Here is a 57,671-nt window from a genome sequence, read left to right on the forward strand (position 1 = left end):
ATAATATTAATGTGGATTACCCAGGAAATGAATTTAAGCTTACTTATTACAGCGGAATTTTTATAATTGCTGTAATAAGTTAAGTAACGCTTATTTGATAAATTAATAATTATAAATGTTTTTTTAAAGCTGCAGTATAAAATATGCTGCAGCTAAAATTATGATATTTATTCTGTACAGCGCAATTATATTATTATCAATTTTATGAGGAAGAGCCAAATAATAGTATGATTATGAAACTTAAACAAATAACTAGATATATTGATAAAATTTATATATAATAATACATTGGATACTTAAATTATAATACAACTATGCTTTAGATACTGAAATATTTAATTAGCATTAAGGATAATTATATAAATTAAAATTTGTATTAATGATTAACCAAAGTAGGTAAGTAAAATAAGTAACAATGGGGCACCCCGTGTTCCAAGTGAAAGGATGAAATTAAATGAGATTAAGAAAAAAGTGGTGGGCACGACCAGAACTAGAGGATAGTCCATTATTTGTAGCAAAGCCTCATGATTATTGTGGAAAATGGCAGGAGGTATTCGGAAATAATAATGATATACATCTGGAATTAGGCTGTGGAAGAGGAAGATTTTTATCTGAAAAAGCAAGACTAAATCCTGATATCAACTATATAGGAATTGACCTAAAAGATGAAGTGTTAATATATACACTTAAGAGAGTTCAAGAAGCTGAGGTAAATAATGCTAGAATAGCAGCTTTAAATATACAGCTTATTGATGGTGTTTTCGAAAAGGATGAAATAAGCAAGATATATATTAACTTTTGTAATCCCTGGCCAAAGGATAGACATAAAAAGAGAAGATTAACCCATACTAAATTTCTTACAGAATATAAGAAATTTCTAAAGCCAGGTTCAGAAATTTGGTTTAAAACTGATGATGTGGGTCTTTTTGAAGAGTCAATTCAGTATTTTAATGAAAGTTCCTTTGAAATTATCTACTTAACTTATGATCTTCATAATAGTGATTTTAAATATAATGTTGTTACAGAATATGAGTCTAAATTTACTGAACTTGGTATGAAAACTATGTTTTTAATTGGAAAAATAAAATAAAATGGCACTAATAGGAATATAAATAAAGATTATATCAGATTTTGTAGTAATTTTTATATTAAAGTATTATAATTAAATTATAAAAAATATTAAATTAAGAATTTGCTATAAGGGAAAATATGGGGGGATACAATGTTTGGTAAAAAGTATAAAGACCAGATTGAAATTTTATCTAAGCAATTAGATGAAGCAAAAGCAGAAAAGGAAGCCGCTGATTTACGTGTTCAGGAATTAGAGGCTAAGTATAAAAATGCAGTAGATGAAAATGAAGAGTTAAATGTAAGTCTTCAAGAAGCTAATAGCAGGGGCGAAACTGCGCTAGCAAGTAGTTCTGATAATTATTTGGTAGCATCTCAAATAGATTCTATGCTTAATGATTTAGTTGGACAAGATCATTATGTTATAGAAAATATTAATGAGATAAATAACATAGGAATTCAAGTTAAAGAAATAGTTAAGTCAGCTGATACTACTATCAAAGATATGACTCAGACTACTAGGGACAATAGTGGAGTTATAACTAACTTTACAGAATCCTTTGAGGAGTTGCTTTCTAAGGTAAAGTCAATTGAAAACATATCAACACAAATTAACGGCATAGCATCACAAACACAATTACTTTCCTTAAATGCATCTATAGAATCAGCAAGAGCAGGAGAAGCAGGCAGGGGATTTACAATAGTAGCAGATGAAATTAAAAAGCTGTCCGAAAACACTACTGCACTTCTTAAGGATATACAAAAGACAGTAAAAGAAACATATGATATTGCTATTAAAGCAAAAAATCAGGTTGAAGAGCTAAATCAAGGTAAGGCAGATAGCAATACAGTTGCTAAGGAAGCTAATGAAGGCTTTGCAAAGGTAACTAATAAAATCGAGGAAATAACTGAGAGAATATCAAAGATAAAACTTGAAGGCGATAAGCATTTAAATTTGAGTCAAAATATAATGAACAAAGTTAATTCAATTAAATAATATCTCATAAAAGAAATACCCTCTACTTTGAGGGTATTATTTTTATGAGACAAATTATATACAGAATATGCACAAGTTGATTTATATTTTTTATTTAAAATTAACCATATATTTTGGCTCTAGCTTTATTGGATAATAGGCAAGTTTTGCTTTTCTAAGGCCTTCAATACCTAGATCCTGCTCTCTGTTAATAAAAGGAATATCGCTTAAATAATTTTCTACAAAGCTTTTGTTTATAAATGCGTATAAACCACCTATTTCGGCATCAGCTTTTTCGATATGAACTATGGCCATGGTTTCATTAACTTTTTCTCCAATTGTAAAGGCTGAAAGCTTGTTATCCACATACACAACCATTCCTATAAAATCCAATTTATCGTTATTTTTTAGAAGTTCTTGAATAGCACGAAGCTCATGCAAAAGATAGCCCTTGCAATCATTTTTACAGCACCACTCTCTAGCAGCTTTAATGCAATCATCTATAATTTCAGTGGTAATAGGTGCTATAGTGTAGCTGTAGTGCTTTAAAAAGTAGTTGTAATGATTTTTCTTGCCATGAAGTTTTTTACCTGAAAGGGTTTTTAGCTTCTCGCTCTCGTAGATATAATCAAAATTATCCCTATCTTCTTCTATTTCAATAGTATCACCATATAAGGATTGAAGTTCATTTTTAAAAGGCTCTTCAATATCTTTAAATAAGCAATCCATTTGAAATTCTTCTTTATATTCCTTTAGCATACTAATTATGTAATTTAGATTTTCACTCTTATAACCAATTGGCTGCATAAAATGATATCGTCCATCAAAGTCCATTTTTTTAATTATCAATACATCATTATAAATTGCATATTGGATATCTAAGCCTTTTCTCCAAATAAAAAGATTTGTAAAAGAATACTCACAAGTTAAAAAAGAATATGGTTTTAAATATTTGTCAAATAGACATTTATCTTCAAGAGTCAGTTGTTTAAATTCAAGCATAAAGAAACACTCCTCGTTGACTACTAAATATAATTTTAGTTTTATTATTTCTATTATTATTATTATTAACAATAAATTTATGTTGTTCTGTAGATATAATTATAAAGAATTTCATTTAATAACACAAATCATTATTTATGAATAATCTATTAAAATAGCTTGAATAATAGCGTTTAATAAATTTAAATAAGTAAATGTATAGTTATTTGTAGCTTATCTTTAGTAAGCACTGATAATCATTTGAAAAACAGCCCCAAGGATGGTAAAATTTATTTTGAAAGCTTTAATGGAGGAATTTTACATGAATATTTATCTAGTAAGACATGGAGAAACAGAAGAAAACAAGAATAGGTACTATTATGGAAGCTTAGATGTGTCACTTAACGAAAATGGTATAACTCAAGCTAAAAAGGCAGGAAAGGCATTAAAGCATATTATTTTTGATAAGTTATATGTAAGTGAAAGAATACGTACTAAGGAAACTGCTGAGTTGGCATTAGGAAATGATATAGCAGCAGTTAAGGATAGCAGAATAAATGAAATGAGCTTTGGAGTTTTTGAAGGAAAAACCTATGAAGAAATTAAAAAACTATATCCAAAAGATTATAAGTGTTGGGAGGAAGACTGGATGGATTTTGCTCCTAATGGAGGAGAAAGTTATAGAGACTTTTATAACAGAGTAGAAAGCTTTATGGATGAGCTTATAAAGAATCCCTGCGAAAATGTATTAGTAGTTACTCATGGGGGAGTTATTAGAAGCATATATTGCTATGTGCTTAATGGTAAATTAGATTTATATTGGAAATTTAGTTCAAAAAATGGCGATATAAGTCTTATAAAATATGAATATGGTAATATTTTTATAGATAGTATTACTCATATTTAGAAAGGAGTCAGAATATGAAAAAATACTTAAATGATTTTTTATTAATGCTTCAGTTTCTTACAAGAATACCTATAAATAAGAGTCTTAATTGTGAATCTGAGGATTTTAAAAGGGGGGCACTTTTTCTTCCAATTATAGGTGGAATAATTGGAGGAATTCAATGGGGATTTTATTATTTGCTAATCAAAGCACTGCCTTTAAATATTGTAACAGTTATTGTAATACTAGCGGGTATATTACTTACAGGAGGATTACATGTTGATGGTCTGGGAGATACCTGTGATGGATTTTACGCTTTTAAAGGCAAGGATAGAATTATTGAAATAATGAAAGACAGCCGCATAGGTACATATGCTTGCATTGCAATTGTGATGGACTTATTATTAAAATTTTTAGCCTATGAAAATATGATACAAAGAAATCCTTTAATTATAATTGCACTTCCAATAGCTTCAAGAGCTTCAATAGTATTATTATCTCTAATTGGAAAACCAGCTAAAAGTACCGGATCTGGAAATTTGTTTATAGGAAATATGAATATCATATATTCTATCATAGCTTTCTTATCCAGTGGAGTATTATGCTTATTACTCATAGGATTTAAAGAAACAGTATTATTATGTGCAACTATTATATTAATTACACTTTTATTTAATAAGTATTGTAATGGTAAAATTGGAGGAATAACTGGAGATATTCTAGGTGCAAATAATGAACTAGTTGAGATTATTTCAATGCTTGTTTTAATTGGGTTTTCATGCTAATAGGTTTTTATAATAAATTGTGATTATATTACATATAATGAATTTAAACTCTAAATCCTCAAGGCATAAAAAATAGGCTATAAGGTTAACTTAATAACAGGATAAAAGAAATTGAATCCTGCTATTAAGTTTTTTTATGCCTAAAATTTTATACTTTATATTTATTTTAGAATTAAATTAGAAAGACTTTTTTACTTAATTCATGAAGCTATAGTAAAAATGTACAAGTTAAAAATTGGAGGTAGAGTTATGAAAAAGATTGTAAGTATAGTAACTACAGCAGCCATATTATGTACTCTAACAGCTGGATGTGCAAATAGAACAACTTCCTACAGGGATGGCGTTAATAAAGGAAGTACAGTAGGACAAAATGGTGTACCAAGTCATAGAGGAACAGCTACAGGAACAGGTGCAACTTATGCAGATGGAGTTTATACTGCAAATGGTGACCAGACAGCTACAGGAATGCAGTCTGCCACAGTATATATTACTAAAGGAAAAATTACAGATATAAACTTAAAATCTGTAGACCCTCAAGGTAGGGATATGGTTTATAATGTTGTACCAAATAATACAACTGGGGGAACTAATATGGGCACTGGAGGTACTGCGGGAGGTACAACCGATGGAACTTCTGGAAGGATTACTGGAGGTAATGTAGGAACAGGTACTGGTGCAGTTACTGGAGGAGCAGCTGGAGCAGCAATAGGAGGAGCTACTGGTGGGCCTGCAGGAGCAGCAGTAGGAGGAGCAACAGGAGCAGCAGTAGGTGGAGCTACAGGTTCAGCCGTTGGAAACTCAACTAGTGGAACTACAACCAATAATACTGGAACAGCAGCAGGCACTGGAACTTCAACTACTCTTGCACAAGCTAGAAAGGACCTAACTAATGCTATGATTCAGAAACAAACTTGGGACGTAAATATAAAAACTAATGTTGACCCAACAATAATAAATAATTGGAAACTAGCTGTTAAAAGAGCAATTGATAAAGCACAAATGCAAAGGTAAAAAATAGAATAATCTTATACAAAAAGGTCTTTATTTTTAATAAAGACCTTTTTGTAAGTTTTTTATTTAACATAAACTATAAAAGGTGGACATAGTATATAGTAAATGTCCATAATAAGAAAGTTGCGGGGGTATAGTATGGAGGCAAAAGGACAAAGATTTTTATATAATATGAATCAACTGATAAAAATATTAGCTGCAGCCGTAATTGTTGTAGTTATAGTATATATATTAAATTCATTTTCATTATTGTATATAAATAAGAGCACATTAAATAATTTTACTACAATTTTTTTTAGCATAATTCTGGAGGGAATTCCTTTTATAATTTTGGGTTCCTTTATTTCATCCCTGATCCAAGTATTTATATCAGAGGAACGATTAGCTAGATTAATTCCAAGAAATAAGCTTATGGGGACCTTTATAGCAGCATTTATGGGTCTTTTATTTCCAGTATGTGAATGTGCAATTGTTCCTATAGTTAAAAGGCTAATAAAAAAGGGACTGCCACTAAATATGGCTGTAACCTTTATGCTTGCTGTACCAATAATTAACCCTATAGTGCTTGCATCAACTTATTATGCATTTTTAGGTAAGCCCTATATGGTTTTTCTTAGGGCTGGATTTGGAGTGGCTTCAGCAATGATTATTGGGTATTTAGTTAGTATATTACAAACAAATAATCCATTGAAAAATAATATTAATCATGATGAACAAGAATGCAGCTGTGGCTATCATAGCCATAGCCATGGTCACCATCATCATCATGAACATTTACATGAGCATGATGATAGCAAATGGTCTGAAATAATTGGACATACTAATTCAGAAGTTTATGATGTAGGCAAGTTGTTTATTATAGGTGCCTTTTTAGCTGCTGCACTGCAAACTTTTATTCCGAGACAGTTAATTTTATCAATAGGCTCAGGAAACCTATCTTCAATAATTGTTATGATGACTCTAGCTTTTGTTTTATCCATTTGTTCTGAAACTGATGCCTTCATAGCAAGAACCTTTTTAAATCAATTTACAGTTGGTTCTATTATTGGTTTTTTAATATTAGGGCCAATGATTGATATAAAGAATACTATAATGCTAAGCGGAAATTTTAAATTAGGATTTGTAGTAAAGCTTATATTTTTAATAATATCTATTTGTTTCTTAGCAGCTGTTGCAGTTGGATTTATACCATCATGGATTTTTGGATATTAACATACTTCCCAGTGTTTCAAGTGAAAGGAGAAAAATTGATTTGAAGAAGACATTAAATATAAATGAAATTGTTTGGTTTATTATTCTTGTATGCTTCTCCTATTATATTGGCTCATTAATTTTTACAGGGAGGATTAGCTTGTTTATACACCCTAAAATGGACGGCTATGTTAAGTTTGCATTTATATTTTTTATTATATTATCTGTTTATCAGCTGGGTAGGATTTTCACCAGTAGAAAAGAAAATAAAATTAAGTACGGATATGTAATTTTTATGGTACCACTAATTTTAGGGATTTACGTAAATCCACAAGGGTTGAATGCAGATGCCGCTGAAAATAAAGGAATATATGTAAATGGACAAAATCATTTTAACCATGAGCATATACACGATTTTGTAAGAATAAATTATTTAGACAAGGATGAAATAATCTTAAATAACAAAAATTTTTTGGATGTTGTTAATGAATTAAATACACACACTGATGAGTATAAAGGTAAAAAGGTTGAATTTGAAGGCTTTATTTTAAAGGAAAAGGACTTAGATAAAAATCAATTCTTAATTGGAAGAATGCTATTAAGCTGCTGTGCAGCAGATGCACAAAGTATAGCTATATTATGTCAGTATGAGAATGTAAAAGATTTTAAGCAGGATCAATGGGTTAAAGTTAATGGAATAGTGGACTCAACTAGGGATAAGAAGGGCGGCAGAATATTTATAATAAAGATAGAGAATATGGAAACAGTAGATAATCCAGTAAATAAATATATATATGAATAAAAACTGCAGTTTTTTATGCAGTTTTTGTTTTGCAATTAATTGATTGAGTATATAATTAGTATTAGTATTTGAATGGTTATTACTAAGAGAAGGCAGGGAGGTTTCAGTGTGGAGAAGAATAGAGTTATTTTAGTAACTGGAGGAAGTAGAAGTGGGAAAAGCAAATATGCTGAAGAAATGCTTAAAAATAGGGATGAAGTATTATATATTGCTACAGCAATAATTACTGATGCGGAAATGGAAAACAGAATCAAAAAACATATTGAAAGAAGAAATGAAAAATGGACAACCTATGAAGGATTTAAGGATTTAGATTTAGTTCTGGAAAGCAATAAAGAAGATACAATTATGCTGGATTGTGTTACCATAATGCTTACAAATTTAATGTTTAGCACAGAACGAGACTTCGATAATATGTCATTAGAAGAAGTGGAGATATTATATAAACAAATAGAAAATCAATTTTATAAATTAATTTCAAAGGCAAAGGAGCTAAATAAGACGCTTATAATGGTGACTAATGAAGTTGGATACGGCTTAGTTCCTGAATATAAAATTAGCAGAATTTTTAGGGATATGGCTGGAAGTATAAATCAATTTATAGCTTCATTATGTGATGAGGTATATTTAGTCGCTTGTGGTCTACCTGTTAAGTTAAAGTAATGGAGTTGACAAGTCATTACAGGTATTGTACACTAGATATGGAAATTGAATACAAACTTAGGTGCCTATAATGGGTGAAAAGGGAATGCGGTTAAAATCCGCAGCAGCCCCCGCTACTGTAAGTGAGGACAAATCTTGAAATACCACTCGATGATTAATTATGAAAAGCATTGAGGAAGGTCGGGATGAGGAAGATTCACAAGCCAGGAGACCTGCCTGAGTACATAGTTACAAAGCTTTCGGTGGGAAAGGTCTTTACATAGATATAACTCCGACTTTAGGTCGGTTTTTTTATTTTATAAAGGTGGTGAACTGAAAAGCTTGCCACTTTTTTTCTTTTTAATAGGCTTAGAATTATAAGGGGGTACTTTCATGGCAAGAATCATGATTCAAGGCACAGCTTCATCTGTAGGAAAAAGTATTTTAGTTACAGCACTATGCAGAATTTTTAAACAGGATGGATTTAAGGTTGTACCGTTTAAATCACAAAATATGTCTTTAAATTCATACATAACGCTGGACGGAAAAGAAATGGGAAGAGCCCAGGTGCTTCAGGCCTATGCAGCTGGATTAGAGCCTGAGGCATATATGAATCCTATACTTTTAAAGCCTACCTCAGATAAAAAGTGCCAGATAATAGTGAATGGCAAGGTGTATGGAAATTCTACAGCAATGGAATATCATAACTTGAAACTAGAATTTAAAAGTATGCTTAAGGAGCATTTTGAAAAACTGGAGAAGAATTTTGATATAGTAGTTATGGAGGGAGCAGGAAGTCCTGCAGAGATAAATTTAAGGGATAGGGATATAGTGAATATGGGCATGGCAGAGCTTGTAGACGCACCAGTCCTTTTAGCAGGGGATATTGATAAGGGAGGAGTTTTTGCCTCTCTAGCTGGAACTATGCTGCTCCTAAACGACGATGAAAAGAAAAGAGTAAAAGGAACTATTATAAATAAGTTTAGAGGGGATGTAGAGATTTTAAATCCTGGACTTGATATGCTGGAAGATATTATACATATTCCTTGTATTGGCGTGGTGCCATATTTTAGGCTTCAGCTTGAGGATGAGGATGGTGCTGTGGAATTTAATAAAAATGTTAATGCACCTATTGATATAGCTGTTATAAAGCTTCCAAGAATATCAAACTTCACTGATTTTGATGCTCTCAAAGCTGAAGAAGATGTATCTGTAAGATTTATTACTTCAGTACAGGAGTTTGGAAAGCCTGATTTATTGGTTATTCCGGGTAGTAAAAATACTATCGGTGATTTAATAGCATTAAGGAATTCAGGCCTTGAAGAATGTATTAAGGAATACAGTAAAAGTGGGAAAATTATAGGAATATGCGGTGGATATCAAATGCTGGGAAAGAGCATTGTGGACCCTTATTTTGCCGAAACAGAACTTGAGAAAATTGAAGGCATGGAACTACTTGATATAAATACGGTTTTTCATAATGATAAGGTTACTACCAGAGTTAGAGCTGAAGGAATAAAAGACTCAAGCTGTGTTTATGGTTATGAAATACATATGGGAGTAAGTAGTTATGGTAAAGAAAGCAGACCTTTATTTAAAATAGTTGAAAAGAATGGTGAAAAAGTATGCTATGAAGATGGTGCGATAAATGAAAAGGGTAATATTATGGGCACTTATATTCATGGAATCTTTGATGGAATTCAGTTTAGAGAAAAGCTGCTAAATTCTATTAGAAGGGAAAAGAAAATTATGGAGAAAAAGTCCATAGCCTATGAAAGCCTGCGTGAAAAGGAGCTAGATAAGCTGGCAGATACGGTAAGAAAAAGCTTAAATATGGAATATATATATAAAATTATGGGCGTTGTGCCTAAAAGCTGGTGATACGTTGATAGATATACTTGCAGCAGTAATAATAGACTTTATAATAGGAGATCCTTCTTGGTTTCCGCATCCAGTAATTTATATTGGTAAACTAATAAGCTGTCTTGAAAAGAGCGGCAGAAAGCTGTGTAAAAAGGAAAGTACTCTTAAGCTTTGGGGAGGATTAATAGTTTTAGTTACTGGCTTTATAAGCTTTATAATTCCGTTCATTATTTTAAGGCTTATCAGTAATTACAAGCTTTTATACCATATTATTAATATATTACTCTTATGGACTGTAATTGCAGCTAAATGTCTGCACAAGGAAGCTATAAAAGTTTATGAAGAGTTAAAAGAAGGTAATTTAGAAGGTGCTAGAATAAAGCTCTCCTATATTGTAGGCAGGGATACAAATGAGTTAAACGCTTACGAAATTATAAGAGCGGATGTGGAGACAGTAGCAGAAAATACCTCAGATGGAGTAATTGCTCCATTAATTTTTGCTATGGTAGGAGGAGCACCACTCGCCATGCTATATAAGGCAATTAATACAATGGATTCAATGCTGGGATATATGAATGAAAAATATAAATATATTGGTTTTTTTCCAGCAAAAGTAGATGATGTTTTTAATTATATACCATCAAGAATTACAGGAATTCTTATTGCTCTTTCAGCACCAATTGTAAATGGTAATATAGTTCATAGCCTGAAGATAATGTGGAGGGACAGGAAAAATCATAAAAGCCCAAATTGTGCCTACCCTGAAGGAGCTGCAGCAGGTGCCATGGGAGTTCAATTAGGTGGGATAAACAGATATTTTGGAGAGCTTGTGTATAAGCCCACTATAGGAAATAAGAATAAAGAACTTGGATATAGACACATTTTAGACACTATAAAGCTAATGTATGCTTCAGAGATTATTTTAATTATTATATATTTAATTGTTTTTATCATAAAGTAGAGCTTGTTAAAGGAGTATGGCAATGATACATGGTGGAGATGTTTATTCAGCAGGATTGCTTAAAGGAAGAGAGTTAATAGATTTTAGTTCAAATATTAATCCGTTAGGAGTTCCAAAATCATTTTTGGATAATATGAATAAAGCTGTAGAGGCTTTAGTGAGGTATCCAGATATAGAATATAGAAAGCTAATTGAAAGCTTAAATTTATATATAAGAGAAACTTATAAGGTTAGTTATTTAACTCAGGATAACTTTGTATTAGGAAATGGAGCATCAGAGGTAATAGATTTATGTATAGGACATAGTAAGAAGGTTCTCATTTTAACTCCATCATTTCTAGAGTATGAGTTAAGTGCTGTTAAAGCTAGGTGTGAAATTCTATATTCCAGTTTAGACGAGAATATGGATTATGATTATGAAGATATAAATAATAAATTGAGGGAGGTTGACAGTTTTATCATTGGGAATCCTAATAATCCTAATGGAGGAATACTGGATAGGGATAAGTTTAAAGAAATACTTAATTATTGTGAGAAAAATAAAAAGATCGTGGTTGTGGATGAAGCCTTTATAGAATTTACAGGGGATAGAGAACACAGTGTTATTAAGGAGATTGAAAAATATAAGTGCTTATTAATCATAAAGGCAATAACAAAATTTTTTGCTATGCCTGGGATACGATTTGGCTACGGTATTAGCAGCAACAAAAGCTTAATTAAACAACTTAAAGCTAAGCAAAATCCATGGAACATAAACTGCTTTGCAGAAATAGCTGCAATATACGCTTTAACAGATAAAGAATATACAGCTTCTTCCCTTAAATGGATTGCAGAAGAGAGAAAATTTTTAGAACTGGAGCTAAGCAAGCTTAAATGTATTAGCAGAGTTTATAAAACCCATGCCAATTTTATATTATGTAAACTTAAGGGCATTGATTGTGATACTCTATATGAAAGATGCTTAAAAAAGCAAATTCTAATAAGAAGAGCTAGTAATTTTAAGGGACTAGATGAAAACTTCGTAAGGTTTGCTGTAAAAGATAGAAAGAATAATGCAACACTCATAAATGCTTTAAAAAATATATAGGAGGATATACAGATGGGGATATTAGAAAATACCTTAAGACAAATAGAAAACCTTGATAAGGAGGCAATAGCACAGGCTGAAGAAAGACTAGATAATTTGATAAAACCTATAGGTAGTTTAGGAGCTTTAGAAGACATTGCTGCAAAAATGGCAGGAATTACTGGTAAGGTAAAAAACAAAATTAGCAAGAAAAACATAGTAGTAATGTGCGCTGATAATGGAGTATGTGATGAGGGTGTAAGTGCAGCACCCCAAGAGATAACTTATGCTATGGCTAATTATTTTACTATGGGAGTAACAGGGGTATGTGTGCTTGCAGAGCATAATAATGCAGAGTTAACAATTGTTGATATTGGTGTAAAGGGCAAGTTTGATAATCCAAAAATAATTAATAAAAAAATAGCAGAAGGAACTAAGAATATCCTTAAAGGATCTGCTATGACAAGGGAAGAAGCCGTGCGAGCAATAGAGATAGGAATTGAGACAGTAGATAAGCTTGTTGCAGAAGGCTATGATTTATTGGGTACAGGAGAGGTTGGTATAGGAAATACAACTACTAGTGCAGCTGTACTCAGTGTTCTTTCCGAATTACCAGTTGAAACAGTAGTGGGAAAAGGGGCTGGACTTACAGAGGAACAGTATATTAACAAGAAAAGAGTAATATCAGAAGCTATAACCTTAAATTCACCTAACAAAGAGGATGTAATAGATGTTATTGCAAAGGTTGGGGGCTTTGATATTGCTGGACTATGCGGATGTTATCTTGGAGCTGCTAAAAATAGGGTGCCAATAGTAATAGATGGTTTTATTTCTTCAGCAGCAGCACTATGTGCTTATAGATTAAATCCACTTGCTAGAGACTATATGTTTAGCTCTCACCTTTCTGCGGAGCCAGGAGCAGCATATATGATGAAAGAATTAGGACTTGAACCAATATTAAATTTAAGAATGAGACTAGGAGAAGGGACTGGATGTCCTATGGCATTCAACATAATAGAAGCTGCATTAGCTGCCATGAATAATATGTATACCTTTAATGAAACAATTATGTCAAATGAAAACCTAGTTGATATAAGGGAAAAGTAAATGAGGAGTATAGTAATTTCATCTAATTGCAGTGGAGGCGGAAAAACTACAGTAACCTTGGGAATTATGAAAGCACTTATAAATAGAGGCTATGAAGTGCAGGGTTATAAGGTAGGTCCAGATTATATAGATACAGCCTTTCATTCTTTTATTACTAAGAAGTCTTCTAGAAATTTAGATTTATATTTAATGGGAGAAGATGGAGTAAAGGCAAGTTATTCTAGAGGTCTTGGACATTACGGAGTTATAGAGGGAGTAATGGGGCTTTATGATGGGAAGGGAATAGATACAGAATATTCTACAGCTCATGTTTCAAAGGTACTTAATTTACCGGTGGTGTTGGTGATAAGCCCTAAAGCGCAGGTTGCTACTCTATGTGCAGAAATAAATGGTATGATAAGCTTTGATAATATCAATATTGCAGGAGTAATACTTAATAACGTATCAGAAGGCTATTATAATTTATTGAAGCTTTCAATAGAAACCTACTGTAATATAAAGGTTTTTGGATATGTGCCTAATTGCAGTGAATTAGAGTTAAAGTCAAGGCATTTAGGACTTGTACAAAGTAGTGAAGTACAGGAGTTAGGGGAAAAAATAGATAGATGTTCCAAGCTTTTAGAAAGTTATGTGGATATGGACAGTTTAATTGAAGCTTTTAGAGAAACAGAGGTATACAAGGATAAATTTCATCTAAAGGATAAAGGTATTACAACTGCAGTTGCCATGGATAAGGCTTTTAGTTTTTACTACAAGGAAAATTTAGAACTTTTAGAGGAGCTAGGTGAGGTAGTATATTTTAGTCCACTTGAGGATAAGAGTATCCCATCAAATATAGACTTTTTGTACATAGGAGGAGGTTATCCCGAAGTTTTTGCGGAGCAGCTCAGCAGCAATAAGCCAATGTTAAAAAGTATAAGGGACTATCTTGAAAAGGGAGGAAGGACTTATGCTGAATGTGGGGGGCTTATGTATCTAACTGAAAAGATTTTTAATGATGCTGATAGCAAAGAGTATTTTTATTATGCTGTAGGCTTTTTCAAAGGAAGTGCTTTTATGAGTAAAAAGCTTCAAAACTTTGGATATGCAGAGCTGAACATTAAAAACTCAAAATCCATGCTTTCAAAGGATTTGAGAATAACTTGTCAGGAATTTCATAAATCTTATGTAGAGCTTGAAGAAAGCACTGTGTATAAAGTGGAGAAAAGGTTAGTTAATGGTGAAATAATAAAATGGGATTGTGGATATTTTAAGAAGAATGCTATTGCTGGATATGCACATGTACATTTTTTTAATAATATGGACATGCTACAGGAATTAATAGGCATAAATGCTAATAAAAAATATATTGCTGATTGTGATTTGGAATATAAAAATAAATAGATTGATTAGCTAGGCTGGGCATAAATAAAAGCCACCGAGCTTATAGAAATGGGGCTATTTTACAGTAAGATAGCCTCTTTATTATGCTAAAAACCTTTCGATAATAGAATATAAAATTAACTCAAAAAGAGTTATGACTTAGATTTAAACTATTCTATGAGGTGGAAAAGATGCAAAATCTTTTTAAAAGTAAAATATTCACAAAGAAGTTTTTATCCTACTTAATAATAATGTGCGTGACAATTCTTGCTATAGTATACGTACTACTTAACAACACAAGGAAATCTTTAGAAAGTCAGCAGCTAACTATGATAGAAAATTATAGGAAGGATTCAGCTAATTTGATATTGGGCTGGTTAAATGGAAAGAAACATGATGTTAAAAATCAAGCTGTCTATTTAAGTAATTTAACAGACCAAGAACTAAAGTCAGAAAAGATAACAAAGCTAATTAAAGACCAAGCCACTTGGAAAGATAGCTTTTATGATATATTGATTCTTGATGAAAATGGAATTGTTATCAATTCTGCCAGTGGAGCTTCTAAAATAAATTTATCAAAGAAAAAGTATTTTGTGAATAGTATAAGTGGTAAAACTACTATTACAGGAATATATGAAAGTACAGAAAAGGGAATTCCCATAGTAGCTATAGGGGAACCAATTTTAAAGGAAAATACGCCAAAGTATGTTTTAGTTGGCATTATATCCTTAGAAAATATCAATAATGTTGTTCGTTCTTTAGAATTTGGAGGATGGGCACATGCTTATTTAGTTGATGATAAAAATGCCTTGATTAGTAATAATAGTGATAATATGAGCAAGCATACAAGGAATAATAGTATATTAAATGATGATAATGTGAGTTTAAAGGCTATAGAAGATATAAAAGATAAAAAAATAAGCAGTGAAATGTACGTAGATAGTGATAGAAATAGTGTTTTTTGTACATATCAATGGATTAACGAACTACAGGTTGGACTGGTTATTGAAATAAAGGGTAGTTATCTTTTAGAGCCAATAAATAAATTAATTATGGTTATTATAGCTTTGTCAGCTATAGTGATTTTAGCAAGTATTGTACTGGCGTTTGGTGTAAATATAAACATTGTAAAACCCATTAATGAGATTATTGTTAATACTGAGAATATTATTGAGGGGGATTATAAAAGTTCAATAAATATAAAGACTAAAAGTGAGCTAGATGATTTGGCTGCTAGCTTTAACAAAATGCAAAGGGCAATTGAAATTCGTGAAATAGAATTGCAAAAGAAAAATGAAGCTCTAAAGGAACAAACGCAGCAGGCTATAGAATCCAGCAGACTAAAAAGTGAATTCTTGGCCAACATGTCCCATGAATTAAGAACACCATTGAATTCTATTATAGGATTTACCACTAGGGTTATAAAAAAATCAAAAGGCTTACTTCCAGAGCAGCAGCTAGAAAATCTAAATATTGTAAAGGAACAGGCATATCATTTATTATATCTAATAAATGACCTGTTGGATTTTTCTAAGATTGAGGCTGGTAAAATGGAAGTATATAATGAGGAATTCAGACTTGAAGAAGTGATAGAAGAGACCAGTAATATGATTAAAGTTTTAATTGAAGGAAAACCTATTAAGTATAAAGTGAAATTTAACAGTAATTATCCTATAAATATGTATAGTGATAGATTAAAGGTAAAGCAGATATTAATTAATTTATTAAGCAATTCTATAAAATATTCTGAAACTGGGACTATAGAATTAAAAGTTGAAAAAATTAATGACAGGTGTAAAATATCTATTAAAGATGAAGGTATAGGAATAGCTGAAGAAAATTTAAAAATAATTTTTGAGGAATTCAGACAAATAGATGGTTCTTATACTAGAAAAATTGGTGGAACAGGATTGGGATTATCAATAACTAAGAAATTTGTTGAAATGCTTGGTGGCAGTATAGATGCAGAGAGTAAATTAGGTCTGGGGAGCTGCTTTACTATAACTCTTCCCATTAATAATATGCAGCCAAAAACAATAGAAGAAAGTGAATTACACATTAATAATAAAATTATATGCATTGATGATGATACTAACATTTTAAAACTTTATAAGGAGTATCTAAATGATAATAATTTTAATGTATTATGTTTAAATGGTACTGAAGATGTTGTAAGGATAATTACTGAAGCTAAACCAGACTTAGTAATATTGGATATTATAATGCCCAATAAAGATGGGTGGGAAATATTATCAGAGATGAAAACTAGTACTGCTGCTAAAAATATACCTGTTATTATGGTGTCCGTACTAAATGAAAAGAGCTTGGCTTATAAAATGTATGCAGACGAATATTTAGTTAAACCAATTACTCAAGAAGAACTTTTAAGTGCAGTTAAGAAGGTATTATCAAGGACTAAAGAAATTAAAATATAATATTGGATTGGTGATAATAAATGGGTATTAAGGTTCTTATTGTAGATGACAATAGAGTAAACTTACGCTTACTACAAGAAATACTGGAAGATGAAGGATTTGTAACACAATGCATAAATGAGAGCACCAAAGTAATTGAGGCAGCTATTATATTTAAGCCTGACATAATCCTGCTTGATATAATGATGCCCGTGCTTGATGGGTTCGAAGTGTGTAAATTAATAAAACAGAATTCAGAACTCTATAACATACCCGTAATTATGATAACTGCTAAAACTGAAAGCACTGATTTAAAAAGGGCATTAGAACTTGGTGCTTTTGATTATATAAAAAAGCCTGTGGACGAAATTGAGGTAGTAGCTAGAATTTATTCAGCTTATAATTATAAAACTATAAATGATAAACTAAGAGAAATGGCAATTAGAGATGGTTTAACCGGGTTATATAATCATACATTTTTGCTAGAGCTGTTTCAAGTAGAGTTAGATAAGGCTAAGAGGATAAATAGTAATATTGCTTTTTTAATGATTGATATAGATTACTTTAAAAGTATAAATGATACTTATGGTCATATGATGGGGGATGTGGTAATAAGAGAGATTTCAGCTTTACTTACTGATACAGTTAGAACAGGTGACATTATTGGTAGGTATGGAGGAGAAGAGTTTAGTATAGTCTTAACTGAAGTAACTAATGAACAGGCTTTAGATATTTGTGATAGAATTAGAAAGAATGTAGAACAGCATGTATTTGAAGTGAATGGAAATAGCATTAAAGTTACTGTGAGCATAGGTGTATGTTTAAAGAAGTCACAAAGTACAGCATCTAAGAATGATATAATAAAAATAGCAGATATAGCTTTATATGAAGCAAAGAAAAGTGGTAGAAATAAATGTGAAATGACTATTATATAGAAAGGAGTTACTTAATGAATTTATCGGGGAAGGTGGCATTTGTCACAGGAGCATCTAGAGGAATAGGAAGAAATATAGCATTAGAACTGACTAAAGCCGGAGCAAGTGTGGCTTTAAACTATATAAAAGACGATTTAGCTGCAGAAGAGGCTCTTGAAGAAATTAAAGCTTTAGGAGGCTATGGAATTTTAATAAAGGGTGATGTAAGTAGTTATAGTACCTGCAAAAATGCTATTGATGAAGTAGTGAAGAGTTTTGGTAAAATTGATATTCTAGTGAATAATGCGGGGATATCTATGCTAGGTTTTTTTGCTGATGCTGATGAAGAAATGTGGAATAGGGTAATAGATACAAACTTGAAAAGTGTAATTAACTGCAGTCATGCTGCACTTAATTATATGCTGCAAAAAAAGAGTGGAAGTATTATAAATATATCCTCCATATGGGGCAATGTAGGTGCTTCCTATGAAGTAATATATTCTGCTTCAAAAGGGGCTGTGAATAGTTTTACAAAAGCTCTAGCAAAAGAAATCGCTCCTTCAGGTATACGTGTTAATGCTATAGCCCCAGGGGTTATAAATACAGATATGAATAAGTTTTTGTCTCAGGAGGAAAAAGAACAGTTAATTAATCAAATTCCTATGATGCAATTTGGTGAGGGTGAGGATATAGGCAAACTGGCTGCTTTTCTATCAAGTGATGATTCGAAATATATAACAGGGCAGGTTATCACTGTTGATGGAGGAATGCTTTAAAAAATGTAGTTTTAAATCTAAAATATTCTTTTATAGAAGTTAGGGCTCTAGGCTGTATTTATGGCATAGAGTTTTTATTTTTATACTAATAAATATTCTCTTTTAAACATATAATTTATAAGAGTTTATTAGGGGTTGATATTATATGGGGAGTGAAGATTTTTTTACGTTTAGAGAATACATGAAAAAGGAGTATGACTTATTAACTGCATCTATGGAGGATTATCTTGAAATGATATATAGATTGTCCAGAGATAGCGGGTTTACAAGGATTCACGAGCTAGCTACATCGTTGAATGTACAGCCTCCTTCAGCTACAAAGATGGTTCAAAAACTTGCTGAATTAAAACTTGTAAACTATGAAAAGTATGGCATAATTATATTAACTGAGCAGGGCAAATTGATGGGGAGTACACTACTTGAAAGGCATAATACAATAGAAAGCTTTTTAAAGTTAATTGGAATCTCTCAAGGTGTACTAGAGGAGACTGAAAAAATAGAACACACTATTAGCCCTGAAACCTTAGAGTATCTTAAGGATTTTATTGAATTTATTAAGCAAAACCCACAGTTCATTAGTTCCTTTGATAATTATCGCAAGAATAAGGAAATATAGATAGCAACTATAAGTATTATTTAAATAGTATAAAGCAAAAAAGCTGCCCTCATAAGAAGGACAGCTTTATTTAACATAAGTATCTAAAAATTCATATACTTTTTTTATATAAGTCTGCTTATCTTTAACAAAAGTACCTGCATGAGCTGAAGTAGAACAAATATAAATAGCTTTTGGACCTTTTTTAACATTGTACATATCTTTGCTCATTGAAACTGGAACAATAGTATCCATTTGTCCGTGAATAAACATAATTGGAGTATTTACATCTTTAATAGCATTTATTGGTGATACTTGCTCATAGGCAAAACCAGACCTAAATAAGGAAACCATACTTCCATAAAACAGTAATGTTTTATTTAATATTGGGTTCTTTATATTATATCCTTCCTTTAAGCCTTTTGAAAAAATAGTTGATAAATCAGAGTAGCCGCAATCTGCAATATAAAAAGCAACTTTGTGCTGGTTTTCATTTATTTTAGAATGAAGAAGTGCAGTTGCTGCCCCCATTGATTCTCCATGAACACCTATAATGCCTGGACCATTTTTGTCCCAAACCCAGTTCACAAATGCATCTAAGTCATACTTTTCATAGTAGCCATAGGTTATAGTATCCCCGCCGCTTTCTCCGTGATGACGAGAATCGTAGATAAGAACATTGTAGCCCTTATCTATATACATATCTACATATTTCAATGAACTCCATCTGTTATCCCTAATTCCATGAACTAGAATTACAGTGTTTTTTGTATGTTTAGGATTATAAATATAAGTTCCATTGAGTTTATAGCCATATTTTGATTCAATACTCATATCCTCTTTCAGATAACTATAAAATTTTATATCGTCAAAGGTATATTTATATATATTATACACTGCTGACACGCTGGCAGTTTCTAACTTATAGGATTCTTTGTAAAGTGTATTACCTACATATATGCCCACAGAGTTAACTGCGATAAAAATTATAATAACTATAGACCAAATAATTTTCTTCTTCATATAACCCTCCTTTAATAGAGTGTTTATAATATTATAGCATTTATACTTATTTATTGTAGTGGAAGTATTATGAAAAGTGCTCAAAAGGATATGAAACCTTTATTATTCCCACATAGTAGTATAACATAAAATAGGATAAATATTTTATGTTATTATAAAAATCTTTGATATTAATATTATACAAAAAAGAGAAGCTATGGTTACAAAGCTTCTCTTTTAATAAATTAATAATATTATTTTTTTATTATTTTGTATTAATATTTATACTTCCATTATCATTATTAATATTAAATTCAATATCAGAATTGCCAATGCTGGAATTAACATTACTCTCATTAACAGTCTTTTTTACAGGAAGATCAAAGTCATTTTTTATACTTCCCATTTTTGTATGAAGAATGAATTTCCCTTGCTGCTCTCTAGGAACTCTTAGAGTTACTGAACCAAATTTACTCTCTATGCTTACATTTTTTGATATAATTTGGTTGTTTTCAAAAGTAACACTTCCATTATTATTAGAAAGCTTTACTTTTCCACCAGCATTTTTTAGTTGAATTGTGCCAAACTTGTTTGTAGAAGTAACATCCCCTCCGATAGCTTCTAGGGTTACTTTACCATTTTCTCCGTAAGCCTCTGTACTGTTTTTAACATCCTTTACAGTTATAGAACCAAATTTATTTTCAGTATACAAGGAACCATCTATATTAGTAATATTAATGCTTCCATTTTTGTTTATTACTTTAGTATCTCCTTTTATTGAGTCTACAGCAATTGAGCCAAATTCATTGGTTACTTCAAGTGCTCCTGTAACATTTTTAACTGAAATTGATCCATTCTTATCATAAATAGTTGTTTTTCCAGATACTGAATTAACATCTATTTTTCCAAATTCATTTTTTAAATCTAATGCTATATTTTCTGGTACTCTAATAACTAGATTGATATTTTTCACATTAGCTTTTCCTTTATCTAAAGCGTTGAAATTAGTAGTAATCTTAACTGGATTATTGTCAGTTACTTCAACTAGTGAATTGTAAATTGATTTTGCATAGTCTACATCATTGGTGTTAAGCTTGATTTCAGCATCCAGTTCTATATTATTGCTAGAGCTTTTGCCAACCTCAATTGTACCAAATTGATTTTCAACAACTAGCGTATTTTTGCCATTAGCATTAATTGTTAAGTTCTTCTTGAAGCTTTCCTCATACCTGTAATTGTTTATTGAAAAAGGTATACCTGAGAAATTTATGTGACTATTAATTTTAGTTAATGTAAAAGCTCCTGTACAGTACAAGATAATTAAAATGATAGCAAATATACTAAAACCATCAAATCTAATTTTTGAATCTTCACCTTTTACTATTACTCCGCTTAAAAGTAATTCAATACCTAATAAAATTATTGCTATTGGCCACCAGCTAAGTACTTGTGTTACTGTTATTATTCCTGAGGTTCTTGCTATAAAGAAAGCTGAACCAAGAACTATAAGTAAAAGTCCCAGAGTAAGGGTACCTACTCTCCATCTTCTCATTCTTTAACCCCCTATTTACATAATTATTAATATTTTTTACTTCCTAGTAATAATTTAATCCCTAAAGCAACAAAGATTAATGAAACTAAACCTGTTTGAAGATAATTTCTTACGTTCCAGCTTATTAATGTGTCAAGAATAGGAAATACAATTTTATCAATTAAAGCTATACATCCAACAGCAATTAAAATGATTCCTAAAAATTTGCTAGTATTTTGCGACGAATTACTTTTAGAGTTAAGCCAAGTTATAATATCAAGATCTTTATCTTCAGGCGGTATTTCAGATTTTGCCTTTTCTCTTACGTCAAACATTGCATAAAACCATATGATTGGTATAATAATCCCAAAGAATCCTATGTGTAGCCAATCATTTAAAAAAATAGTTAAAAAGAAAAGCGCCATTATTTGGATTCCCTGTTTTTGAAGCCCCAAGTACATATGTCCAGCCCCTGGTAAAATTGAAAAAAACATTGCAGTTGATTTTTGATTTCTCACTAAAAACATCCCCTTTATTAATTAACTGATTATGTAATAATTGTATTACACAATCCTTAAGAAAAAGTACAATAAAATCTTAAGAAAGTCTTAACAAAAATCTCAAATTAATGAATTATGTTAATGTTTTATCAGTGACTTAATAATATCATATCTCATTTTTTTGCACATTTAAACACTTTGTGTAAAATTTTAATAATTTTGGAATATAAATAATATGTAATAGATTACTCACATATAATGAATAACGCAGGAAGGTTTTACTCTATGGTTAATGATGGTAATAAAGCTGGACAGGTTTGTTAAAAAAAGATAAAATAATCATAGTTAGATGCGTTTAAGCTTATAAGAGTATAGTAAAGGTGGGGGAAAATGGATAATTTAGCTGCATTCATCATAGGTGCTCTTCAAATAACACTGCTAGATCTTACTTTGTGTGGGGATAATATCGGAGTAATTGCTTTAGCAACTAGAAATCTTTCTGATAAATTTGCTAAAAAGGCAAGTTTTTTTGGAATTATGGGGGCTATACTGCTAAGAATTATTTTTGCATGCGCTATTACTCTAATTTTAAATATACAGTGGATTCCGATAAAATTACTTGGTGGTCTGCTGCTTGTTAAAATTACTTGGGATTTCATAAAACCTCAGGAGGAGCCCTTGCACAGAAGTGAGGTTGATTCCGCAAGTAGATTTTGGGATGCAGTTAAGGTTATTATAATAGCAGATATAAGTATGAGCCTAGATAATGTGCTAGCTATAGCTGGAGCTGCTAATGGAAATGTATTACTTATAGTATTTGGTATATTGCTTAATGTACCTATAATATTCTTTGGAAGTCAGTTTGTGGCAAATCTAATGAAAAGGCATCCTATAGTTATTTATGTGGGTGGAGCAATATTAGCTCATACTTCTTTTAATATGATCTTAGAAGATAATTTAACAAAAAGGTTTTTAGTTTTACCACAAAGTTTTAATGTGATTTTTCCACTTATCATGGCAATTCTAGTGCTTTTGTATGGCTATATATATTTAAATTTTATGCAAAAAACACAAAAGATAAAAGCTAAAAGAAAACATATTTCTTGAAATAACATATTTCTTATATTAATTTTAATATTATATATAAGAAATAGGTTTGGAGGAAAAGATGGGGAAAAGGAATATGGATAATATTGATAAAGATAATTTGTGCAGTAATGATGCTTCAAATACTAGGCCCAATGAAAACTGTGCTAATGATGATATAAACCGTAGTGATGCTGAAAGTGAGTTTCAGGAACCATTTATAATTGAAGAGAGTGTGAAACAAATAAATCAGGGTAAAAAGCAACCACAGGAAAGTGTACCCATCGAGAAAGCTAGTACTGCTAATCAAACACAACAAGCTCAGCAAGCACAACCAAGTCAGAATACAATAAATGATAATATAAGTAGTGCTGCCAATCTTCTTGAAAATCTTAATACTATAAAGGAAGATATTATAAAGCTTCCATTAAATCCTGCAGAAAAGGATTATATGGATGTATATGTATTTCCTCTATTGAATGTCTTACTTGATCTAAGCACTACTTCTTTAAATCTATCGAGTACAACCTCAAAATTGGCAGTATCCTATGTGACCACTCCGAAGATTTCTAAGCTAAAAGATACAGAACATATGGTATATGATATAAATGATAAATGTGAAGATGTATACAAAGTATTAAAGCAGAGAATTAATTTTGTTTTAAAGTGCATAGATAAATGTGAAAAGTAATCCTTTTGATTTCGTCAATGGGATTATTTTTTTATTTAAAATAATTATTATGTAAAAGAATATGATTAAATTACTTTGTTTTCACAAATAATATCAATAGGGTGCTTACAGTTTGCACAATATTTCCACTGAAAGGAGAAAGGAAAATGACACAATATTATATGCAATGTGGTCATACAGCAAGCTCCTATGATGAAAACAATAATCCAATTTGTGCACTTTGTACTGGTTCTCATGATGGATATAACCAAGTTTTTCATCCAAGATGGGAAGGACGACAAGCTCAGTGTATTTATTGTGATAACACTACTGAAAGCAGTGTAGATCTACCATATTTTGCATATCAGCCACAACAAAATGCAGATAGTTATTACTGCGGATGCAAAGATTGGATGTAAAAAAATTTTAATTAATGTTCCAAAATCCCCTCTATGAGAATATAAATAATAAGGAGGGGGTTTTATGGATTCCTTTTATAGAGAAGATATATCTAATTTTATTCACAGTAAATGTAGAGTAACTGAAGAGGAACTTTTAGAAAAGTTTAAAGATTTAACCTTAGAGGAATTAAGAAAAGAATTGTATATATTAGAGTTTATTGTGGATAAACCAGAAATATATTATATTGACGGAAAGTATATAAGCAAGCACTGCAAGCACCTAGAAACATAATGTATAAATATAGACACAGTATAATTAGTATTTAAGCACTAATTATACTGTGTCTTAGTTTTTGTTATTATTTATTTTAAGTGTTTAAATTCTTAAAAATCTCTTTGGACTTTACAATAAATATAAGCATTGCTATAGAGAATATTGCAAAGAAGCCTTCAACAAACCATATATTATTAAGTATATGTACTTGAGCAAGGCCCGCCGGGAAGTCCATTACTGCATGTGCTATAATTGCAATTAATAGATATATAGGCTTTTTAGACTTTACTGAATAGATCACTATTAAAGAAAAACCTAAGTGAGCTATTATAGCAAACAATCTTTCAAATGCACCTAAAGAAGTTAAAGCAGGAGTGGCGCTTATGAGAGAGCTTTTTATTGCAGCAATTGTTGCTGCAGGTGCTTTACCACTCAATGTTTTTTCAAAAAGCCCAGCGTTGATGAGTTTTGCATAAAAAATATAAGTTAAGTTACCAAAGCATGCCAGTAATATGGCCTCTATACCTCCGTGACCAATTCCAAATGCTATACCATCCTTCCACTCTGTTTCTTTCTTCATAAATAGTTTCATTATAATATATCTTCCAACCTCTTCAAAAACACCAGCAGCTAATGCGCCATAAATAGCAAATAGTAGAGGCGCAGTTATCAAATTGTTATTCATTACAAACACATGCATGAGTTTTTCTAAGATTTGTGAAAAAACTATAAAGGTTAGTACGCCAAGTATAACTGGTTTAACGGATATCTTATCTTTTAATTTGAAAAAGATAAATAAACCAATTGGAAATAGCAAGGAAAAGATAGCTGCAAAGGCCATCATATAGATGACAGAATTACTTACCATTGTATTTTACCCCCCAAAAAATTAATAACATTATATTTTTACCTATATTTAAAGCTTATAAAGTATAATTCCTTTTTATGTATTTAAACTATGTTATGATAATTATACTATAAAATATTAGAAGTATGTGAATGTATAAAATAATTTTTATATTGATACATATGCTAAGAAATGTATAAAAAATACATGATTTTCTGTTTTATGCATAAATATTTAATTAACCCTTGACTAAACTAAAGTTCTAGTGCATAATAATAAACGAAAAGAATGAGTAAATAACCAAGGTAGAGGTGCGATACTTATTAGTACTGTTGTGAAGTTAAGCGCGTTGAAGCAGCAGGAAAGGAAATATCGCCGAAGCGTACAGTAAATGCTTTAATACTGTATAGCTGGTTTTGCATAGAATATGTGCATAACTGTCACAAGTTTTCTTGTGGAGAGCTATCATTCAAATAGATTTAGGTCGTTTGTTTTTAATGCGATTTAAAGCCTTGAGTGTACGCGCTCAAGGCTTTTTTATACTCTCGCTGGTAATTTACTTATCGGAAAAAACTGATAAGGAGGACGTAACTATGGAACAAAATACAAAATTAAAGAAGGATATAGGGCTTGTAATTGCCACAGCTCTAGTAGCTGGAAATATGATGGGATCGGGTATATTTATGTTGCCTGCAACTTTGGCGGACAAGTCAGGACCAGGAGCAACTATGTTTGCATGGATAGTTACAGCGCTTGGGTCAATATTTTTAGCATTATCCTTTGCTAGACTAGGAACAAAGGTACCAAAGACTGGAGGACCTTATGAATACTCAAAGCTTGCCTTCGGAGATTTCATGGGTTTTATGAGTGCATGGTTATATTGGAATGGATCATGGATAGGTAATGCTGCAGTAGTAATAGCAGTATCTAGTTATGCAGGAAAGCTAATACCTGCCATAGGAAATAGCCAATTAGGAGCATTTTTATTTGCGTCAATAGTACTATGGATATTCACTATAATAAACATATTTGGAGTTAGAAAAGCAGGTAAGATTCAGACAACAATAACATTCTTTGAATTAGGACTATTTTTATTATTTATAATTGTAGCTGCACTACACTTCAATGTATCAAACTTATTACCACTATTCCCTGCTGAAAAAGGACTAGGCACAATGCCAAGTGCTGCTACTTCAACACTTTGGGCATTTGTTGGTCTTGAAAGCGCATCTATAGCAGCAGGTGAAATTAAGAATCCTGAAAAGAACGTAGCAAAGAGTACTATCATCGGAATCATAATTGTTGCTGTTATGTATATGGCAATTAATTTCTTTGCAATGGGTGCAATGCCAAATGGAGCACTTGCTAAGAGCAGCGCACCATTAGCAGATATTTTATCTCAATATTTTGGTTCTGGAATTACAAACTTTATAACTATTGGTGCTGTAATCAGTATTCTAGGAACTACAGTTGGATGGCTTCTATCTACAGCTCGTGTAGCATATGCAGCAGGAAAGGATGGAATGTTCCCTGAATTCTTTGCAAAGGTTCATCCAAAATATAATACACCTTATGTAGCTATAATTATAGGATCTGTATTAGTTAATGTACTTTTATTATTGAACTATAATAAAACCACAAATGCAGCTTTTAACTTTATAATACTATTAGCAACACTATCTTTCTTGCCAATATATGCAATGACTTCGGCAGCAGATATGATACTAATAGTTAAAAAGGAAAAGAATTTCAACTTGTGGAATTTTATAAAGAATTCTTTTATACCACTTGTAGGATTTCTATATGCATGCTGGACAATCTATGGTTCAGGTGCAGAAACAGTAATGTATGGATTCCTTCTAATGCTAGCTGGGGTACCATTCTATATTTATATGACCTTAAAGAATAAAGAGAGATGTGATTCAATAAGAAATTTTGATAAGATTGCTTAATAGTAATTTTGAATAAATTGTTAAAAAGGACTACCTCATTTTTTGTGAGATAGTCCTTTTATTATAGAATTATTTCCTGAGTATTCCAAATCTCCTTTGAATATTCACGTATAGTGTTATCACTGGAGAAGATACCCGATTTAGCGATGTTTGCTATACACATTTGCTGCCATTTATCCTTTTGTTTATAGTAGCTGTCTATTTGATTCTGAGCTTTTACATAGGAGTCAAAATCTTTAAGTACAAAATATTCGTCGTTGTTGTAAATTAAATTGTCATAGAGCATATTAAATTCAGAACCAGCAACCCCAAGAGATCCATTCATAATTTGATTTATTATGCAGTTGATTCTTCTATCATTATTAAAGATTTCTCTAGAAGAGTATCCTCCATGTTTGTAGTAATCCAGGACTTCGTAATCCTTTAATCCAAAGATTACAATATTCTCATCACCAACAGCATCTTTAATTTCAATATTTGCGCCATCCAAAGTGGCTATGGTTACAGCTCCATTCATCATAAACTTCATATTACCAGTACCTGAAGCCTCTTTAGTAGCAGTTGAAATTTGTTCACTCACATCAGAGGCAGGAATAATCCTTTCAGCTAAGGAAACTCTATAATTTTCTAGAAAAACTACCTTAATTTTATTGTTTAATTGAGCATCGTTATTAACCATGAAAGCTATGCTGTTAATTAGTTTTATTGTCTGCTTAGCTAAATGATAACTAGGAGAAGCTTTTGCTGCAAAGAAGAAGGTTCTTGGTACTATATCTAAATTTGGATTCTGTTTTAATCTATTATATAAGTCAAGGATGTTAAATACATTAAGTATTTGTCTTTTATAGGCATGAAGTCTTTTAACTTGAACATCAAAAATAGAATAAGGGTCAACTTTAATGCCATATTTTTTATAGATATCATTAGAAATCTCAATTTTATTATTTAGTTTGACCTTGGCAACTTTATCTCTAAAGGCACTATCATCTTTATAGGGGAGAAGAGATGATAGATTATTTGGACTTTTTATCCAAGAATCACCTATAGTTTCAGTTATTAAATTAGCAAGCTCAGGGTTTGCCTGAAGCAGCCATCTTCTATGAGTAATTCCATTAGTTTTATTATTAAATTTATAAGGAGAATAATTATAGAAACTTGAGAGTTCTTGTTTCTTTAATATTTCTGTGTGAAGCTTAGCAACTCCATTTACTGAATGGCTTCCTACAATTGCAAGATAGGCCATTCTAATTTGATTATCTTTTATAATAGCCATTTCATTAATTTTGTTCCAATCACCATGGTATCTATCCAATACTTCTTCACAAAATCTTTTGTTTATTTCTTCAATTATCATAAAAACTCTAGGTAGAAGCTTTTTAAACATATCTACTGGCCATTTTTCAAGGGCTTCAGCAAGTATTGTATGATTTGTATATGCAATTGTACTTGTAGTTATTTTCCAGGCTTCGTCCCAAGACAGCTTTTCCTCATCTATTAGTATTCTCATAAGCTCTGGTACAGCTACTGCTGGATGGGTATCGTTTATGTGAATTGCTGCAAAATCATTTAATTCCTTAATTGAGTGACCAGTTTTCTTAAATCTCCTTACAATACTCTGCAAACCAGCACTTACAAAAAAGTACTGCTGTTTTAATCTTAAAAGTCTGCCTTCTATGTAGCTGTCATCAGGATATAAAACTTGTGATATGGATTCAACAGAAGCCTTATATGAGCTAGCTTTAGAATATTCTCCCTTGCTAAAGGAGAAAAGGTCAAATTCTGTGTCAATTGGTTCGGCACTCCAAAGCCTTAAAGTGTTGACTGAATTATTATCATATCCAATAACTGGAGTGTCATATGGAACAGCCCTTACTGCATCATAGTTCTCATGTATAAAGGAAAGTCTTCCATTAATTTGGCTAATTCGTATGTTACCTCCAAATCTTACTTCAACAGATTTATTTTCTTTACGAATTTCCCATACATTTCCTTCTTTTAGCCAATTATCTGGAACTTCAACTTGATAACCATTTATTATCTTCTGTTCAAAGAGTCCATGATTATATCTAATACCACATCCGTGGCCTGGTATGCCGAGGGAAGCCATGGAATCTAGAAAGCATGCAGCAAGTCTCCCAAGCCCGCCATTTCCAAGGCCAGCATCATTTTCTAACTCTTCAAGCTCTGAAATATTAATTCCTAATTCTTTAAGGCCTTCTTCACATAGTGAATATATTCCTATGTTTAAAAGATTACTCTTTAAAAGTCTTCCGATTAAAAACTCCATAGAAAAGTAATACACTTGTTTAATATTATTTTCAGTGTAATAATTGTTTGAATTAACCCAGGCCTCAGTAATATAATCTCTTACAAGCCCACCTAAGGCCATATATATGTGAAGCTTTGGGGCGTCTTCTATTTCTTCAGCAAAAGTATTCATAAGTTTTCTTTTAAAATCAAACTTGAATTTTTCTATATTTAACCTCATAATATCCTCCAAATTGCCGATATTTGCTTATAATCTTAACTTTATATTTACTGCAAAGATGAGTATAGTTCAATATATTTTTTAGCAGAAATGCACCAGCTGTTGTCCTCGGTTAATGCTCGTTTAATTAGATTATTAAATACAGGTTTATTTTCATATAGACTTACTGCTCTTTTTATTGTATAGAGCATGTCATGAGCATTGTAATTACTAAAAGAAAAGCCATTACCTTCTCCAGTAACTTCATTAAAGGATATTACTGTATCCTTTAAACCTCCAGTTTCCCTAACGATAGGAAGTGTACCATATCTTAGTGCTATAAGTTGGCCAATTCCGCAGGGTTCAAAAAGAGAAGGCATTAGGAATAAATCAGAACCAGCATAGATTTTCTTCGCAAGCTCATTATTAAAGCATATATTTGCCGATAGCTTATCAGGATATTTTCCAGCGTAGTATCTAAACATATCTTCGTAGGTAGGTTCACCAGTGCCTAGCACTACAAGCTGAATGTTTAATTGAAGTATTTCTTCAATTAAACAGCTTATTAGGTCTATTCCCTTTTGTGATGCGAGCCTTGTTACCATTCCAATCATAGGGATATCCTTGTTTACAGGTAAATTAAGCTGCTCCTGGAGCTTTGTTTTATTAAATAATTTGTTCTCTATATTGTTTTCATCAAAATTAAAGAATATTTCCTTATCTTTTCTAGGATCATACATAGTTGTATCTATACCATTTACAATACCGGATAAATCATTGCTTCTTGCACATAACAAGCCGTGAAGGCCTTCGCCATAGAAGGCTGTTTTTATTTCTTCGGCATAAGTATTACTTACAGTGGTAATTTTATCAGCAAAATTTAATCCGCCTTTCATAAAAGAAACACCATCATAGTATTTTAATTTATCTTCTGTAAAATACTCATCACCTAAGGATAAAAGTTCTCCCAAAATCTCTTTTGAGAATACACCTTGATATTGTAAATTGTGAATTGTAAATATTGTTCTAATGTTTTTATAGTTATTTTTCCAGGAAAAGTGCTCCTTCATTAGAGGAATTATCATTCCTGTATGCCAGTCGTTACAGTGAATAATATCTGGTGTGAAATTATCCATTGTATCAATAGCCTCAAGCACCGCTCTGCAAAAATAAGAGAATCTTTCTCCGTCGTCGTAGTACCCATAGGAAGCTGGTCTTTTAAAATAGTATTCATTATCTATAAAGTAATAGGGAATTCCTTCATATTCAAGATATTGAAGTCCTCCATATTGATTTCTCCAGCCAACAGGTACATTAAAGGTACTTAGTGTTTTAAGCTTTTCCTTAAAGGAGTTAGCCATAGTACCGTACTTAGGTATTATTACTCTTACATCTACTCCTAAACTGCGAAGAGTCTTTGGCAGTGCATAGGCTACGTCACCTAGGCCTCCAGTTTTAATAAATGGATGAGCTTCAGAGGCTACAAATAATACTTTCATTGCAAATCTCCTTTAAAATAAAGTTTTTTTCTCAAGTACAAGTGGCATGTTTTCATGGCCTATTAAATCGTTATGTGCTTCTACTTCTACGTTTTTGTCTATAATAACATTGGAGAGGTTAGCATTCCCACCAATAATACAATTTTGCATTATAATACAATTTTTAATATTAGCATTCTTTTCAATGTTAACTCTTCTAAAAATAATACTATTTTTAACAGTACCTCCAATGATGCAGCCATTAGCTATCAAAGAGTTTGAAACCTTTGAAGTATTTTCATATTTAGTAGGAGCTTCATCTTGAACTTTAGTATATACTTTGCCATTTTTGAAGAATAAGTCCCTATTTATCTCAAGGTTAAGCATATCCATATTGGCTTTATAAAAGCTATTTATGGAGTTTATACATGCTGCATACCCATTAAATTCATGGTTATTAATATAGTAATTATTAATGTTTTTATATACTGCATCCTTTAAAGTTGTGTACATTCCTGTTTTTATGCCTTTTAAAACTAAATCTATTAAAACCTGTTTTTTCATAATAAACATTTCCATAGAAATTTTGCAATCAGATGGTGAGCCTATATTTCTTCCGACACTAATGACTTTTCCGCTGCTATCTATGTTTAATATATCACAGTTGTTAAAAAGGTTGTTTCCACCATCTATAGATTTGTATATTACAGTAATGTCTTTACCTGACTTTTCATGAAATTCAACTGCTTTTTCATAATCTATATTACATATCATATAGGAAGGGGAGATTATTACATTGTTTTCTTTGCTTTTATATAAATAATCCATATTGCTTTCAAGAAGCTTCATATCATCTGTACAACCGTTATAGCTGAATAGAAAAATACCACTTTTTTTTCTATCTAAATCCCAAGGCTTTCCTGAACCAATATGATCTAGTAGTGACCTAGATTTTGTTTCAGTAAAAATTCCTATGTTTGTTATTCCTGCATTTACTAAATTAGAAAGAGCAAAATCTATAATTCTATATCTTCCTCCAAATGGAATGGATGCAATTGTCCTATTTCTAGTAAGCCTTTTTAAACCATCATCATTTTCATTTAAAGTTAAAATTCCCATATAATCCTTTAACATGCTGTTCACCTCGTAAATAAAATATAATTTAGTAATCTATATTTTTGTAGTAGCTGCTAGGTCTATGGTTTCTTTGTCAATAACTCTTCCTTCGCCTACTACCGCTACCTCATCACCATTGCTCACAAGAGTATCTTCTTCTATAATAACGTCTTGACCTAAGATAGCTTTATTTATTATGGAATTCTTTTTAATTTTTGTATTTGACATTATAACTGAATCTCTAACGGTGGCATTTTCTTCAATGTGTACACCAGGAAATATAACTGAATTTATTACTTTACCATAGATTTCACATCCTTCAGCCATGATAGAATTAGTAACCTCAGCATTAGGTCCTATATATTGTGGTGGCTGCATAGGATTAACGGAATATATTTTAAAGCTTGTATCATGTATATTTAAATCATTTTTGTCATCAAGCAAATCCATATTAGCTTGCCATAAGCTCTCAATAGTACCTACATCTTTCCAGTAGCCTTCAAAAGGGTAAGCCATCATTTTTTTATCATTTTCTAGCATAAGAGGTATTATATTTTTACCGAAATCATTGCTGGATTTAGGATTACTTTCATCTTTAATAAGGTATTGCCTTAAAACCTCCCAAGTGAATATATATATTCCCATGGAGGCTAATGTACTCTTAGGCTTTTTAGGCTTTTCTTCAAATTCGTATATTTCAAAATTTTCATTAGCATTCATAATGCCAAATCTGCTAGCTTCCTCAAGCGGTACATCAATTACTGCTATGGTTGCATCAGCATTATTTTTCTTGTGAAATTCTAGCATTTTTGAATAATCCATTTTGTATATATGATCACCTGATAAAATCAGTACATATTCAGGGTCATGATAGTCAATATATCCAATGTTTTGATAAATAGCATTAGCAGTACCTTTATACCAGTCTCCGCCAGTAGACTTCATATATGGCGGAAGGACGCTAACACCACCGCTAGCTCTATCTAAATCCCAAGGTGCTCCAATGCCAATATGAGAGTTAAGCACTAGAGGTTGATACTGAGTAAGCACACCAACTGTATTAATCCCAGAATTAGAGCAATTACTTAAAGGAAAATCAATTATTCTATACTTTCCGCCAAAAGGTACAGCGGGCTTGGCTATCTCCTTTGTTAAAACACCTAATCTGCTTCCTTGTCCTCCAGCAAGAATCATTGCAATCATTTCATTTTTTGTCATACAGATACCTCCCCAATAGAAAATGATGTTTGTTGTAGCTTTATTTTTTATTAATATTTTTTCCTAGTTTTAATCTCTGGTTCTATAAATATAGTAGACAAAGGTGGAATTTTGATTTTTATATGGTATGGTTGATTATGCCAACTATCGTTTACTGCTAATAATAGTTCATCGTTGGTTTGATTAGAACCTCCATAACAGGATTTATCACTGTTAAAGGTTTCCTTATACTTTGTAAGCTTTGGGACGCCTATCTTGTAGTCCTCAAATACCATTGGGGTAAAATTGCATACTACAATTACGCAGCTGTTTTTCTTCAAGCCTTTACGCATAAAGGAAATAATACTTAAATCTTTATTTTCATGGTCTATCCATTGAAAACCTTCATAGCTGTGATCTTGTTCCCAAAGGGCTTCTTTAGCTTTGTAAAAATTATTTAAGTCTTTTACATACATCTGCATTGAATTATGCATAGGATATTCAAGTAGACTCCAATCAAGTTCGCTTCCAAATCTCCATTCGATAAACTGTCCAAGTTCACCACCCATAAATAACAGTTTTTTACCTGGATGACCAATCATATATGCATAAAACATTCTGAGACTTGCAAACTTTTGCCAGTAGTCACCAGGCATTTTATCTAAAAGTGACTTTTTACCATGCACTACTTCATCGTGAGAGAGGGGAAGTATAAAGTTTTCTGAAAAAGCATACATTAACGAAAAGGTTATTAAATTATGATTATATTTTCTATATAGTGGATCAAGTTGCATGTATTTTAACATATCATTCATCCAACCCATATTCCATTTATAGTTAAAGCCAAGACCTCCTGCATAGGTTGGTGCGGTTACAGCAGGAAAGGCGCTGGAGTCTTCTGCGGTTGCTAGTACATTGGGGTAATATTTAAAAATAGCCTTATTCAATGCTTTTAAAAAGTCTATAGCCTCTAAATTTTCTGTTCCATTGCTCCAATAAATTATGTTGGCTACTGCATCTACTCGTATTCCGTCAATATGATATGTATCAAACCAAAAAAGTGCACTTGAAATTAAAAACATACGAACCAGTGGCTTCGCAAGATCAAAATTGGCAGTTCCCCATTGATAATTTTCTCCTTTTCCTGGGTCTGAATATTCATAAAGAGCAGTACCATCAAATCTATACAATCCATGGGAATCTTTACAGAAGTGACTGGGAACCCAATCTAATATAACACCAATTCCTCTTTGATGAAATTTATCAACAAAATACATAAAGTCTTTAGGACTACCAAATCTGCTTGTAACAGAAAAATAACCTGTACTTTGATATCCCCAAGAATCATCCAAAGGATGTTCGGCTAGCGGAAGCAATTCTATGTGGGTGTACCCCATTTGAGATACATATTCTGAAAGCTCATCAGCAATTGTTCTGTAATCTAAAAATTCACTGTTCTCGGTACGTTTCCAGGAACCAAGATGTACCTCATATATATTCATTGGTTTATCGTATATCGGCTTTTTTTGTCTTTTATTAAGCCAACGTTTATCATGCCACTTATACCCTTTCAGATTGACAACCTTTGAAGCAGTGCTGGGACGCTCTTCTGAATAAAAAGCAAAGGGATCAGCTTTCATAAAAGAATGTCCATCCAATGTATGAATTTCATATTTATATATTTCCCATTCCGTTATCCCTTCAATAAATAGAGTCCAGATACCTAAATTATTTTTCCTTTTCATTATATGAAGGGTACCATCCCAATTATTAAAATTTCCTACAACTCTTACTTCTTTAGCATTGGGAGCCATAACTGAAAATCGTACTCCCTGGATCTTATTATTACAAACTATATGGCTGCCGAGAATATTATATAAGTGTAAAATTGGTTTTTCATTTCCGGTTAGCTTATATTTTAAAGAATAATTTTTGATGTGCTGCATGATATTCCTCCTAAAGTTAAGGTATGTATAAAAAAAGGCAGAACCATTTGGCCTGCTTTATTAAATTACGTCATGAAAAATCAAAATATGACAAATTTTTTTAAATTGTGTGAATTACGGTGGAAGATAAAATTAGTCATTCATTAATATATATACTAAAGCTTTTTTTATATACCGTCAACTGTCATAGGAACCTTATTTAAGTGATTACAAATGTTTACATTAACTATAGTTTACAGTTGCTAGATTTTTTTCAAAAATATAAAACCTAAGAATTGAAAGTGCAATTCCTAGGTTTTAAACTTGTAAAATTATTTTCTGCTTGCTATTAAAAATTACTTTAATTCATTTTGCATATTTGTAGCATTAGTTTTTGCATTTTGAACATCAGGTTGAGGAGCATCTTTAGTTGTGTACCAGCCTTTACTCTCCATAGAGTTAAATATTTTACTTTGAAGGTCTTGAACCTTTTGATAATTAGTCATTAGTGTATTTTTAAGATTAGGGCAAGAGGTTTCAGTCATTCCTACGCTATAAGCACCTATAACCTGCTTTTCGCTAGCAAGTAAATCATGCATTAAGTCTTTTTCCTGCATAGTTGTAGTATTCATATTATATCCCTCCAATTATTCTACTAATATAAATAATCTATTTATTATTGATGAGAATCTAAATAGGATTTAAGAGTTGTAAAATTGTCTTTGTGAACCTTTGCTGCTTCATTGCAAAGATTTTTTAATTGAGCATCAGTGCAAGTTTCAGCATATTCATGACATTTTTTGTTCATTAGGGCTTCATAACCTATTTGGTCTTCAATAACCTTAAGATTGTTACTTTTTATTTGAGCGTTCATAGATGTTACCTCCTCGTATTTCTAATTAGCACTAAACATTTAGGATGCTTAGCTGCGCAATTGATTACAAACATATTATTTGCTTATTAAAATCAAATATAGGTGGTAATTTTATGTATCAGCTTCATGGAAAAAATATGCTAAGGTGAGGTTCTTTTGCTTTATTAACTTAACTTAACTATTTAAATAAAGCAAAAATGCATAAAATAAAATAGGGCTATTTTAAAAGTTCAAAAGCATAAAAAATTAAGTGAGTATGTTTAATACAACAGAAATCCAGTAAATATTTATATATTTTAATATTTATATACTTAAATATTTATATTATAGGAGGCTATTTATGGATAATAAATTTAATGATGTTAATAAAAATTTGGATTTAAGTGCAATTGATTCTAGATACGAACAAGCGTTAGCTATGGGAGTAGAAATACCAAAGGATGGTTATTGGGGAAATGTTCCTTCAAGGATTTGTGGTGCTGTAGGCGGTGCTAAAGGCGGAGAAATGGTTAGGCAGGCAATTGAAGATTTTGAAATGGATTTGGCTAAGGGTAAAAAGTAAATAATAAATCATAGCTATAATTTTTTAGATTAAAGCTCGCGGTAAACGCCGGAGCTTTAATCTATGTAGTTATTACAATGTGTGAGTTAACTTGATTTGATTAAATAAAAGCTATATAATACAAATGACTTTTAGCGAATGAGGTGATATATTGTCTGAATTCTTTTTTATAGTTTTTAAAATGAGTTTTATTGAGATAGCCTATCTAATAGGTGTCATATTAATTGTTGGTTTTATGTTAGGAATTATGGAAGGTTTATCAAATAATTTTATGCAGCGTGCACTTGGGAGAAAGGGAGTTATGCTTACTGCTTGGCTTGGAACTCCTGTACACGAAATAGGACATGCATTAATGTGTATAATTTTTAAGCACAATATAACAGAAATTAGGCTTCTTAACACAAGGTCAGATTCTGAAGTTTTAGGTTATGTAAGGCATAGCTATAACCCTAATAGCCTTTATCAAAGAGTAGGTAATTTATTTATTGGACTTGGACCAATATTTAGTGGAACAGCATCTTTAATAATAGCTTTATATCTGCTTCTTCCTAAGGCTTTTAATACTTATAAGGTATTTCTTGTGCAGGGGATTAATAGCGATAAAATTGACAAAGGTACCATTAGTTCTATATTTAGTGCAGGTACTACTTTGACAAAAAGTATATTTACGGTTCCTAATATATCAAATATAAACTTTTGGATATTTTTGATTATTGCAATATGCATAGCCTCACATATAGCTTTAAGCAAGGCAGATATGAATGGAGCAAAGGATGGACTTCTTGTACTTTTTATACTTATATTTATGGTGAATATAATAATGAGGTATTTTAGTATAAATACTACAAACTATATTATAAGGCTTTCCAGATATAATGCACATTTAATTGGGTTTTTGATAATTGCTCTTATCTTTTCTGCTTTTACTTTAGTATTTAGTCTGCTGTGTTATGGAATAGCTTCTCTTAAGAGATAATTCAGTTTTGATAATTAAAATATTAAGTTTTTAAGCATTTTTATTAAAAAATAATGAAAACACACCCTAGGGTGTGTTTTTTACTATTGAAAAAGTGTGAGTTACAGTATAATCTTATTATGTAAGTATTTTGAAGTACGTTTTGAGAGAGGCAAATTTATATGAAAAATAAACTTAATGTAAATAAAACAATTGTAACTGTAATTATATTAAATGCATTTCAAATAGCTGTAATCATTGGGGCTGTTATCTATAAGTATTTCATGAAAAAAAGTGTTAAAATAGATAGTTTTGATTCCTTATTAATAATAACGGTAATACTAATACTAATTAATAGCTTTTTAACTATTAAGGATATACATTTATTGGGGGAGCAGAGCTCGCAGTATGACTTTATTAAGGATACCTTAGAAAAAGTTGAAGACTTAAATAGAGTTTTAAGAGCACAAAGACACGATTTTATGAATCATCTTCAAGTAGTTCATGGGCTTATGGAAATGGATGAATATGATGATGCTAAGGATTATATAGAAAAGGTATTTAATGATATTCAGAAGGTAAATAAAATATTAAAAACTTCAAACCCAGCTGTAAATGCACTATTGGAGGCAAAAGTTATATATAGTGAAAAAAGAGGAATTAAAACACATGTTAATGTTAATTCTCAGCTAAAGAATATTAAGATGCCAGGATGGGAATTATGCAGGGTACTTGGAAACCTTATTGATAATGCTATTTATGCAATTCAGCAAAATGGAGAGCAAGGATGTATAACTATTGATATATTTGAGGATCTAAAACAATATGGATTTAAAATAAAAGATAATGGACCACAAATTCAGCAAGACATAATTGACAAAATATTTGAGGTAGGATTTACAACAAAAGGCGAAAAGGGAGAAGGTATGGGACTTGCTATCACCAAAGAAATTTTAAATAAATACGGTGGTGATATTATAGTCACAAGTGATAAAGATAAGACTGAATTTGAAGGCTGGATTCCAAAGTAAATATTTTAATATAAGTGTATCTGCATTTTTAGAATGAAAAAATGACAATTTGAGCATTAGTGTGTATCTTATAGCCAGCAGGTATTACTATAGAATAACTGTTCTGCTATTATATTATTATAGACAAGAGCTTAAGGTCATGTTTAGAAATTGGAGGAGGAGGTAATAATTTGGAACTGGTAGGACTATTAACAAACCTCAGCCTGATTGCAATAATTTGTTTTATTGCTGGGTTTGCGCTGGTAGTAGTAGAAATGTTCCATCCTGGTTTTGGAGCACCAGGTATAATGGGAGGTATTTTACTAGTACTAGGAGTAATTATGACGGCTAAAAGTGTGCTGCAAGCATTTATACTTTTGCTAATTATTATGGCAATTTTGGGAGCGGCCTTAGCAATAGTACTTCAATCAGCAGCAAAAGGAAGGCTTAATAGAATTCTTATACTTCATGAAGCGCAAAAAAAAGAAGATGGATACATTGGAACGGAAGACTTAAACTATTTTTTAGGCCAGACAGGCAATACAGTTACTGTATTGAGGCCAGCAGGTACTGCAGATTTTAGCGGTATTAAACTTGATGTAGTGTCAGAGGGAGAATTTATTTCTAAGGATACTAAAGTTAAAATAATTAAGGTTCAGGGAAGAAGAATAGTAGTGAAAGAGTGTAAATAGAAAGGGGTATTTTTATGGGAAGTGGAAGTTTAGCAGGGATTATTATTATTATTGCTATAGTTATTTTAGCATTAACATTATTTTTAACCTTTGTGCCAATCGGACTATGGATTTCAGCACTAGCTGCAAATGTTAAGGTTAGTATTTTTAATTTAATAGGTATGAGACTTAGAAGGGTTGTTCCAAGTAGAATAGTACTACCATTAATTAAGGCGGTTAAGGGTGGAATAGGAGTAAATGTAAATGAACTAGAGGCACATTACCTTGCAGGGGGAAATGTAGATAAAGTTGTAGATTCATTAATAGCTGCTCATAGAGCGGATTTCAATCTACCTTTTGAAAGAGCAGCAGCTATTGACCTTGCAGGCAGAGATGTTTTAGAAGCTGTAAAGATGAGTGTTAATCCTAGGGTTATTGAAACACCAAATGTTTCAGCAGTAGCTAAGGATGGTATAGAGCTTTTAGTTAAAGCAAGAGTTACTGTTAGAGCAAATCTTGATAGACTTATTGGTGGAGCTGGAGAAGCTACAGTAATAGCAAGAGTTGGTGAAGGTATAGTAACAACTGTAGGTAGTTCTCATTCTCATAAGGAAGTGCTTGAAAATCCAGATGCTATATCAAAAACTGTTTTGTCAAAAGGTTTAGATGCAGGTACTGCCTTTGAAATCTTATCTATAGATATTGCTGACGTAGATGTAGGTAGAAATATAGGAGCTGAACTTCAATCTTTACAAGCTCAAGCAGATAAAAACATAGCTCAAGCTAAGGCAGAGGAAAGAAGGGCAATGGCAGTAGCTAAAGAACAGGAAATGAGAGCGGCTGTAGTAGAAGCTGAAGCTGAAATTCCAAAGGCAATGGCTCAGGCTCTAAGAGAAGGGAGTCTCGGGGTTATGGATTATTACAATATGCAGAACGTGATATCCGATACAAAGATGAGAGAATCCATATCAACTGTTAATAAGAAGGACAATGTAAAATTTAATGCAAACTCAAAAAAGAATGAAGATCAAGCTTCTAAGCAATAAATAGAAAGGGTGGTTGATTGTGCCCAATCTTAGTGAATATTTTGATAAAATTAAAACAGTAAATGAAAAACTAAAAAACGCTGCAAATGGTATCGAACTTATGAGAACTAAAATTCCAATGTCATGGGAAGATAATACAAAGGGCAAATATAAAGAGAATAATGATGATAATGTGCTGAAAGAGAATTCAGTTAATGAAAATTATGCAGAAAAAGAAGTTCAGAAAGAAGAAATAGCTGTAAAGAACCGTGATGACAACAATATAAATGTGGATTTCAATGAAACAAATTTGGCACAAGCATTTATCTATTCAGAGATTTTTGGAAAGCCTAAAAGCTTAAGAAGGGGAAGGTAACAGCATGGAGATAAAGGTTTTAATTTGTGACGATGATTTTGGAATGAGATTAATGCTGAAAAAGGCTGTTGAAAAAGTTGAAGGCTTTAAAATAGTGGGAGAGGCAGAGGATGGAGAGGCTGCACTCTCCCTTTATAAGTGTTTAAATCCAGAAGTGGTATTTATAGATGTGGAAATGCCAAAACTTAATGGCCTAGAATGTGCAAAACTAATTTGTGATAAGAATCCTAAGACAAAGATTATTTTTGCCACAGGTCATAATGAATACATGTTTGATGCATTTAAAGTATACGCTTTTGATTATTTGACCAAGCCATTTAAAGTAGAAAGAATATTTCAAACCTTGGATAGAATTAAAGAATTATACGATGTTTCAAAAGAAAAGTCTATTCATGAAATAATTAGGTATGAAAGTGGACTTAATAAAATACTGCTTAAAAATAAAGAAGGCATAAATTTTGTAGATATGGAAGACATAATTATTATTCAAAGAGAAGAAAGAACAACTGCAATATATACTTCTAATGACTGTTATACTACTTCGGAAACTTTAAGTGAATTAGAGGATAGATTAGATAAAAATCAGTTTTTTAGAAGCCACAAATCCTACATTATTAACTTATCAAGAATTAATAAAATATATCCCTATGGAAGATGGACTTATATAATTAAGCTAAAGGATACTGAAAAGGATGCTCTTCTTACCCACGACAAATATGAGGAATTGAAGAAATTATTTAATATATAATATAATTAAATAGTGGTAAATATATTAGTATAGTAACAACAGGTGGAAGGTGGAGAGTTTTTATATGAAATTATTACTTGCTAATGACGATGGAATTAACGCAGAGGGGCTTTATGCACTAGCGGAGGAACTTCAAAAGGAGCACGAACTTATTATATCAGCACCAGATAGTCAAAGAAGTGCCAGTAGTCATTCGATTACTATAAATAGACCGCTAACTGTAAGAGAAGTAGTACTTCCTGGAATTAACTGTAAGGCCTATAGTGTGGATGGTACACCGGCTGATTGTGTAAGGATAGCCTTGGATAAACTTGTTGATGGGAAAGTTGACATGGTTATATCAGGAATTAATAGAGGTCTAAATATAGGTACTGATGTATTATATTCAGGTACTGTATCGGCTGCAATAGAGGCAGCAATATATAAGGTTCCTTCAGTTGCAGTTTCTTTGGAAATTGAAAGGAAAAATGAAGATTATAAAATAGCAGCAAAATATGCCTCAATGGTACTTAATAAAATTAAGGAAAATGGAATAGGTGAGAATACTGTTCTTAATATAAATGTTCCAGGAGTATTTGAAGATGAAATAAAAGGTATAAAAGTATGTAAAATTGGAAGCAGAACTTATGCAAATAATTTTGTTCCAATAGCAGTGGATGGAAATGCTATAACTTATAGCATAAACGATTCTGTTATTGAAGCTTCTCATGAGGATACTGATACTTATTATATTGAAGATAATTATGTAACCTTGACACCACTGCATTATGACTTTACAAACTTTAATATGTTAAATGATATAAGTAAATGGTTTAAGGAGTTCTAGTTAGAATTCCTTTTCACTTTGCAGAGACTGGCATAGTATCTAAGTATAAAATTATATGTTAGAATTGATTTATTTTTCTTTTACTGATATATTGTAATGGAAAATAAGAGAAAAGACACTAAGGAGAAATATGTATGAAGAATGTTAAAAGAAAAAGGTTAATGTTTTCAGTGTTAGTTACAGTAATTTTAATAGCATTTTTAGCTGTAGGATGCGCAAAAAATCAAAATTCAGAAGTGAAAAATACTGATAGCAGTAAAAAATCAGCTGATCAGGAAACTAAGGTTAATACACCTGAAAAAAATCCAGTGGCTACTATTGAAATGTCTGATGGAAGTAAGATAAAGGTTGAACTATATCCAGCTGTTGCTCCAAATACAGTGAAGAATTTCATATATTTAACTAAAAGTGGATTTTATAATGGACTCATTTTTCATAGAGTAATACCAGGCTTTATGATTCAAGGTGGGGATCCAAATGGTAACGGTACTGGAGGGGCTGATTATACAATAAAAGGTGAATTTTCTAAGAATGGATTTAAAAATAACTTGAAGCATGAAAGAGGAGTTATATCTATGGCAAGAGGCTCCAGTTCGAATTCAGCTAGCTCTCAGTTTTTTATAATGGTAGCTGATGCGCCACATTTAGACGGTGAATATGCTGCATTTGGAAAGGTAATAGAAGGTATGGAAGTTGCAGACAAAATTGTTGGAGTTAAGAGGGGTTCTAATGATAAGCCTCTAGTGGAACAGAAAATAAAGTCTATAACAGTAGATACCTTTGGCGTGAATTATGGAGAACCTGAAAAGATAAAATAGAATAAGTATAAATAAGACCAGAAGGATATATTATAGTCCTTCTGGTCTTATTATTAATCATTAATTTCCTCTAAACTGCTTATGTGTGTAGGATTTATAACTAGTTCACTACCATTACACTGCAATTTTACAAAATGGTTAATGAGAGCATTTTTTTTCTCAAAATTCATCCAAACAAATTGACCCATATTGCTTTCATTAGATTCTACAATATATTCTTTTCCACTATCCATAACAATTTTTACTTTCAACATAATCCCCCCTAAAAAACCACTATATTTTACTTCTACCAAGATTAAGAAAATTCCTTTATTTTGTCGAAAATAAAGTGTTTTTTCTGAAAACTATATGGGCATAAGCTAAATTGTTTTAAAGCTGCATTGATATTAAGAAGTAGCTATTAATGGTAACAGTTATTTGGTATATTGAATAAGATAAATTGAGTAAATTAGGAAAGGAATAAAGGCATGTATGCTGATAAAAGTAATAAACATACTTTTAAAAATAAAAAACACATAGCCTATGGAAGTGAAAATAAAGAAGTAATATTTAATGCGGCAAAAGTGCTGATTGAAAATATTGATGAACAATACGGTGGTTTTGGAACTGCAGCAAAGACTATTTCACCAGAAAAATTGTTGCTGCTTTTAAATTATTATAAAATTAATCCAAATGCCGAACTTTTAAAAAAAATAGAAAAGACTCTTTACAATATGTATAAAGGTGGAATATTTGATCATTTAGGCTATGGATTTTTTAGAAGCTCTAAAGTTAGACAATGGACCGACCCGGTGCTGCAAAAGATGCTGTATGATAATCTTATCCTTATAATTGTTTATTCAGAAGCATATGGCATTACAAGTAAAAAGATATACAGTGAAGTAGTAGAGAAAATATATGAATATTTAGTTAGAGAGATGATGAATTCTAAGGGGGGCTTTTATTTTACTGATGGAGAAGATAAGACAGCAGATAATGAATTTTATACTTGGAATTATCCTCAGATAGAAGAAGTTTTAGGCAAAAAGGATGCTGTTACATTTTGTAAATATTACAATATTCCTGTTTCAGTAAGTGGGGCTAAGGGTATTATTCCTAATCAAATAGGTATATCAATTAACAGAATAAGAAATGATGAAAGATTAAATAGACGGCTTATATGTATGTGTAATAACCTATACTTAAAAAGGCATCAGGATGCAAAAACTAAAAAAAACTATAAAATATATTCCTCACTGAATAGTTTAGCAGTAGCAGCCTTAGCTCATGGCGGAAGGATGATTAATAACAGTAAACTTATTGCAAGCTCTGAAAAAACACTAAGGTTTATTTATAGAGAACTTAGTAAGGAAGATGGAAGGCTAATTCAATGCCTTGATAATGGAAAGGCTGAAGGAGTTGCTCATCAAAGGACCTATGCTTATTTGATTTGGGCACTAATTGAACTCTATTGTTCAACTCTTAAGTCAACTTTTTTAAATAGGGCAATTGATCTTAATGAAAAAATGATAAAAAACTTTTGGGATGAAAAAGGAGGAGGTTTCTTTACTACAGAATCAAATAAAGATAAGATATTTAGAAATACTTCCAGTATAAATGGAAATGAAGCTGCACTATTAAACTTCGTACATTTAAATAGATTAAGCTTAAATAGTGAGATTGAAAATAAAGCTTCGAAATTACTTAGATTATATAGGAATCAGGTTAAAGAACAGCTAGATGGTTATGAATTTTATATTATAGCTCTAATTGAGAAAAATAGCAGCATTAGTGTACCTAGCGAAGAAATAAATAACTTAATGGCTGAAGTTATAGATATTAATGAAAAAGAATAGTACAATAGTGTAAAAAAGAACAAAAGTACCTTCTCTTATTTGATGTATCAATTGTAAGAGAATAATATGCATAGCAAACAGAGGAAGAAAAGGTGATAAAGCATGGATAAAGAGCAGGTTTTAACAATGGACCCATATATTCTTCTTAGTATTGTAAATATGAAGCTAAGGGATAGCTTTGAAAGCTTTGAAGGCATGTGTGAGGAATATGATCTTGAAGCGGATTTGCTTAAAAAAAGATTAAAGATTATAGGATATAATTACAATCCAGGTAATAATCAATTTATAGCTGTAGATTAATGAATTTAAAGTGGTAGGATTATAATGTTTAAAAGGTAGGTGATTTCCTACCTTTCATTTTTACCATTTTTTATTTAAATGAGATTATTACTAATCCGTAAAGGCATGAAAGGCCTGTATAAATACATAGTCTTCTCCTGCTTCTAGGGCATATTTTACTGCCTCATCCTGAGTTACTCCATTAATTACAATATTTTCTTCCCGAGTGTTCAATTCTACCATGCTCTTTAAGATTTTAGCGTTATTTTCTCCTCTATCCATCATGTTCCTAATTTGACTATAAGTATTTTTGCTTACTCTTTTAACGGTACAATTATATTCATTTTCCATAAGTATTACACAGTATTGCTTAGCCATGATTTATCCTCCTTGAATTCACTAGGGGCAGTTAATAATTGATTATTGTTGTGCCTCCCGTATTTCTATGTTGGTTTAAATTGAAATAATAGTCTTGAAGCCTATGCATTATAGTTTCATATTTTAGTTTGTCTTTCTATAATATTTTTATTACTTTTTGACATTTATTTTTAAAGCATAATACTTTTATTTTTTGATATAGATAGTATTAATATTGGATAGAAAGGAAAATAAGCTAATTTACTTACATTTTATGGAAATAAGTTGGATTATGATATATAATTTAAAGTAAATTATATCGAGGAGTTGTTAGTAGATGAAGTTTAGTAAAAGAGCTGTGCTTTTGCTCATTATAGCAAGCAGCCTTATAATAAATACCAGCTGTCAGGAGATTAATAAAAAGCTGTCAGAAATAAATCCAAGTAGTGAAAAGCAGAAGATTGAAGAGGATACTTCAAAGGAAAATGTTAATAACAATGAAAAGGAGGAGGATAAGCCAGTGGAGGTTTCAAATAATGATGTTCAAAACAATACTGAGAAAAAACAAGAAGAAGTAATAAAGGGAACTTTAGTACCAGGTACAAAACAAGAGATGATGACAGCTGATTACTGGATAAAGTTACTTAAGGATGGCAATAAAGTAATAATGAATGAGGAAAACATTCATAAGTTTAATACTAATATAATTAAAAAAGTAAGTACAGTGGTGGATATAAATAATTATAAGGCTTCACTTACTAAAAAAGAATTGACTAATTTTATAAATGACTATAAGCTGCCAACAAAAACTATGTATGATTCAAAAGGCAAAGTTATAACTAAGGCATACTATGATAAACTATTAAAAAATAGAAACCTTGAAAGTATTAAAGAAAATAATAAAGTAAGGTATGGGGTAGCGATAAAGAGAACTGCTATAAGGAGTTTTCCAGCTCTAGAAGGTGTATATGACAGCAGCAAGGAAGCAAGAATAGACAGATTTCAAGAAACCAGCTGCGAGCCATGTGAGCCAGTTATTATACTTCATACAAGCAAGGACGGAAAATGGTATTTTATCCAAACCTTTAATTACAGAGGGTGGACAAACATTGAAAATATTGCTGCTGCAAAGGATAAGAATGAATTCTTACAGTATTCAAAGCCAGCGGAATTTATAGTCATTACTGGCACTCATGTAACTTTGGATAAAGATTTAAAAAATGTGCCTGTGAAAGATTTAGAATTTTATATGGGAAACAGGATTCCTATTGAAAAAAAAGATATACCAGAGAAAATAGACAGCATTTCAACTGAAGGAAAATACATAGTTAAGCTTCCAACTAGAAATGATAAAGGTTACTTAAGTGTACAGCTATCTATGATTACTAAGAATGAAGATGCAAGCCTAGGTTATTTAACATATACGAGAGCAAACATAATAAAGCAAGCTTTTAAGTTCCAAGGAGAAAAGTATGATTGGGGTAATAAATTTGATGGAGCGGATTGCTCAAGCTTTATAATGAGTGTTTATAAGACCTTTGGCATTGAGCTGCCAAGAAATACTGACGAGCAAGAAAAAAGTGCAGGTAAGGTTTTTATTTTTAAAAAGGGAGATAACAATACAAGCAGAAATGCTATTTTAGACAAGGTATTACCTGGAGCAGCTATATATATGGAAGGGCATGTGATGATGTATCTTGGAAAAGTAAATGGTGAGCACTTTGTAATTCATGATTTTGCTGGATATGGAAAGAAGGATGGAGCTGCTTATGTTTTTGCACCAGTTTATGAAGTTGCTGTAACAACTACTATGTTACCTATGTCTAATGGAACGCCATATATTCAAAAGTTTACCTCTGCAATACAATTGCAATAATAGACTTAATGCTATTTTAAATTTTATATACTAGAGCTTGAAAAAGACCACCATAAAGGTGGTCTTAAAATTACTCCTTCTCAATTTTTACAGCAGTACCATAGCAAAGTACTTCTGTTATTCCTTGAGCAACGTCATTAGCGTCATATCTTACTCCAATTATTGCATTAGCGCCAATTTCTTCAGCATGTTCTATCATAAGATTAAAGGCATCTTCTCTAGCATTCTCGCAAAGCTCTGTATAGAGTGTTATATTACCGCCTACAAGGCTTTGAAGACCGGCACCAATGTTTCCAACAATGCTTCTGGAGCGAACTATAATACCTCTAACAAGGCCTTCATATTCAACTATTTTATATCCTTGAAATTCAAAGGAAGTTGTAACAAATTTTTTCTCCATGAAATTACCTCTCAAATATATTATTTATTTTCAATTTCTGTTGGTTTTATTTTATTTAATATTTCCTTTTTGATTTGTTCTGCATCTTTGGAATCCTCTGTTCTTACACCTTCACCTAGAGATAGCTTATCACTTAGTAGCAGCATAACTAAGCTTTCAAATGCATTGTGTACATTTCCTTCTTCCTTAGCTCCAGAAGTTATGATAGTCTTAGGAACTATGTCAACTTTTGAAGTTTTTATAGCCTCAGCAAAGTTATTCATAACATCTTGAACAATCTTATATTGAGAACCACCATATGCATTAACCTGTTCTTTTGCAGCTATACCTTTGGAAATACCAACTCTAGCTTCTCTATCGGCATCAGCTTCACCAACGGTCTTAATTTTGTAAGCTTCAGCTTCACCAGTTTGTTTTAGTTTATAAGCTTCAGCCTCAGCCTGCTGCTTTAATCTATATGCCTCGGCTTCAGCTTGTTGTTTAACTTTATAAGCGTCTGCTTCGGATAATCTTTGTATTTTTTCTGCATCCTGTCTAGACTTCATTAATTCTGCTTTACCTTGATTTTCTTGAATGTGAATGTTTATATCTGATTCTGTTAAGGAAGTTTGTTGCTTAGCTATAGCTTCAGCTTCCTTTAATTCTTTTTCTTTCTCGGCAGCTTTTTGTTGAGTTTCATAGGTTTCAAGCTGTTCTTTTGCAATTTGTCTTGATCGCAGCTGAGTTAATATTTGTTCAATATTAGAATCATTTTTGGAGCTTGTAGGTGTACCGATAAGTACCTCTTCTAGCTCTAAGTTGTAGTGTGTGAACTTGTTTTTCATTTCAACTGAAGATTGGTCTTGAATTTCATTTCTCTGCTGTATAAGTTCTATTAAAGTTTTTGTTTGACCAATATTTTTAAAGTAAGCAGATACCATTGGGTCCAAAGTTTGATCAACTAACATTTTTACATCACCGAATCTCTGTATAACCATAGGTGCCTTTTTATAGTCAATATGGAATACTACAGATAGTGGCAGTGAAGGCTCAAATGCATCCTTAGTAATAAGACTAACTTCTTTAAGATTTTCATCATATCTATGATTTCCGCTTTGGTTTGATATCCATTTTAAAATTACGTTTGTAGTTGGAACTTGAATTATACTTCCAGCATAAGTATTAAATGCATATTTTCCTGGCATTAATGGTTCGCTCCAAACACCTCTAAAACCATTTTCAACTAACTCACCGTGCTTGTAGTCAGTACCTGAGCTATCTATTCCTTTTGCACCAGTATAAGATACAACTACTCCAACAAAACCAACTGGTATAACTGTCTTTTTAATAAACTCAATAGTAGCAAATAATCTATTTATGAAATAGGTACCATCCGCTAGTACTTGATACTGCCTACCACGATAACCACCTGCTAAAAGGAACTTCTCTGGATCCTGAAAATTATTGTGGTAGTTCTCATCAGATGGATCATCACTTACAGTAGGACAAATAATATTATCTTTTCCTAGTGATGGGCCATCATGAACAGTTACTATTCCAACTAGGTCGCTTTCACCTTGAATTACAACAGGGTCAAAGCCATTTCTTTCAGAAATTTTTTGTGCCATGTTTATTATTGACTTTTGTTCAGAATCATTGCCCATTGGCAAATAGTAAGTCTTGTTTTCAGTTATTATAATAAATTGTGCAAGGTTGAAGGAATACGTACCTTCACGAATGATTCCCCTTTGAGGACCCTTTTGGCCACCGTTTTTTATAAAACCACTTACATCTTGAAAGTTGTTTCCTTCAGCCACAATCTTACCTAAAGTTTGAGTTGGTTCAAGGGGCTTCCCGTCTCTAGCAAAGACATAGGCTATTTTACCTTGAGGTATAGTAACAAGGGGAACAGTGTGTACTTTAAAAAGTAATGGAGTTAAAAAGTGAATACCTCCTCTTATTACATCAGGTTGATAACCTGCTTCGCCATTTAAAGCTATAATTTGTTCATTTAGTGATCCTTTTCTTGACCACCATTTTTCGATGATAGCTACTCTATCATTTGGAATTATTCTAAATCCGGAAAGCCAGATTAGAAGCAGTAAGGCAATAATGCCAATACCAATTTTGATAAGTGTAGATACTTCCATAAAACTCATGATTAAATAACCCCCCATAGGTCTATTTTATTGTAGTGAATATCACTTATACCGACAATATGTATCATATTAAGTGGTATTAAATATCACTACATATATTATTATATTCCCTCATATCTGATATCACAATCTTGAACTTAGACAATAGTAAAATACAGAACATTACTTTGAATAGATAATTGAATTATAAGTTAGGTTTACTTAAGTTTGCTTGTTTTTGCTTCAATTATCATGGTAATTAAAAATAAAAGAGTGTAATTTTTAATTACACTCTTTTGGATTCCCAAGTACCTTTATGATAAGAAATATATATTACCACAAGTTCTACAAGTTCTGCTATTAAATAGCTGAGCCAAACGAAGGCTATAGGTAAATGAAGAAGATATATAATTGCAAATAGTAAAGGAACTTGTACTCCCCACCTAGCTATAATACTTGATATAAGAAAGGGAATATTATGGCCAGAGCCCGAAAAAACAGAACCAAGACCCATAAATATGCCGGAAGCTATAAGTCCAGGAGTTACAATTCTAAGCATAGGTATACCAGCTTCTATAACATCAGGGCTATCAATAAATATTGCCATAATGGTTTTAGGAAAAATTAGTGCAGCTAGACTAATGATAATCATCAGCACAACGTTTATAATTACAGCCTCTCTAACGGTGGATTTAGCCCTCTTTATATCATGGCCACCAAGACACTGACCAACTATTGCGCTGCTCCCCATTGCAAAACCCACAAGTGGCATAAACGCAAAGCCAAACAATCTATTTCCAATTCCAATGGCAGCTACTGCAGAAGTGCCGTATAGGGATACTAATTTTAATGTTACCAGGCCTGATAGATTTCTTAAAAGTACTTCAAAGCCAGAGGGAAGTCCTATAGTTACAAGCTTCCAATCGATTTCTTTATTGAGCTTAAATAATCCTTTTATCGATGGTTTAATCTTTGTTTTTCCAGACATCAAAATATAAAAACCTACAATAAATGAAAAGCTAATGGAAATAACTGTAGCAAGACCTGCACCAAAGACCCCTAAATTGAACCCAGGAAGATTTATAAAAGGTATAGTTTTAAACATAAAAATAGGATCTAGTATTATGTTTAAAACTGCTGCTATTGCCATAAAAATCATTGGCCTTTTGGCATCTCCTAAACATCTAAGCGCAGTATTTACAGTATATGAAGAAAACATTATAGGTAAAAAGAATATTCTAATATACCCAAAGTCTAGTGCAGCTTTTAAAACCTCTTGGTCACTAGAGAAAAAGTGAAGAAGTGGTTTTAAAATCATTATAATAATTAAACTTGCTATTACAGCAACTAGTGCCTTAAAAGTAAAGGTTTGTTCTACAGCAAGCTTTGTTCTTTCTTCATCTCCGCTTCCATAGCTTTGAGATATAATTGATATAGAACTTGTTCCTATTATTTCATTCAATACCTCTACAAGCCAAAAGATGGTAGCAAATATTGTTACTCCAGCTACTGCAGAGGCAGAAATTCTTCCTATCCAAATAATATCAATAATATCATATACGGATTGGAATACGAAGCCAAGCATAGTTGGAATTGACATCTTAAGTAGATTTTCAAGAATGTTTCCTTGGAGCAGCTCACGTGAATCAGTTTTACCCATAAGAATACCTCCATAAATAAGAAATACACTAATAATGTTATCATAAACTATGTATACTAATAAAGTATATTCTTGAAAATATTAGAAAACTTTAAGTGTTATAAAAATATAAAATATATTTAAATAAAAAAGTAGAGAGCATCCAATATAGATGCTCTCCAGCAAATTACCTTATTTTAAACCTTGTTCATAGGATTCAACCATTTTCTTAACCATTTGGCCACCTACTGAACCATTTTCTCTGGAAGTAAGGTCTCCATTGTATCCTTGGCTTAGGTTAACTCCAACTTCTCTAGCTGCTTCCATCTTGAAATTGTTAAGTCCTTCTCTAGCTTGTGGTACTAAAACTCTATTACTTCTACTTGACATAATTTTGTCCTCCTTAATATGTTCAAATTTTAATCTTAGTGTTAGTTAATATGAACCTATATGATAAGCAATTGGTAACCTTCACTTAAGATTAATTTAATTTTGTAATTATAATTTGCTCAAAATTGAATATAATACTCTATGAGATTATAGGAAATAGAGTCAAGCTATAGCCAAGGATGGTTACTGAAAACAATTAATGAATAACATGGAAAAAGCAGCTATAAAGCTGCTAAATTTTTATTTAATCTAATGTAATTTTTTAATTTGCAATAGGCTTACTTTTTATATAAACTCTAAAGATTAACTCCTCGACCAAAGAAAAGATGCTTGAGGTTATAAAATACAAACCTAAAGCTACAGGAGCTTTTATAGTAATAAAGAGACTTACAGTACTTCCAACAAGGCTGTTTATAATTGTAGCTAGCTTAGAAGTTTTTTCAGTCTTATAAGCCTTCATATACTGTGCTGCTGGAAGAAAATTTGGAAGCATTACTGAAATGGTATATAGTACAGGAATTATATAAAATTTATCTACAGCCTTAAGATTAGATACCCAAGGAACTATTACAGTGCTTACTTCCATAGGAATTTTCAATACTACATTATAGAGAGTAAAAATAATGGGAAGCTGCATGAAACTAACCAGGCATCCAAGATAAGTTTTAGAATTTTCCTTATAAAATTCTTGTAGTTCTGATTCCAACTTTTTTGGGTTCGATTTGTATTTTTCCTTTAATTCATTTATTTTCACAGAGATCTTTTGCTGCTTAACCATATTTATTTTCTGCTTTAAAGATAGAGGCATTAGTAATAATCTTACTAGTATTGTTAAGATTACTATTGCAATTCCAAAATCCTTTGTAAATAGAAATAAGTTGTTTAATAAAAAACTTAAAAAATCAAAAATAATATTCATTTTTTGCTCCCCTTCTTCTAATATTACATGATAACATCATGCTTATTAAAAGAGAAAGCTGTAGCGCCATATCTCATATTTTTCAAATACAAAAAAATCTATTGGACTTAATTTCCTTGAATAATTAAGTGCATAAGAAAGTTTCTTGTATACTAGGCTGCTATGTATTTTATAAATAGTTTTTTTATATGAATACTTTATATATGAAAATATTACAGAAATTGAAGTAATAATTAATATTAAGTTAATGAAATTTAAAGCATCTAGCTTCATGGTGTTCACTCCTGTAAGTTTACTACAATATAGATATTATGATACTCTAAAGAAAGAAATAATCAAGTCTGTATTAAATAGTTAACATTAATTTAATAAGTGTTTAATTATACTGCATATATTATAATACGAATTTTTACATACAAAAAATCCTTACATCATATATGATATAAGGATTTAATTGGCATAATTCTAAACTTTTTCTACTGATAATGATAATAAATTATAACAATAACTTATTATATCACTTCTCTTAACTATTCCGATAAAGGCGTTTCTATCATCAACTACTGGAACAAAGTTTTGATTTATAGAAGTTAATATTAAATCTTCAATATTAGCATTAATGTATACTGGTTTATTATGCACATGTCTCTCTATTTGATTTAAAAGTATTCTATTAGTATTTTGGAAATTTAATTCAGGAGTGTTTTTTAGCTTCCAGAGTAAATCCCCTTCGGTTAGTGTGCCAATATAAGAGCCATCATCATCAACAAGTGGTATTGAAGTATATCTATGATGTTCCATACTTTCAAGTGCCTGCCTCATTGTTGAGTTAGGTGTTAAGTATACCACATCTTCTTTAGGTGTGATAAAAAAGGCGATATTCATTAAAATTCCTCCTTGTAGTAGGAAATAATATTTTTCTAAATTTAAATTCAACACAATTAAATTCTAACATACAACAATGTATAGGTCAAAGGAAGTAATTAATACTGTTTTAAGTGTTAAAACTTACTAAGCCTAATTAGCTTTAAATATTATGTCCAATCTAATGCTTATGCATTAAGGCTTAAATTATTGCTTGTCTTTAAAGATTTTTTGAAAATTAACAAAATTTTCAGGCTTTTAATATGCATTTATATTATAATAGTATGTATAAATTTAGTGCGGGAAGCCAAACAAGATAACTTGAAATATTAAATCATAGGAGTTAATTTTATGAAAGAGAATAGAGAGGTATTAGAAAAATTAAAGAAACTTGAACCAGTATTATGGGAAAATAATGACTATATAGATGCAGCTGCAGGAATTGACAGTACTAGAATAGATATTAAAAAAGTATATGAAGCAGAAGATAGATTAATAAGATTTGCACCATTAATAAAAAAGTTATTTCCAGAGACAGTAGACGGCATTATTGAATCACCCTTAGTTGAAATTCAAAGCATGAAAAAATCACTAGAAAGCTATTATAATAAAAGCATAGAAGGCAAAATGTTTTTAAAGTGCGACAGCGAACTTAAAATAGCAGGTTCTGTAAAGGCAAGAGGCGGAATATATGAAGTTTTGAAACATGCAGAGGATATTGCTTTAGAATCAGGCAAATTTAGCCTGCAGGATGATTATTCAGTTTTGATGAGTGAAAGCTTTAAAGAGTTATTTTCGACTTATAAAATAGCAGTTGGGTCTACTGGAAACTTAGGGCTCAGCATTGGTATAATGTCTTCTGCCTTAGGATTTAATGTAACTGTGCATATGTCTAGGGATGCTAAAAGGTGGAAAAAGGACTTACTTAGGAGTAAAGGAGTAACGGTAATTGAGTATGAGGAAGACTACAGTAAGGCTGTAGAACAAGGGAGGAAACAATGTACAGGTGATCCAAAAGCATATTTTATTGATGATGAAAATTCCATTGATTTGTTTTTAGGATATAGCATTGCTGCTTTAAGACTTAAGACACAGCTATGGGAGCTGGGACTAACCATTGATGAAGAACATAAGCTTAATCTCTATTTACCTTGCGGAGTAGGAGGAGCACCAGGAGGAATAACTTTTGGAGCAAAGCTGATTTTTGGGAACAATGTTAAATGCTATTTTGTGGAGCCTACCCACGCACCCTGTATGCTGCTTGGACTTCTTACAGGAAGGTATAATAAGGTACATGTTAGAGATTATAATATTGATAATATAACTGAGGCAGATGGATTAGCAGTAGGTTCCCCCTCCAAATTGGTTTCAATGGTTGCAGAGGAACTAATGGATGGGGAGTACACTATACAGGATGAAGAGATGTTTAAGCTTCTGGCACTACTAAGGGATAGTGAAGGGCGAAAGGTAGAAGTATCTGCCGCAGCTTCTTTGCTTGGACCAACACTTTTACAGGCTGATGAAAACACTATACATATTTCTTGGGCAACGGGAGGATTACTTTTACCAGAGCAGGAATATTTAAATGCTTATAAAACTGGAAAGCAGTATTTGCAGCAGAGGTAAATTTAAAATAAATTGATGCTGAAATAGAAAATTTTTTTATAAGGGGTGATAACTGATGTCTTTAAATTTTGCACACAGAGGAGCCAGTGGGGAATATCCTGAAAATACAATGCTGGCATTCCAAAAGGCAGTTGAAATGGGCTGTGATGGAATTGAAACGGATGTTCAATTAACTAAGGATGGAGTGCTTGTCATATGCCATGATGAGCTCTTAGATAGAACTACAGATGGAACTGGTATTTTGGCTGAAAAGACCTATGAGGAGCTAAGCAAGCTAAATGCAGCTGCACAGTGGAAGGATAAATACAAGAATATTAGGATTCCTACATTAGATGAGCTCTTAGAGTTTGCATGTGAAAAAAATATTCTACTGAATATTGAAATAAAGAATAGCGTTATTAATTATAAAAATATAGAAAAAATGATAATTCATAAGCTATATGATTATAAAATTGAGGAAAAGGTTATTATTTCATCCTTTAACCATTATTCTATAGCAAGATGTAGGGCAATAGACAGCTCTATAAAGCTAGGGGTGCTATATTGCAGCAAGCTCTATGAACCTTGGAATTATGCAAAGCAAATAGGCGCTGATGCTCTTCATCCTCTATTTTACACTTTGGATGATGAAGATATTAAGGCTATAAAGAAAGCAAACCTTGCTATTAATACTTATACTGTAAATGAGGAAAAGTACATGAGACAGTTGATAGCATTGGGAATAGATGGGATTATAACTAATTATCCAGATAAGCTAAAAAAAATAATAGAAGAAATGTGATAAATTAATAATATTTGCATATGAGGTTATTATATAAGAAGAAGAATAAAACGAGGTGATACTGTGCCTAAGGTAGGTAAAATAATAAAAGTTGCAGGTTCTTTAGTTGGAATAGCTGCGGAGTATAATATTAAGCTTTCTGGAATAGTAGTTGGAGGCGTGGCTAGACTTGCTAATAAAGATAAGTTTGCAGACAGGGCTGAAGCAGTGACTAATACTATAGGAAATATAGCTAACAAGGGTACAAAGCTTACTACTAGTCTTGCAGGAGATTTAGTGGATTTGACGCTTGATAAAAGTATAAAGATTGTAAAAAAGGTAGGAAAAAGCACAGTTAAAACTGAAGTCAAAATGTATGGAGATACTAAGAACTTTTATGATTCCGAAAAATACATACAGGCTGACTTTGAAATCATAAAGTAACAAACCGGGGAGAGGGGAATAAATATGAATGAAATTTTAGAACTGCTAAAAAGTAGATCATCCTTAAGAAAGTATGAAAATAAGCCAATTTCAAGAGAAGACTTAGACTATATTTTGGAAGGAGCAATGAGAGCTCCAACTGCGGGAAATATGATGATGTATTCCATTATGGTAATTGAGGATCAGGAAAAGAAGGAAATTTTAAGCCACACTTGTGATAATCAGCCTTTTATTGCAAATGCACCAACAATATTAATTTTTGTAGCAGATTTTCAAAAATGGCATGATTATTACAGATATAATGGAGTTGAAGAGTACTGTAAAAAAAATGATTTAGAATTTAACAGACCATCTGAAGGAAGTTTGTTTTTGGCTTTAGGTGATGCAATAATTGCTGCACAAAATGCTGTTATAGCTGCAGAATCCGTAGGAGTTGGCTCCTGCTATATTGGAG

General features: G+C 31.6%; 58 protein-coding genes and 2 riboswitches (1 of these 60 running past the window's edge). Of the genes, 38 read left to right on the top strand and 20 right to left on the bottom strand.

The window, feature by feature from the left end; translation table 11 throughout:
* Window positions 1-454 precede the first annotated feature (454 nt).
* Window positions 455-1,090: a tRNA (guanosine(46)-N7)-methyltransferase TrmB gene (gene trmB / locus bsdE14_RS15015; RefSeq protein ID WP_264850782.1), complete on the top strand. Its 636-nt coding sequence runs from the start codon at window positions 455-457 to the stop codon at window positions 1,088-1,090.
* Window positions 1,091-1,222: 132 nt separating this feature from the next.
* Entirely contained in the window at window positions 1,223-2,065 is an 843-nt protein-coding gene (locus bsdE14_RS15020; RefSeq protein ID WP_264850784.1) for a methyl-accepting chemotaxis protein, read from the top strand.
* A 90-nt stretch (window positions 2,066-2,155) separates the two neighbouring features.
* Here bsdE14_RS15020 and bsdE14_RS15025 read toward each other — a convergent pair whose 3' ends face one another.
* Window positions 2,156-3,046, bottom strand: coding sequence for a DUF2156 domain-containing protein (locus bsdE14_RS15025; protein ID WP_264850786.1), 891 nt, complete (start codon window positions 3,044-3,046; stop codon window positions 2,156-2,158).
* A 301-nt stretch (window positions 3,047-3,347) separates the two neighbouring features.
* On the opposite strand from bsdE14_RS15025, the gene cobC reads away from it, so the two are divergent.
* The 15 genes from cobC to mntR all read left to right on the top strand — a co-directional run bounded on the left by cobC (window position 3,348) and on the right by mntR (window position 19,421).
* Window positions 3,348-3,932 carry an alpha-ribazole phosphatase gene (cobC, locus tag bsdE14_RS15030; protein ID WP_264850788.1) on the top strand — a complete coding sequence of 195 codons (585 nt, stop codon included), beginning with the start codon at window positions 3,348-3,350 and terminating at the stop codon, window positions 3,930-3,932.
* A gap of 14 nt (window positions 3,933-3,946) precedes the next feature.
* On the top strand, window positions 3,947-4,696 hold the full coding sequence (cobS, locus tag bsdE14_RS15035) for an adenosylcobinamide-GDP ribazoletransferase (RefSeq protein ID WP_264850789.1): 750 nt from the start codon (window positions 3,947-3,949) through the stop codon (window positions 4,694-4,696).
* Window positions 4,697-4,945: 249 nt separating this feature from the next.
* The gene (locus bsdE14_RS15040; RefSeq protein ID WP_264850791.1) at window positions 4,946-5,707 is read left to right on the top strand and encodes a hypothetical protein; all 762 of its coding nucleotides are present in this window, start codon (window positions 4,946-4,948) and stop codon (window positions 5,705-5,707) included.
* 138 nt (window positions 5,708-5,845) lie between these two features.
* On the top strand, window positions 5,846-6,919 hold the full coding sequence (locus bsdE14_RS15045; RefSeq protein WP_264850793.1) for a permease: 1,074 nt from the start codon (window positions 5,846-5,848) through the stop codon (window positions 6,917-6,919).
* 40 nt (window positions 6,920-6,959) lie between these two features.
* Window positions 6,960-7,700, top strand: a complete 741-nt coding sequence (locus bsdE14_RS15050) for a TIGR03943 family putative permease subunit (protein WP_264850795.1) — start codon at window positions 6,960-6,962, stop codon at window positions 7,698-7,700.
* A gap of 72 nt (window positions 7,701-7,772) precedes the next feature.
* Window positions 7,773-8,363, top strand: coding sequence for a bifunctional adenosylcobinamide kinase/adenosylcobinamide-phosphate guanylyltransferase (gene cobU, locus bsdE14_RS15055; protein WP_264850796.1), 591 nt, complete (start codon window positions 7,773-7,775; stop codon window positions 8,361-8,363).
* Between the two features lie 42 nt (window positions 8,364-8,405).
* Window positions 8,406-8,597: riboswitch (cobalamin riboswitch) on the top strand.
* 138 nt (window positions 8,598-8,735) lie between these two features.
* Window positions 8,736-10,223, top strand: a complete 1,488-nt coding sequence (locus bsdE14_RS15060) for a cobyric acid synthase (RefSeq protein WP_264850797.1) — start codon at window positions 8,736-8,738, stop codon at window positions 10,221-10,223.
* A 4-nt stretch (window positions 10,224-10,227) separates the two neighbouring features.
* Window positions 10,228-11,166, top strand: coding sequence for an adenosylcobinamide-phosphate synthase CbiB (gene cbiB, locus bsdE14_RS15065; RefSeq protein WP_264850798.1), 939 nt, complete (start codon window positions 10,228-10,230; stop codon window positions 11,164-11,166).
* A gap of 22 nt (window positions 11,167-11,188) precedes the next feature.
* Window positions 11,189-12,253: a pyridoxal phosphate-dependent aminotransferase gene (locus tag bsdE14_RS15070; RefSeq protein ID WP_264850801.1), complete on the top strand. Its 1,065-nt coding sequence runs from the start codon at window positions 11,189-11,191 to the stop codon at window positions 12,251-12,253.
* Between the two features lie 12 nt (window positions 12,254-12,265).
* Entirely contained in the window at window positions 12,266-13,339 is a 1,074-nt protein-coding gene (gene cobT / locus bsdE14_RS15075; RefSeq protein WP_264850802.1) for a nicotinate-nucleotide--dimethylbenzimidazole phosphoribosyltransferase, read from the top strand.
* The gene (locus tag bsdE14_RS15080) at window positions 13,340-14,722 is read left to right on the top strand and encodes a cobyrinic acid a,c-diamide synthase CobB (protein WP_264850803.1); all 1,383 of its coding nucleotides are present in this window, start codon (window positions 13,340-13,342) and stop codon (window positions 14,720-14,722) included.
* 170 nt (window positions 14,723-14,892) lie between these two features.
* Window positions 14,893-17,136, top strand: coding sequence for an ATP-binding protein (locus tag bsdE14_RS15085; RefSeq protein WP_264850804.1), 2,244 nt, complete (start codon window positions 14,893-14,895; stop codon window positions 17,134-17,136).
* A gap of 20 nt (window positions 17,137-17,156) precedes the next feature.
* Complete coding sequence (locus bsdE14_RS15090; RefSeq protein WP_264850805.1) at window positions 17,157-18,050, top strand: GGDEF domain-containing response regulator; 894 nt, start codon at window positions 17,157-17,159, stop codon at window positions 18,048-18,050.
* 14 nt (window positions 18,051-18,064) lie between these two features.
* The gene (ymfI, locus tag bsdE14_RS15095) at window positions 18,065-18,805 is read left to right on the top strand and encodes an elongation factor P 5-aminopentanone reductase (protein ID WP_264850807.1); all 741 of its coding nucleotides are present in this window, start codon (window positions 18,065-18,067) and stop codon (window positions 18,803-18,805) included.
* A gap of 145 nt (window positions 18,806-18,950) precedes the next feature.
* On the top strand, window positions 18,951-19,421 hold the full coding sequence (mntR, locus tag bsdE14_RS15100; protein ID WP_264850808.1) for a transcriptional regulator MntR: 471 nt from the start codon (window positions 18,951-18,953) through the stop codon (window positions 19,419-19,421).
* Between the two features lie 66 nt (window positions 19,422-19,487).
* Here mntR and bsdE14_RS15105 read toward each other — a convergent pair whose 3' ends face one another.
* The 3 genes from bsdE14_RS15105 to bsdE14_RS15115 form a co-directional block, all read right to left on the bottom strand.
* Window positions 19,488-20,423, bottom strand: coding sequence for an alpha/beta hydrolase (locus bsdE14_RS15105; protein ID WP_264850809.1), 936 nt, complete (start codon window positions 20,421-20,423; stop codon window positions 19,488-19,490).
* A 244-nt stretch (window positions 20,424-20,667) separates the two neighbouring features.
* Entirely contained in the window at window positions 20,668-21,954 is a 1,287-nt protein-coding gene (locus tag bsdE14_RS15110; RefSeq protein ID WP_264850810.1) for a DUF4097 family beta strand repeat-containing protein, read from the bottom strand.
* Between the two features lie 26 nt (window positions 21,955-21,980).
* Entirely contained in the window at window positions 21,981-22,451 is a 471-nt protein-coding gene (locus bsdE14_RS15115) for a hypothetical protein (protein WP_264850812.1), read from the bottom strand.
* 372 nt (window positions 22,452-22,823) lie between these two features.
* Here bsdE14_RS15115 and bsdE14_RS15120 point away from each other — a divergent pair, with 372 nt between their 5' ends.
* The 4 genes from bsdE14_RS15120 (at window position 22,824) to bsdE14_RS15135 (ending at window position 24,882) form a co-directional block, all read left to right on the top strand.
* The gene (locus bsdE14_RS15120) at window positions 22,824-23,540 is read left to right on the top strand and encodes a TerC family protein (protein ID WP_264850813.1); all 717 of its coding nucleotides are present in this window, start codon (window positions 22,824-22,826) and stop codon (window positions 23,538-23,540) included.
* 61 nt (window positions 23,541-23,601) lie between these two features.
* A complete protein-coding gene (locus bsdE14_RS15125) occupies window positions 23,602-24,210 on the top strand; it encodes a hypothetical protein (protein ID WP_264850816.1) in 609 nt (202 codons plus the stop codon).
* Between the two features lie 146 nt (window positions 24,211-24,356).
* Window positions 24,357-24,608 (top strand): hypothetical protein, encoded by a 252-nt coding sequence (locus tag bsdE14_RS15130; protein ID WP_264850817.1) that lies wholly within the window; start codon window positions 24,357-24,359, stop codon window positions 24,606-24,608.
* Window positions 24,609-24,672: 64 nt separating this feature from the next.
* On the top strand, window positions 24,673-24,882 hold the full coding sequence (locus bsdE14_RS15135) for a hypothetical protein (RefSeq protein WP_264850818.1): 210 nt from the start codon (window positions 24,673-24,675) through the stop codon (window positions 24,880-24,882).
* A 76-nt stretch (window positions 24,883-24,958) separates the two neighbouring features.
* Here bsdE14_RS15135 and bsdE14_RS15140 read toward each other — a convergent pair whose 3' ends face one another.
* Window positions 24,959-25,732, bottom strand: coding sequence for a YhfC family intramembrane metalloprotease (locus tag bsdE14_RS15140; protein WP_264850820.1), 774 nt, complete (start codon window positions 25,730-25,732; stop codon window positions 24,959-24,961).
* 277 nt (window positions 25,733-26,009) lie between these two features.
* Window positions 26,010-26,184: riboswitch (Lysine riboswitch) on the top strand.
* A gap of 120 nt (window positions 26,185-26,304) precedes the next feature.
* Between bsdE14_RS15140 and bsdE14_RS15145 the strand changes: the two genes are divergently transcribed.
* Window positions 26,305-27,663 (top strand): APC family permease, encoded by a 1,359-nt coding sequence (locus tag bsdE14_RS15145; protein ID WP_264850821.1) that lies wholly within the window; start codon window positions 26,305-26,307, stop codon window positions 27,661-27,663.
* 61 nt (window positions 27,664-27,724) lie between these two features.
* On the opposite strand, the gene bsdE14_RS15150 is transcribed toward bsdE14_RS15145, so the two are convergent.
* The 7 genes from bsdE14_RS15150 to bsdE14_RS15180 form a co-directional block, all read right to left on the bottom strand.
* On the bottom strand, window positions 27,725-30,151 hold the full coding sequence (locus bsdE14_RS15150) for a glycogen/starch/alpha-glucan phosphorylase (protein WP_264850823.1): 2,427 nt from the start codon (window positions 30,149-30,151) through the stop codon (window positions 27,725-27,727).
* 47 nt (window positions 30,152-30,198) lie between these two features.
* The gene (gene glgA / locus bsdE14_RS15155; RefSeq protein WP_264850824.1) at window positions 30,199-31,629 is read right to left on the bottom strand and encodes a glycogen synthase GlgA; all 1,431 of its coding nucleotides are present in this window, start codon (window positions 31,627-31,629) and stop codon (window positions 30,199-30,201) included.
* Window positions 31,630-31,641: 12 nt separating this feature from the next.
* Window positions 31,642-32,742, bottom strand: a complete 1,101-nt coding sequence (glgD, locus tag bsdE14_RS15160) for a glucose-1-phosphate adenylyltransferase subunit GlgD (protein ID WP_264850826.1) — start codon at window positions 32,740-32,742, stop codon at window positions 31,642-31,644.
* 36 nt (window positions 32,743-32,778) lie between these two features.
* Window positions 32,779-33,942: a glucose-1-phosphate adenylyltransferase gene (locus tag bsdE14_RS15165; protein WP_264850827.1), complete on the bottom strand. Its 1,164-nt coding sequence runs from the start codon at window positions 33,940-33,942 to the stop codon at window positions 32,779-32,781.
* Window positions 33,943-33,992: 50 nt separating this feature from the next.
* Window positions 33,993-35,867 carry a 1,4-alpha-glucan branching protein GlgB gene (gene glgB, locus bsdE14_RS15170; protein ID WP_264850828.1) on the bottom strand — a complete coding sequence of 625 codons (1,875 nt, stop codon included), beginning with the start codon at window positions 35,865-35,867 and terminating at the stop codon, window positions 33,993-33,995.
* A gap of 335 nt (window positions 35,868-36,202) precedes the next feature.
* A complete protein-coding gene (locus bsdE14_RS15175) occupies window positions 36,203-36,478 on the bottom strand; it encodes a spore coat protein (protein WP_264850830.1) in 276 nt (91 codons plus the stop codon).
* Between the two features lie 44 nt (window positions 36,479-36,522).
* Window positions 36,523-36,720 (bottom strand): hypothetical protein, encoded by a 198-nt coding sequence (locus bsdE14_RS15180; protein ID WP_264850831.1) that lies wholly within the window; start codon window positions 36,718-36,720, stop codon window positions 36,523-36,525.
* Window positions 36,721-37,060: 340 nt separating this feature from the next.
* Here bsdE14_RS15180 and bsdE14_RS15185 point away from each other — a divergent pair, with 340 nt between their 5' ends.
* The 9 genes from bsdE14_RS15185 to bsdE14_RS15225 all read left to right on the top strand — a co-directional run bounded on the left by bsdE14_RS15185 (window position 37,061) and on the right by bsdE14_RS15225 (window position 43,711).
* Window positions 37,061-37,282, top strand: a complete 222-nt coding sequence (locus bsdE14_RS15185; protein WP_264850832.1) for an alpha/beta-type small acid-soluble spore protein — start codon at window positions 37,061-37,063, stop codon at window positions 37,280-37,282.
* Between the two features lie 181 nt (window positions 37,283-37,463).
* Window positions 37,464-38,258: a hypothetical protein gene (locus bsdE14_RS15190; protein ID WP_264850833.1), complete on the top strand. Its 795-nt coding sequence runs from the start codon at window positions 37,464-37,466 to the stop codon at window positions 38,256-38,258.
* Window positions 38,259-38,419: 161 nt separating this feature from the next.
* On the top strand, window positions 38,420-39,268 hold the full coding sequence (locus bsdE14_RS15195) for a sensor histidine kinase (RefSeq protein ID WP_264850834.1): 849 nt from the start codon (window positions 38,420-38,422) through the stop codon (window positions 39,266-39,268).
* A 170-nt stretch (window positions 39,269-39,438) separates the two neighbouring features.
* Window positions 39,439-39,939: an NfeD family protein gene (locus bsdE14_RS15200; protein ID WP_309298120.1), complete on the top strand. Its 501-nt coding sequence runs from the start codon at window positions 39,439-39,441 to the stop codon at window positions 39,937-39,939.
* A gap of 14 nt (window positions 39,940-39,953) precedes the next feature.
* On the top strand, window positions 39,954-40,964 hold the full coding sequence (floA, locus tag bsdE14_RS15205) for a flotillin-like protein FloA (protein ID WP_264850835.1): 1,011 nt from the start codon (window positions 39,954-39,956) through the stop codon (window positions 40,962-40,964).
* Window positions 40,965-40,983: 19 nt separating this feature from the next.
* Complete coding sequence (locus bsdE14_RS15210) at window positions 40,984-41,319, top strand: hypothetical protein (protein ID WP_264850836.1); 336 nt, start codon at window positions 40,984-40,986, stop codon at window positions 41,317-41,319.
* A 4-nt stretch (window positions 41,320-41,323) separates the two neighbouring features.
* Window positions 41,324-42,067 carry a LytR/AlgR family response regulator transcription factor gene (locus tag bsdE14_RS15215; RefSeq protein WP_264850837.1) on the top strand — a complete coding sequence of 248 codons (744 nt, stop codon included), beginning with the start codon at window positions 41,324-41,326 and terminating at the stop codon, window positions 42,065-42,067.
* A gap of 64 nt (window positions 42,068-42,131) precedes the next feature.
* A complete protein-coding gene (gene surE / locus bsdE14_RS15220; protein WP_264850839.1) occupies window positions 42,132-42,893 on the top strand; it encodes a 5'/3'-nucleotidase SurE in 762 nt (253 codons plus the stop codon).
* A gap of 134 nt (window positions 42,894-43,027) precedes the next feature.
* Complete coding sequence (locus tag bsdE14_RS15225) at window positions 43,028-43,711, top strand: peptidylprolyl isomerase (RefSeq protein ID WP_264850840.1); 684 nt, start codon at window positions 43,028-43,030, stop codon at window positions 43,709-43,711.
* Between the two features lie 53 nt (window positions 43,712-43,764).
* On the opposite strand, the gene bsdE14_RS15230 is transcribed toward bsdE14_RS15225, so the two are convergent.
* A complete protein-coding gene (locus bsdE14_RS15230; protein WP_264850841.1) occupies window positions 43,765-43,965 on the bottom strand; it encodes a hypothetical protein in 201 nt (66 codons plus the stop codon).
* Between the two features lie 213 nt (window positions 43,966-44,178).
* Between bsdE14_RS15230 and bsdE14_RS15235 the strand changes: the two genes are divergently transcribed.
* Both bsdE14_RS15235 and bsdE14_RS15240 read left to right on the top strand, forming a co-directional pair.
* Window positions 44,179-45,546: a YyaL domain-containing protein gene (locus bsdE14_RS15235; RefSeq protein ID WP_264850843.1), complete on the top strand. Its 1,368-nt coding sequence runs from the start codon at window positions 44,179-44,181 to the stop codon at window positions 45,544-45,546.
* Window positions 45,547-45,648: 102 nt separating this feature from the next.
* On the top strand, window positions 45,649-45,846 hold the full coding sequence (locus bsdE14_RS15240; RefSeq protein WP_264850844.1) for a DUF4250 domain-containing protein: 198 nt from the start codon (window positions 45,649-45,651) through the stop codon (window positions 45,844-45,846).
* A 90-nt stretch (window positions 45,847-45,936) separates the two neighbouring features.
* Here the strand turns inward: bsdE14_RS15240 and bsdE14_RS15245 are convergent, their stop codons facing one another.
* Window positions 45,937-46,203 (bottom strand): hypothetical protein, encoded by a 267-nt coding sequence (locus bsdE14_RS15245; RefSeq protein ID WP_264850845.1) that lies wholly within the window; start codon window positions 46,201-46,203, stop codon window positions 45,937-45,939.
* A 316-nt stretch (window positions 46,204-46,519) separates the two neighbouring features.
* Here bsdE14_RS15245 and bsdE14_RS15250 point away from each other — a divergent pair, with 316 nt between their 5' ends.
* A complete protein-coding gene (locus bsdE14_RS15250) occupies window positions 46,520-48,058 on the top strand; it encodes an SH3 domain-containing protein (RefSeq protein WP_264850847.1) in 1,539 nt (512 codons plus the stop codon).
* Window positions 48,059-48,128: 70 nt separating this feature from the next.
* Here the strand turns inward: bsdE14_RS15250 and bsdE14_RS15255 are convergent, their stop codons facing one another.
* The 6 genes from bsdE14_RS15255 to bsdE14_RS15280 form a co-directional block, all read right to left on the bottom strand.
* Entirely contained in the window at window positions 48,129-48,458 is a 330-nt protein-coding gene (locus bsdE14_RS15255; protein ID WP_264850848.1) for a YbjQ family protein, read from the bottom strand.
* A gap of 20 nt (window positions 48,459-48,478) precedes the next feature.
* Window positions 48,479-50,596: an SPFH domain-containing protein gene (locus bsdE14_RS15260; protein WP_264850849.1), complete on the bottom strand. Its 2,118-nt coding sequence runs from the start codon at window positions 50,594-50,596 to the stop codon at window positions 48,479-48,481.
* A gap of 265 nt (window positions 50,597-50,861) precedes the next feature.
* A complete protein-coding gene (locus bsdE14_RS15265; RefSeq protein ID WP_264850850.1) occupies window positions 50,862-52,235 on the bottom strand; it encodes an MATE family efflux transporter in 1,374 nt (457 codons plus the stop codon).
* Window positions 52,236-52,406: 171 nt separating this feature from the next.
* Complete coding sequence (locus bsdE14_RS15270; RefSeq protein WP_264850851.1) at window positions 52,407-52,604, bottom strand: alpha/beta-type small acid-soluble spore protein; 198 nt, start codon at window positions 52,602-52,604, stop codon at window positions 52,407-52,409.
* Between the two features lie 262 nt (window positions 52,605-52,866).
* A complete protein-coding gene (locus tag bsdE14_RS15275) occupies window positions 52,867-53,523 on the bottom strand; it encodes a YidC/Oxa1 family membrane protein insertase (protein ID WP_264850852.1) in 657 nt (218 codons plus the stop codon).
* A 465-nt stretch (window positions 53,524-53,988) separates the two neighbouring features.
* On the bottom strand, window positions 53,989-54,408 hold the full coding sequence (locus bsdE14_RS15280) for a CBS domain-containing protein (RefSeq protein ID WP_264850853.1): 420 nt from the start codon (window positions 54,406-54,408) through the stop codon (window positions 53,989-53,991).
* A gap of 330 nt (window positions 54,409-54,738) precedes the next feature.
* Here bsdE14_RS15280 and dsdA point away from each other — a divergent pair, with 330 nt between their 5' ends.
* The 4 genes from dsdA to bsdE14_RS15300 form a co-directional block, all read left to right on the top strand.
* On the top strand, window positions 54,739-56,013 hold the full coding sequence (gene dsdA / locus bsdE14_RS15285) for a D-serine ammonia-lyase (protein WP_264850855.1): 1,275 nt from the start codon (window positions 54,739-54,741) through the stop codon (window positions 56,011-56,013).
* A 55-nt stretch (window positions 56,014-56,068) separates the two neighbouring features.
* On the top strand, window positions 56,069-56,794 hold the full coding sequence (locus bsdE14_RS15290; RefSeq protein ID WP_264850857.1) for a glycerophosphodiester phosphodiesterase: 726 nt from the start codon (window positions 56,069-56,071) through the stop codon (window positions 56,792-56,794).
* 63 nt (window positions 56,795-56,857) lie between these two features.
* Window positions 56,858-57,217, top strand: coding sequence for a hypothetical protein (locus bsdE14_RS15295; protein WP_264850858.1), 360 nt, complete (start codon window positions 56,858-56,860; stop codon window positions 57,215-57,217).
* Between the two features lie 24 nt (window positions 57,218-57,241).
* Window positions 57,242-57,671 carry the 5' portion of a nitroreductase family protein gene (locus bsdE14_RS15300; RefSeq protein WP_264850860.1) on the top strand. The gene runs 350 nt beyond the window's last position, so the window shows 430 of its 780 coding nt (coding positions 1-430); its start codon is at window positions 57,242-57,244; its stop codon lies off the right edge, out of view.

Origin of the sequence: Clostridium omnivorum, from assembly GCF_026012015.1 — a bacterium.
Lineage (GTDB): Bacteria > Bacillota > Clostridia > Clostridiales > Clostridiaceae > Clostridium_AX > Clostridium_AX omnivorum.

Excerpts from the sequence above, each read along its gene's own strand:
- bsdE14_RS15185 (WP_264850832.1), top strand. The coding sequence starts at position 37,061 with ATGGATAATAAATTTAATGATGTTAATAAAAATTTGGATTTAAGTGCA.
- bsdE14_RS15190 (WP_264850833.1), top strand. The coding sequence starts at position 37,464 with ATGAGTTTTATTGAGATAGCCTATCTAATAGGTGTCATATTAATTGTT.
- bsdE14_RS15120 (WP_264850813.1), top strand. The coding sequence starts at position 22,824 with ATGGATAATTTAGCTGCATTCATCATAGGTGCTCTTCAAATAACACTG.
- bsdE14_RS15140 (WP_264850820.1), bottom strand. The coding sequence starts at position 25,732 with ATGGTAAGTAATTCTGTCATCTATATGATGGCCTTTGCAGCTATCTTT.
- bsdE14_RS15085 (WP_264850804.1), top strand. The coding sequence starts at position 14,893 with ATGCAAAATCTTTTTAAAAGTAAAATATTCACAAAGAAGTTTTTATCC.
- glgB (WP_264850828.1), bottom strand. The coding sequence starts at position 35,867 with ATGCAGCACATCAAAAATTATTCTTTAAAATATAAGCTAACCGGAAAT.
- cobU (WP_264850796.1), top strand. The coding sequence starts at position 7,773 with ATGGTTATTACTAAGAGAAGGCAGGGAGGTTTCAGTGTGGAGAAGAAT.
- bsdE14_RS15180 (WP_264850831.1), bottom strand. The coding sequence starts at position 36,720 with ATGAACGCTCAAATAAAAAGTAACAATCTTAAGGTTATTGAAGACCAA.
- bsdE14_RS15145 (WP_264850821.1), top strand. The coding sequence starts at position 26,305 with ATGGAACAAAATACAAAATTAAAGAAGGATATAGGGCTTGTAATTGCC.
- ymfI (WP_264850807.1), top strand. The coding sequence starts at position 18,065 with ATGAATTTATCGGGGAAGGTGGCATTTGTCACAGGAGCATCTAGAGGA.
- cobC (WP_264850788.1), top strand. The coding sequence starts at position 3,348 with ATGAATATTTATCTAGTAAGACATGGAGAAACAGAAGAAAACAAGAAT.
- bsdE14_RS15060 (WP_264850797.1), top strand. The coding sequence starts at position 8,736 with ATGGCAAGAATCATGATTCAAGGCACAGCTTCATCTGTAGGAAAAAGT.
- bsdE14_RS15240 (WP_264850844.1), top strand. The coding sequence starts at position 45,649 with ATGGATAAAGAGCAGGTTTTAACAATGGACCCATATATTCTTCTTAGT.
- bsdE14_RS15110 (WP_264850810.1), bottom strand. The coding sequence starts at position 21,954 with ATGAGAAGATGGAGAGTAGGTACCCTTACTCTGGGACTTTTACTTATA.
- bsdE14_RS15175 (WP_264850830.1), bottom strand. The coding sequence starts at position 36,478 with ATGAATACTACAACTATGCAGGAAAAAGACTTAATGCATGATTTACTT.
- bsdE14_RS15225 (WP_264850840.1), top strand. The coding sequence starts at position 43,028 with ATGAAGAATGTTAAAAGAAAAAGGTTAATGTTTTCAGTGTTAGTTACA.
- trmB (WP_264850782.1), top strand. The coding sequence starts at position 455 with ATGAGATTAAGAAAAAAGTGGTGGGCACGACCAGAACTAGAGGATAGT.
- bsdE14_RS15290 (WP_264850857.1), top strand. The coding sequence starts at position 56,069 with ATGTCTTTAAATTTTGCACACAGAGGAGCCAGTGGGGAATATCCTGAA.
- bsdE14_RS15105 (WP_264850809.1), bottom strand. The coding sequence starts at position 20,423 with ATGAAGAAGAAAATTATTTGGTCTATAGTTATTATAATTTTTATCGCA.
- bsdE14_RS15235 (WP_264850843.1), top strand. The coding sequence starts at position 44,179 with ATGTATGCTGATAAAAGTAATAAACATACTTTTAAAAATAAAAAACAC.
- mntR (WP_264850808.1), top strand. The coding sequence starts at position 18,951 with ATGGGGAGTGAAGATTTTTTTACGTTTAGAGAATACATGAAAAAGGAG.
- surE (WP_264850839.1), top strand. The coding sequence starts at position 42,132 with ATGAAATTATTACTTGCTAATGACGATGGAATTAACGCAGAGGGGCTT.
- bsdE14_RS15250 (WP_264850847.1), top strand. The coding sequence starts at position 46,520 with ATGAAGTTTAGTAAAAGAGCTGTGCTTTTGCTCATTATAGCAAGCAGC.
- bsdE14_RS15270 (WP_264850851.1), bottom strand. The coding sequence starts at position 52,604 with ATGTCAAGTAGAAGTAATAGAGTTTTAGTACCACAAGCTAGAGAAGGA.
- bsdE14_RS15150 (WP_264850823.1), bottom strand. The coding sequence starts at position 30,151 with ATGAGGTTAAATATAGAAAAATTCAAGTTTGATTTTAAAAGAAAACTT.
- bsdE14_RS15195 (WP_264850834.1), top strand. The coding sequence starts at position 38,420 with ATGAAAAATAAACTTAATGTAAATAAAACAATTGTAACTGTAATTATA.
- cobT (WP_264850802.1), top strand. The coding sequence starts at position 12,266 with ATGGGGATATTAGAAAATACCTTAAGACAAATAGAAAACCTTGATAAG.
- bsdE14_RS15275 (WP_264850852.1), bottom strand. The coding sequence starts at position 53,523 with ATGAATATTATTTTTGATTTTTTAAGTTTTTTATTAAACAACTTATTT.
- bsdE14_RS15230 (WP_264850841.1), bottom strand. The coding sequence starts at position 43,965 with ATGTTGAAAGTAAAAATTGTTATGGATAGTGGAAAAGAATATATTGTA.
- bsdE14_RS15020 (WP_264850784.1), top strand. The coding sequence starts at position 1,223 with ATGTTTGGTAAAAAGTATAAAGACCAGATTGAAATTTTATCTAAGCAA.
- bsdE14_RS15165 (WP_264850827.1), bottom strand. The coding sequence starts at position 33,942 with ATGACAAAAAATGAAATGATTGCAATGATTCTTGCTGGAGGACAAGGA.
- bsdE14_RS15245 (WP_264850845.1), bottom strand. The coding sequence starts at position 46,203 with ATGGCTAAGCAATACTGTGTAATACTTATGGAAAATGAATATAATTGT.
- glgD (WP_264850826.1), bottom strand. The coding sequence starts at position 32,742 with ATGTTAAAGGATTATATGGGAATTTTAACTTTAAATGAAAATGATGAT.
- cobS (WP_264850789.1), top strand. The coding sequence starts at position 3,947 with ATGAAAAAATACTTAAATGATTTTTTATTAATGCTTCAGTTTCTTACA.
- bsdE14_RS15255 (WP_264850848.1), bottom strand. The coding sequence starts at position 48,458 with ATGGAGAAAAAATTTGTTACAACTTCCTTTGAATTTCAAGGATATAAA.
- bsdE14_RS15265 (WP_264850850.1), bottom strand. The coding sequence starts at position 52,235 with ATGGGTAAAACTGATTCACGTGAGCTGCTCCAAGGAAACATTCTTGAA.
- bsdE14_RS15135 (WP_264850818.1), top strand. The coding sequence starts at position 24,673 with ATGGATTCCTTTTATAGAGAAGATATATCTAATTTTATTCACAGTAAA.
- bsdE14_RS15130 (WP_264850817.1), top strand. The coding sequence starts at position 24,357 with ATGACACAATATTATATGCAATGTGGTCATACAGCAAGCTCCTATGAT.
- bsdE14_RS15090 (WP_264850805.1), top strand. The coding sequence starts at position 17,157 with ATGGGTATTAAGGTTCTTATTGTAGATGACAATAGAGTAAACTTACGC.
- bsdE14_RS15070 (WP_264850801.1), top strand. The coding sequence starts at position 11,189 with ATGATACATGGTGGAGATGTTTATTCAGCAGGATTGCTTAAAGGAAGA.
- bsdE14_RS15045 (WP_264850793.1), top strand. The coding sequence starts at position 5,846 with ATGGAGGCAAAAGGACAAAGATTTTTATATAATATGAATCAACTGATA.
- bsdE14_RS15280 (WP_264850853.1), bottom strand. The coding sequence starts at position 54,408 with ATGAATATCGCCTTTTTTATCACACCTAAAGAAGATGTGGTATACTTA.
- floA (WP_264850835.1), top strand. The coding sequence starts at position 39,954 with ATGGGAAGTGGAAGTTTAGCAGGGATTATTATTATTATTGCTATAGTT.
- bsdE14_RS15125 (WP_264850816.1), top strand. The coding sequence starts at position 23,602 with ATGGGGAAAAGGAATATGGATAATATTGATAAAGATAATTTGTGCAGT.
- bsdE14_RS15025 (WP_264850786.1), bottom strand. The coding sequence starts at position 3,046 with ATGCTTGAATTTAAACAACTGACTCTTGAAGATAAATGTCTATTTGAC.
- bsdE14_RS15040 (WP_264850791.1), top strand. The coding sequence starts at position 4,946 with ATGAAAAAGATTGTAAGTATAGTAACTACAGCAGCCATATTATGTACT.
- bsdE14_RS15260 (WP_264850849.1), bottom strand. The coding sequence starts at position 50,596 with ATGAGTTTTATGGAAGTATCTACACTTATCAAAATTGGTATTGGCATT.
- dsdA (WP_264850855.1), top strand. The coding sequence starts at position 54,739 with ATGAAAGAGAATAGAGAGGTATTAGAAAAATTAAAGAAACTTGAACCA.
- bsdE14_RS15215 (WP_264850837.1), top strand. The coding sequence starts at position 41,324 with ATGGAGATAAAGGTTTTAATTTGTGACGATGATTTTGGAATGAGATTA.
- glgA (WP_264850824.1), bottom strand. The coding sequence starts at position 31,629 with ATGAAAGTATTATTTGTAGCCTCTGAAGCTCATCCATTTATTAAAACT.
- bsdE14_RS15080 (WP_264850803.1), top strand. The coding sequence starts at position 13,340 with ATGAGGAGTATAGTAATTTCATCTAATTGCAGTGGAGGCGGAAAAACT.